This is a genomic window from Promicromonospora sp. NPDC060204 (assembly GCF_042728455.1).
In the GTDB taxonomy this organism is placed as follows: Bacteria; Actinomycetota; Actinomycetes; order Actinomycetales; family Cellulomonadaceae; genus Promicromonospora.
Genome location: NZ_JBHWZO010000001.1, coordinates 1 through 56,073, shown reverse-complemented (window position 1 = coordinate 56,073; position 56,073 = coordinate 1). Strand labels below are relative to the sequence as shown.

51 protein-coding genes and 1 tRNA gene (1 of these 52 only partly in view) are annotated in these 56,073 nt (G+C 72.7%); 26 read left to right on the top strand and 26 right to left on the bottom strand.

Features of this window, described 5'->3' with window-relative positions; genetic code table 11:
* On the bottom strand, positions 1 to 134 hold the 5' end (the start) of the coding sequence (locus ACFWEJ_RS00260; RefSeq protein WP_377227192.1) for a VOC family protein. Its footprint begins 265 nt before the window's first position; 134 of the gene's 399 nt are visible here — the first part of the coding sequence; the start codon lies at positions 132 to 134; its stop codon lies off the left edge, out of view.
* 90 nt (positions 135 to 224) lie between these two features.
* On the opposite strand from ACFWEJ_RS00260, the gene glp reads away from it, so the two are divergent.
* The 4 genes from glp to ACFWEJ_RS00240 are packed head-to-tail and all read left to right on the top strand — an operon-like array spanning position 225 to position 2,998.
* On the top strand, positions 225 to 1,529 hold the full coding sequence (glp, locus tag ACFWEJ_RS00255) for a gephyrin-like molybdotransferase Glp (protein WP_377227191.1): 1,305 nt from the start codon (positions 225 to 227) through the stop codon (positions 1,527 to 1,529).
* Entirely contained in the window at positions 1,526 to 2,152 is a 627-nt protein-coding gene (locus tag ACFWEJ_RS00250; protein ID WP_377227190.1) for a molybdenum cofactor guanylyltransferase, read from the top strand. The genes glp and ACFWEJ_RS00250 overlap by 4 nt, the downstream gene beginning before the upstream one ends.
* Entirely contained in the window at positions 2,149 to 2,397 is a 249-nt protein-coding gene (locus tag ACFWEJ_RS00245; RefSeq protein ID WP_377227189.1) for a DUF6457 domain-containing protein, read from the top strand. Before ACFWEJ_RS00250 ends, ACFWEJ_RS00245 begins: the two co-directional genes overlap by 4 nt.
* Positions 2,398 to 2,449: 52 nt before the next feature.
* Positions 2,450 to 2,998, top strand: a complete 549-nt coding sequence (locus ACFWEJ_RS00240) for a methylated-DNA--[protein]-cysteine S-methyltransferase (RefSeq protein WP_377227188.1) — start codon at positions 2,450 to 2,452, stop codon at positions 2,996 to 2,998.
* Between the two features lie 16 nt (positions 2,999 to 3,014).
* Here ACFWEJ_RS00240 and ACFWEJ_RS00235 read toward each other — a convergent pair whose 3' ends face one another.
* Both ACFWEJ_RS00235 and ACFWEJ_RS00230 read right to left on the bottom strand, forming a co-directional pair.
* Entirely contained in the window at positions 3,015 to 5,324 is a 2,310-nt protein-coding gene (locus ACFWEJ_RS00235; protein ID WP_377227187.1) for a hypothetical protein, read from the bottom strand.
* A 49-nt stretch (positions 5,325 to 5,373) separates the two neighbouring features.
* Positions 5,374 to 7,701 carry a hypothetical protein gene (locus ACFWEJ_RS00230; protein WP_377227186.1) on the bottom strand — a complete coding sequence of 776 codons (2,328 nt, stop codon included), beginning with the start codon at positions 7,699 to 7,701 and terminating at the stop codon, positions 5,374 to 5,376.
* A gap of 175 nt (positions 7,702 to 7,876) precedes the next feature.
* On the opposite strand from ACFWEJ_RS00230, the gene ACFWEJ_RS00225 reads away from it, so the two are divergent.
* Both ACFWEJ_RS00225 and ACFWEJ_RS00220 read left to right on the top strand, forming a co-directional pair.
* The gene (locus ACFWEJ_RS00225) at positions 7,877 to 10,483 is read left to right on the top strand and encodes a DEAD/DEAH box helicase (RefSeq protein ID WP_377227185.1); all 2,607 of its coding nucleotides are present in this window, start codon (positions 7,877 to 7,879) and stop codon (positions 10,481 to 10,483) included.
* Positions 10,484 to 10,580: 97 nt separating this feature from the next.
* Entirely contained in the window at positions 10,581 to 12,575 is a 1,995-nt protein-coding gene (locus ACFWEJ_RS00220; RefSeq protein ID WP_377227184.1) for a CocE/NonD family hydrolase, read from the top strand.
* A gap of 42 nt (positions 12,576 to 12,617) precedes the next feature.
* On the opposite strand, the gene ACFWEJ_RS00215 is transcribed toward ACFWEJ_RS00220, so the two are convergent.
* The 9 genes from ACFWEJ_RS00215 to ACFWEJ_RS00175 all read right to left on the bottom strand — a co-directional run bounded on the left by ACFWEJ_RS00215 (position 12,618) and on the right by ACFWEJ_RS00175 (position 19,089).
* Positions 12,618 to 12,851, bottom strand: a complete 234-nt coding sequence (locus tag ACFWEJ_RS00215; protein ID WP_377227183.1) for a helix-turn-helix transcriptional regulator — start codon at positions 12,849 to 12,851, stop codon at positions 12,618 to 12,620.
* A 4-nt stretch (positions 12,852 to 12,855) separates the two neighbouring features.
* A complete protein-coding gene (locus ACFWEJ_RS00210; RefSeq protein WP_377227182.1) occupies positions 12,856 to 13,740 on the bottom strand; it encodes an ABC transporter permease in 885 nt (294 codons plus the stop codon).
* Positions 13,737 to 14,756, bottom strand: a complete 1,020-nt coding sequence (locus tag ACFWEJ_RS00205) for an ABC transporter ATP-binding protein (RefSeq protein ID WP_377227181.1) — start codon at positions 14,754 to 14,756, stop codon at positions 13,737 to 13,739. The genes ACFWEJ_RS00210 and ACFWEJ_RS00205 overlap by 4 nt, the downstream gene beginning before the upstream one ends.
* Positions 14,757 to 14,787: 31 nt before the next feature.
* Positions 14,788 to 15,255 carry an Rv3654c family TadE-like protein gene (locus tag ACFWEJ_RS00200; RefSeq protein WP_377227180.1) on the bottom strand — a complete coding sequence of 156 codons (468 nt, stop codon included), beginning with the start codon at positions 15,253 to 15,255 and terminating at the stop codon, positions 14,788 to 14,790.
* Positions 15,252 to 15,596: a TadE family type IV pilus minor pilin gene (locus ACFWEJ_RS00195; protein WP_377227179.1), complete on the bottom strand. Its 345-nt coding sequence runs from the start codon at positions 15,594 to 15,596 to the stop codon at positions 15,252 to 15,254. Before ACFWEJ_RS00195 ends, ACFWEJ_RS00200 begins: the two co-directional genes overlap by 4 nt.
* A 3-nt stretch (positions 15,597 to 15,599) precedes the next feature.
* Positions 15,600 to 15,818 (bottom strand): DUF4244 domain-containing protein, encoded by a 219-nt coding sequence (locus ACFWEJ_RS00190; protein WP_377227178.1) that lies wholly within the window; start codon positions 15,816 to 15,818, stop codon positions 15,600 to 15,602.
* Positions 15,819 to 15,992: 174 nt separating this feature from the next.
* Positions 15,993 to 17,150 carry a type II secretion system F family protein gene (locus ACFWEJ_RS00185; RefSeq protein ID WP_377227177.1) on the bottom strand — a complete coding sequence of 386 codons (1,158 nt, stop codon included), beginning with the start codon at positions 17,148 to 17,150 and terminating at the stop codon, positions 15,993 to 15,995.
* On the bottom strand, positions 17,144 to 18,304 hold the full coding sequence (locus ACFWEJ_RS00180) for a TadA family conjugal transfer-associated ATPase (RefSeq protein WP_377227176.1): 1,161 nt from the start codon (positions 18,302 to 18,304) through the stop codon (positions 17,144 to 17,146). The genes ACFWEJ_RS00185 and ACFWEJ_RS00180 overlap by 7 nt, the downstream gene beginning before the upstream one ends.
* A complete protein-coding gene (locus tag ACFWEJ_RS00175) occupies positions 18,301 to 19,089 on the bottom strand; it encodes a pilus assembly protein FlpE (protein ID WP_377227175.1) in 789 nt (262 codons plus the stop codon). Before ACFWEJ_RS00175 ends, ACFWEJ_RS00180 begins: the two co-directional genes overlap by 4 nt.
* Positions 19,090 to 19,363: 274 nt before the next feature.
* On the opposite strand from ACFWEJ_RS00175, the gene ACFWEJ_RS00170 reads away from it, so the two are divergent.
* On the top strand, positions 19,364 to 20,194 hold the full coding sequence (locus tag ACFWEJ_RS00170) for an HAD family hydrolase (RefSeq protein ID WP_377227174.1): 831 nt from the start codon (positions 19,364 to 19,366) through the stop codon (positions 20,192 to 20,194).
* A gap of 162 nt (positions 20,195 to 20,356) precedes the next feature.
* Positions 20,357 to 20,914: a GNAT family N-acetyltransferase gene (locus ACFWEJ_RS00165; protein WP_377227173.1), complete on the top strand. Its 558-nt coding sequence runs from the start codon at positions 20,357 to 20,359 to the stop codon at positions 20,912 to 20,914.
* Between the two features lie 587 nt (positions 20,915 to 21,501).
* On the opposite strand, the gene ACFWEJ_RS00160 is transcribed toward ACFWEJ_RS00165, so the two are convergent.
* Complete coding sequence (locus ACFWEJ_RS00160; protein WP_377227172.1) at positions 21,502 to 22,593, bottom strand: NADH:flavin oxidoreductase/NADH oxidase; 1,092 nt, start codon at positions 22,591 to 22,593, stop codon at positions 21,502 to 21,504.
* A 181-nt stretch (positions 22,594 to 22,774) separates the two neighbouring features.
* Between ACFWEJ_RS00160 and acs the strand changes: the two genes are divergently transcribed.
* Positions 22,775 to 24,805, top strand: a complete 2,031-nt coding sequence (gene acs, locus ACFWEJ_RS00155; RefSeq protein WP_377227171.1) for an acetate--CoA ligase — start codon at positions 22,775 to 22,777, stop codon at positions 24,803 to 24,805.
* A 49-nt stretch (positions 24,806 to 24,854) separates the two neighbouring features.
* On the opposite strand, the gene ACFWEJ_RS00150 is transcribed toward acs, so the two are convergent.
* Positions 24,855 to 25,364 (bottom strand): flavin reductase family protein, encoded by a 510-nt coding sequence (locus ACFWEJ_RS00150; protein ID WP_377227170.1) that lies wholly within the window; start codon positions 25,362 to 25,364, stop codon positions 24,855 to 24,857.
* A 137-nt stretch (positions 25,365 to 25,501) separates the two neighbouring features.
* Between ACFWEJ_RS00150 and ACFWEJ_RS00145 the strand changes: the two genes are divergently transcribed.
* A complete protein-coding gene (locus tag ACFWEJ_RS00145; RefSeq protein ID WP_377227169.1) occupies positions 25,502 to 26,101 on the top strand; it encodes a helix-turn-helix domain-containing protein in 600 nt (199 codons plus the stop codon).
* Here the strand turns inward: ACFWEJ_RS00145 and ACFWEJ_RS00140 are convergent.
* From ACFWEJ_RS00140 to ACFWEJ_RS00110, 7 genes are read right to left on the bottom strand one after another with little or no spacing between them, the layout of a single operon-like run.
* The gene (locus ACFWEJ_RS00140; RefSeq protein ID WP_377227168.1) at positions 26,070 to 27,488 is read right to left on the bottom strand and encodes an amidohydrolase family protein; all 1,419 of its coding nucleotides are present in this window, start codon (positions 27,486 to 27,488) and stop codon (positions 26,070 to 26,072) included. The genes ACFWEJ_RS00145 and ACFWEJ_RS00140 overlap by 32 nt on opposite strands.
* Entirely contained in the window at positions 27,485 to 28,309 is an 825-nt protein-coding gene (locus ACFWEJ_RS00135; protein WP_377227167.1) for a creatininase family protein, read from the bottom strand. The genes ACFWEJ_RS00140 and ACFWEJ_RS00135 overlap by 4 nt, the downstream gene beginning before the upstream one ends.
* Complete coding sequence (locus ACFWEJ_RS00130) at positions 28,309 to 29,667, bottom strand: FAD-binding oxidoreductase (protein ID WP_377227166.1); 1,359 nt, start codon at positions 29,665 to 29,667, stop codon at positions 28,309 to 28,311. Before ACFWEJ_RS00130 ends, ACFWEJ_RS00135 begins: the two co-directional genes overlap by 1 nt.
* 9 nt (positions 29,668 to 29,676) lie before the next feature.
* Positions 29,677 to 30,897 carry a hypothetical protein gene (locus ACFWEJ_RS00125; protein WP_377227165.1) on the bottom strand — a complete coding sequence of 407 codons (1,221 nt, stop codon included), beginning with the start codon at positions 30,895 to 30,897 and terminating at the stop codon, positions 29,677 to 29,679.
* Positions 30,898 to 30,943: 46 nt separating this feature from the next.
* Positions 30,944 to 31,780, bottom strand: a complete 837-nt coding sequence (locus tag ACFWEJ_RS00120; RefSeq protein ID WP_377227164.1) for an ABC transporter permease — start codon at positions 31,778 to 31,780, stop codon at positions 30,944 to 30,946.
* Complete coding sequence (locus tag ACFWEJ_RS00115; RefSeq protein ID WP_285107559.1) at positions 31,777 to 32,547, bottom strand: ABC transporter ATP-binding protein; 771 nt, start codon at positions 32,545 to 32,547, stop codon at positions 31,777 to 31,779. The genes ACFWEJ_RS00120 and ACFWEJ_RS00115 overlap by 4 nt, the downstream gene beginning before the upstream one ends.
* A 5-nt stretch (positions 32,548 to 32,552) precedes the next feature.
* Positions 32,553 to 33,890, bottom strand: coding sequence for an amidohydrolase family protein (locus tag ACFWEJ_RS00110; protein ID WP_377227163.1), 1,338 nt, complete (start codon positions 33,888 to 33,890; stop codon positions 32,553 to 32,555).
* A 160-nt stretch (positions 33,891 to 34,050) separates the two neighbouring features.
* Here ACFWEJ_RS00110 and mshD point away from each other — a divergent pair, with 160 nt between their 5' ends.
* The 10 genes from mshD to ACFWEJ_RS00060 all read left to right on the top strand — a co-directional run bounded on the left by mshD (position 34,051) and on the right by ACFWEJ_RS00060 (position 45,753).
* On the top strand, positions 34,051 to 35,022 hold the full coding sequence (mshD, locus tag ACFWEJ_RS00105) for a mycothiol synthase (RefSeq protein ID WP_377227162.1): 972 nt from the start codon (positions 34,051 to 34,053) through the stop codon (positions 35,020 to 35,022).
* Between the two features lie 114 nt (positions 35,023 to 35,136).
* The gene (locus ACFWEJ_RS00100) at positions 35,137 to 37,632 is read left to right on the top strand and encodes an RNA degradosome polyphosphate kinase (RefSeq protein ID WP_377227161.1); all 2,496 of its coding nucleotides are present in this window, start codon (positions 35,137 to 35,139) and stop codon (positions 37,630 to 37,632) included.
* 14 nt (positions 37,633 to 37,646) lie between these two features.
* The gene (locus tag ACFWEJ_RS00095) at positions 37,647 to 38,663 is read left to right on the top strand and encodes an NUDIX domain-containing protein (protein WP_377227160.1); all 1,017 of its coding nucleotides are present in this window, start codon (positions 37,647 to 37,649) and stop codon (positions 38,661 to 38,663) included.
* A gap of 94 nt (positions 38,664 to 38,757) precedes the next feature.
* Entirely contained in the window at positions 38,758 to 39,357 is a 600-nt protein-coding gene (locus ACFWEJ_RS00090; RefSeq protein WP_377227205.1) for a hypothetical protein, read from the top strand.
* Positions 39,358 to 39,695: 338 nt separating this feature from the next.
* Entirely contained in the window at positions 39,696 to 40,313 is a 618-nt protein-coding gene (locus tag ACFWEJ_RS00085) for a DUF47 family protein (protein ID WP_182620292.1), read from the top strand.
* Between the two features lies 1 nt (position 40,314).
* A complete protein-coding gene (locus ACFWEJ_RS00080; protein WP_377227159.1) occupies positions 40,315 to 41,319 on the top strand; it encodes an anion permease in 1,005 nt (334 codons plus the stop codon).
* A gap of 76 nt (positions 41,320 to 41,395) precedes the next feature.
* Complete coding sequence (locus ACFWEJ_RS00075) at positions 41,396 to 42,838, top strand: sugar porter family MFS transporter (protein ID WP_377227158.1); 1,443 nt, start codon at positions 41,396 to 41,398, stop codon at positions 42,836 to 42,838.
* Between the two features lie 180 nt (positions 42,839 to 43,018).
* Complete coding sequence (locus ACFWEJ_RS00070) at positions 43,019 to 43,522, top strand: MarR family winged helix-turn-helix transcriptional regulator (RefSeq protein ID WP_377227157.1); 504 nt, start codon at positions 43,019 to 43,021, stop codon at positions 43,520 to 43,522.
* The gene (locus tag ACFWEJ_RS00065; protein ID WP_377227156.1) at positions 43,519 to 45,135 is read left to right on the top strand and encodes an MDR family MFS transporter; all 1,617 of its coding nucleotides are present in this window, start codon (positions 43,519 to 43,521) and stop codon (positions 45,133 to 45,135) included. Before ACFWEJ_RS00070 ends, ACFWEJ_RS00065 begins: the two co-directional genes overlap by 4 nt.
* 69 nt (positions 45,136 to 45,204) lie before the next feature.
* Positions 45,205 to 45,753: a MarR family winged helix-turn-helix transcriptional regulator gene (locus tag ACFWEJ_RS00060; RefSeq protein WP_377227155.1), complete on the top strand. Its 549-nt coding sequence runs from the start codon at positions 45,205 to 45,207 to the stop codon at positions 45,751 to 45,753.
* Positions 45,754 to 45,804: 51 nt separating this feature from the next.
* Here ACFWEJ_RS00060 and msrB read toward each other — a convergent pair whose 3' ends face one another.
* Complete coding sequence (gene msrB / locus ACFWEJ_RS00055; RefSeq protein WP_377227154.1) at positions 45,805 to 46,203, bottom strand: peptide-methionine (R)-S-oxide reductase MsrB; 399 nt, start codon at positions 46,201 to 46,203, stop codon at positions 45,805 to 45,807.
* A 114-nt stretch (positions 46,204 to 46,317) separates the two neighbouring features.
* A complete protein-coding gene (locus ACFWEJ_RS00050; protein WP_377227153.1) occupies positions 46,318 to 47,865 on the bottom strand; it encodes a DEAD/DEAH box helicase in 1,548 nt (515 codons plus the stop codon).
* 189 nt (positions 47,866 to 48,054) lie between these two features.
* Between ACFWEJ_RS00050 and ACFWEJ_RS00045 the strand changes: the two genes are divergently transcribed.
* Positions 48,055 to 48,822 (top strand): M50 family metallopeptidase, encoded by a 768-nt coding sequence (locus ACFWEJ_RS00045; RefSeq protein ID WP_377227152.1) that lies wholly within the window; start codon positions 48,055 to 48,057, stop codon positions 48,820 to 48,822.
* A 123-nt stretch (positions 48,823 to 48,945) separates the two neighbouring features.
* Here ACFWEJ_RS00045 and ACFWEJ_RS00040 read toward each other — a convergent pair whose 3' ends face one another.
* Entirely contained in the window at positions 48,946 to 49,230 is a 285-nt protein-coding gene (locus ACFWEJ_RS00040; protein ID WP_285108667.1) for an iron-sulfur cluster biosynthesis family protein, read from the bottom strand.
* A gap of 221 nt (positions 49,231 to 49,451) precedes the next feature.
* On the opposite strand from ACFWEJ_RS00040, the gene ACFWEJ_RS00035 reads away from it, so the two are divergent.
* The 3 genes from ACFWEJ_RS00035 to ACFWEJ_RS00025 all read left to right on the top strand — a co-directional run bounded on the left by ACFWEJ_RS00035 (position 49,452) and on the right by ACFWEJ_RS00025 (position 52,005).
* A tRNA-Lys gene (locus tag ACFWEJ_RS00035) sits at positions 49,452 to 49,524 on the top strand.
* 95 nt (positions 49,525 to 49,619) lie between these two features.
* Positions 49,620 to 50,402: a hypothetical protein gene (locus ACFWEJ_RS00030; RefSeq protein ID WP_377227151.1), complete on the top strand. Its 783-nt coding sequence runs from the start codon at positions 49,620 to 49,622 to the stop codon at positions 50,400 to 50,402.
* 154 nt (positions 50,403 to 50,556) lie between these two features.
* Positions 50,557 to 52,005 carry an FAD-binding protein gene (locus ACFWEJ_RS00025; protein WP_377227150.1) on the top strand — a complete coding sequence of 483 codons (1,449 nt, stop codon included), beginning with the start codon at positions 50,557 to 50,559 and terminating at the stop codon, positions 52,003 to 52,005.
* Here the strand turns inward: ACFWEJ_RS00025 and ACFWEJ_RS00020 are convergent.
* Positions 51,980 to 52,453 carry a hypothetical protein gene (locus ACFWEJ_RS00020; RefSeq protein WP_377227149.1) on the bottom strand — a complete coding sequence of 158 codons (474 nt, stop codon included), beginning with the start codon at positions 52,451 to 52,453 and terminating at the stop codon, positions 51,980 to 51,982. The two genes, ACFWEJ_RS00025 and ACFWEJ_RS00020, sit on opposite strands and share 26 nt — an antisense overlap.
* Before the next feature lie 189 nt (positions 52,454 to 52,642).
* Between ACFWEJ_RS00020 and ACFWEJ_RS00015 the strand changes: the two genes are divergently transcribed.
* Positions 52,643 to 53,494 (top strand): glycerophosphodiester phosphodiesterase, encoded by an 852-nt coding sequence (locus ACFWEJ_RS00015; protein ID WP_377227148.1) that lies wholly within the window; start codon positions 52,643 to 52,645, stop codon positions 53,492 to 53,494.
* A gap of 62 nt (positions 53,495 to 53,556) precedes the next feature.
* Here the strand turns inward: ACFWEJ_RS00015 and ACFWEJ_RS00010 are convergent, their stop codons facing one another.
* Positions 53,557 to 54,168, bottom strand: coding sequence for an antibiotic biosynthesis monooxygenase (locus tag ACFWEJ_RS00010; protein ID WP_377227147.1), 612 nt, complete (start codon positions 54,166 to 54,168; stop codon positions 53,557 to 53,559).
* Positions 54,169 to 54,689: 521 nt separating this feature from the next.
* Between ACFWEJ_RS00010 and ACFWEJ_RS00005 the strand changes: the two genes are divergently transcribed.
* Positions 54,690 to 56,003 carry a M15 family metallopeptidase gene (locus ACFWEJ_RS00005; protein ID WP_377227146.1) on the top strand — a complete coding sequence of 438 codons (1,314 nt, stop codon included), beginning with the start codon at positions 54,690 to 54,692 and terminating at the stop codon, positions 56,001 to 56,003.
* The last annotated feature ends 70 nt before the right edge of the window (positions 56,004 to 56,073 follow it).

Sequence of the window (56,073 nt, the reverse complement as noted above, 5' to 3'; positions counted from 1 at the left end):
AACCAGCAGCCGCCCCGGACCGCCAGCGCCGGAGGCTTCGGGACCTCGGTCAGGCCGAGGCCGTCACCGTAGAAACGTCGGACGGCGTCCTCGCCGCCCGCCGGGCAGGCGACCTGGATGTGGTGGAGGCGCATACCCGTGATCATGGCACGCTCACACCTGTCCCCGACCTGCTGTGCGTCCGGCGAAACCCGTGCGGCGCGGCACTGTCCTAGGGTCGGACCATGGAGCCGCAGGTACGGGGCGTCACCGAGCATCTGGAGCGGGTGCTCGCCCTGGTCGCGCCCCTGCCTGCCGGGCACCGCGACCTGGCCGAGGCGTTGGGCGAGGTGGTGGCCGAGGACCTGTACGCGTCGGCGTCCGTCCCGCCCTTCGACAGCGCCGCGATGGACGGGTACGCCGTGCGCCTGGCGGACCTGCCCTCCGACGGCTCGTCGGTGACCCTCCGGGTCATCGGGGACGTCGCCGCCGGCCCGGGCGCTCCCGCCGGAGTGGGGCCGGGCCAGGCCGTGCGCATCATGACGGGCGCGCCGCTGCCGCCGGGCGCGGACGCCGTCGTGCCCGTGGAGCACACGTCGACCGGGCGGTTCGTCGCGGGTGCGACCCGGTCGGAGGACTCCGTCGTCCTCGCCCGCCGTCCGCGGGCGCACGTCCGGGGCGCCGGCGAGGACGTCCGGCAGGGAGAGCTGCTGGCGCGCGCGGGTACAGAGCTGACGGCGGCGCTCGTCGGCGCGCTGGCCGCGTCCGGCACGGTGCGCGTCTCCGTCCGACGGCGGCCGCTGGTCGCCGTCATCTCCACGGGTTCGGAGCTGGTGCCGGTCGGCGAGGCGCTCGGTCCCGGTCAGATCACGGACTCCAACGGGCCGATGCTCGCGGCCGCGGCCCGGGCGGCAGGGGCCGACGTCGTCCGGCTCGGGCCGGTGTCCGACGATCCCGAGGAACTGCGCGCCGCGCTCGACGCGGCACGTGTCGGTGGCGCCGACCTGATCGTGACCGCGGGCGGCGTCTCGGCCGGCGCGGCGGACGTGGTGCGCGAGGTGCTGGCGGCGTCCGGCCCGGCGGCGGGCCCCGTGACGGACGCCGACGTCGCGAGCGTCGCGATGTCGCCCGGCAAGCCGCAGGCGCTGGCGCGCTGGGGCGGCGTCCCGTGGCTGGCCCTGCCCGGCAACCCCGTGGGCGCGTATGCGTCGTTCGAGCTGTTCGCGCGGCCGGCGATCGACCGGCTCCGGGGTCTCGGGGGCGCGGCGGAAGGCCTACCCAGCCAGGGACGTAACGCTGAGCGAGCACTGCTACCCCTCCGTTACCCCCTCGGCCAGGCATACCGTTCCCTCCGCGCCGCCACGGCGTGGTCCAGCCCCGCGGGCCGGCTCCAGGCGCTGCCCGTCCGGTGGGTCGACGGCGGGGTCGAGCCCGCCGGGTCGCACCACTCCCTGTCCGCGCTGGCCGACGCCGACGGCCTCGCCCTCGTGCCGCCGGACGTCGAGAAGGTACGGGCCGGCGACGTCGTCCAGGTGCTGATGCTGCGATGACCAGGGCCGCTCCCCGGGTCGGGTACGACGCCGTCGTGCTGGCCGGCGGCCGGGCCTCCCGGCTGGACGGCACCTCCAAGGCGGGCCTCGTCGTGGGCGGAACGCGGCTGCTCGACCGTGCGCTCGCGGCGAGCGCGCGGGCTCGCCGCGTCGTGATCGTGGGACCGCCGGAGCTGGCACGCGCGCTCCCGGCCCGCGACCCGGCGTCGGGCTACGCGGGACCCACACCCCTCCTGACCAGGGAGGACCCGCCGTTCGGCGGGCCCGTGGCCGGCCTCGCCGCCGGTCTGCGCGCCCTGCCCGACCCCGGTGCGTCGTGGGTGCTGCTCCTCGCCGTGGACGTGCCGCGCGCCGCCCGGGCGATCGCGCACCTCGAAGAGGCTGTTTCACGTGAACCGGCGGACGGCGCCTACCTGACGCGCGGGGGCCGGGCCCAGTGGCTGGTCGGCCTCTACCGCCGCGCGGCGCTCGACGGCGCGCTGGACGGGATCGAGACGGACGGGGCGCCGATGAAGCGGCTGGTCGGCGCGCTCCGGTGCACCGAGGTGCCGGACCCGGCAGGCTGGAGCGACGACATCGACACCCCCGCCGACGTGGCCCGCTACCGGAAAGACGTGAGATGACAGACCTCAAGCAGTGGATCTCCGACCTGGAGTCGGAGCTCGGCCTCCCCACCGGGACCATCGACATGAAGAAGGTGCTGGACCTCGCCCGGGACGCCGCGCACGCCGTCGAGCGTCCGGCGGCCCCGCTGACCACGTACGCCGTCGGCTACGCGGACGGCCTGGCCGCGGCCGGCGCGCTCGTCGCCGAACCGGACCCGACGCAGAAGGCGACCGACCTGGCGGCCCGCTGGGTCACCGACTGATCTCCGCACCCGGCTGGGAGCATTGTCAGTGGTGCCGCCTATCGTTGGCGGCATGGACCGGAACAGGCTCGAGTTCGCGGTGGTCCCCACCGCGATCGGCGAGTGCGCGCTCGTCTGGAACGAGGACGCGGAGATCGTCGGCTCGACACTCCCCCACGGCAGCGCCGACCAGGTTCGAGGCGCGGTGCGCGGCTGGTACCCGGGCGCCGTCGAGGCCCCGCCCGACCCGGTCGCGGCTGCCGTCGAGGCGCTGAAGCACCTGCTCGACGACGGCGTCGGCGACCTCGCGGAGGTGCCCCTGAACATGAGCGCCGTGCCCGACTTCGACCGCCGGGTGTACGAGATCGTGCGGGCCATCCCGCCGGGCGAGACCCGCACGTACGGCGAGGTGGCGACGGAGCTCGGCGCGCCGGGCGCCGCCCAGGCCGTGGGCCAGGCGATGGGCCGCAACCCGTTCCCGCCCATCGTGCCGTGCCACCGCGTGCTGGCCGCGGGCCGCCGCATCGGCGGGTTCTCGGCCCGCGGCGGCCCGCGCACCAAGCTGCGCATGCTGGAGAAGGAGGGCGTCTACCTGGAACAGCCCACGCTCTTCGATCTGTGAGCTGCCCCAGGTCCGCTCAGCGGACCGCGCCGGTCAGCGCACTGGTGACGGTCTTCGTCGTGTAGCCGGTGCGTGAGCCGGTGACCGTCACGACGACCCGCTTGCCCTTGGCCGAGGCGGGCACCTTGAAGAAGTAGTTCGTCGCACCCTTGACCGCGACGCCCCCGACCTTCCACTGGTACTTCACCGTGGACGGCTGCGGCGTCCACGTGCCCCGCACGGCCTTCAGCGTGGAGCCGACCTTGACGGTGCCCGTGATCTTGGTGGCCGGCGCGACAAACGTGCCGGCCTTCACGGCCGCCGTCGACGGACTCGCGAGGGTCTTGGTCGTGTAGCCCGACTTCGAGCCCGTGATCGCGACCGACACCTTCTTGCCCTTGGCCGACGCCGGGACGGTCCAGGTCTTCGACGTCGCACCGGAGACCGCCTTGCCGTCCAGGCGCCACTGGTACTTCACCGTCGTGGGGGTGGGTGTCCAGGTCCACCGGTTCGCGGTGAGGGTCTTGCCGACCTGGACGGTGCCCGCGACGGAGGGGGACCGGGAGGCCACGAAGTTCGACCCGACCGTCAGCGTTCCTCGCCACTGCGCCGGGGCGGTCGGGGCATACCAACCATAGAATCGGCTCTCGGGGATGTACTTCGCCTTGATGGCGTACTGCCCGTCCGGCAAGGCGTTCGAGTCGATGTCCACCACGACCGGATCGGTCGATCTCACACTCACATAGCCGAGATTCACGTCGTCGCCCGTGTATCCGAGGTCATCGTCATCTTCTCCGATGACTGCTCGCAGCAAGACCTCGCCGACGGGAACCGTCTCGTCCTCAACGTTCACGATGAAGGACGCGGTGACATCACTACCCGGTGGATAGCTGGCCGGCACGTCTGCCGCGAGTTGCGTAGCTGCTGGCGGGAGCACCTCGAACGTCGCTGTCGCGTAGGTGAACCGGCCTATCGGGCTGATGAAACCGAAGCCGAACTTGCGAGTGCCGGGTCCCTGGATCGAGCTCGCGATGCTTTCGTCCGTCTCGAGCCGGATCGTACCTACGCCATCCGATAATTCGAACGCGCACAGTGCGTCCGTGCGTTCGCTGTAGTCCACAAGACAGAGTTTTCCGTCCGGACGATAGACGCCGTCGAGAGCAACCTCGACCCGTGCGTTCACCGGCTGACCGATCCGCACGCTCTCCGGAACGGTGACGTTGATGCTCAGATCCAGGACTTCATGTGCCCAGATAGCGTACGTGCTACCCCACGGGTCTTCGCTGATCGCGATGAATCGATCTGTTCCCGCAGGTAGGTCGGGCATGGTGAGCGGCTTGCCCCACGTCGTCAAAGAGCCGTCGCTCAGGATGTAAGCGCCCGTCCTGGCTCCCGCTGAGAGCCCGACGACCGAAGATCCATCCGGCGGCTGCGGCGGAACCAGGGTGGTGGAGCCGAACGACATGACCGCGCCTGTGGTCGAGGTGGCCAGTCCGTAGACCCTGCCTGCGTCGACGCCTACGAATGTCGAGCCGCTCGGAGCAGTATGGACCTCACCGACGTAGGGGTCCGGGCCTTCTGCGTAACCGCACGTCACGACAGCACCATCAGATCGGAGTGCCATCCAGCTCCCGCCCGCCGCGCTGATCGCCGTGTACCGAGTCCCGCCGACCGGCACCAAGTGGTCGAGGCACCTGAGACGCGGCCTGTCGACGGGCATGGCGAAACCGACGATCTCTCCGTTACCGCGGAGCGCATAGAACAGATGGTCGCCGGCAGCGACGGCGGAGTAGCCGAGATCCTGCGGATCCTCGGGAAGGATCTCCTGCCACCCCGAGAAGGCGGTTGTGAGATCGCCGTCACCTGTCACCACGAACGCGGACCCGTAGCTCGAGCTACCTGCCATGCTGAGGACGCCGTTCTCGGCCGGCACGTCCGGCATCCAGTTGCCGCCGTCGTCGAACTGTTCGATCGAGCCATCGCTCCGGTAGACCGCTGCGCTCCGGGAGAACGATACGAATGCCGTGTCCAGCACACCGTCCTCGACGCTCATCTCACCGGAGAACGGATACCCGCCGCCCTTCGTCATCGAGTACGACGCGCCTTCGATAGAGAACGGATCGATCTGGATGAGGCGCCCGCCAACCGGTGCCGGGGTGCCCTCTTGGACGAAGCGGTCGATGTAGGTGTTATCCGCTGCCTGGGTGTCTGCAGCCTCGCTTCCTGAGATGTCCTGCGCGGTCGCCGTGGACGGGAACATTCCTGCAATGAGCGCGCCCGTCATTGCTCCGGCAAGGACGGCTTGCGTCGTCGCACGGCGTGAAGCCCTGTTGTCCGTAGCGTGCATAGAGTTTCCTCGCTGGTGAGGTGTTACCTGAAGAATGACGCGAACTTCGTCAGCGGACCATGCTGGTCAACGCGCTGGTCACCGTCTTTGTCACGTAGCCCGTCCTCGAACCGGTGACCACGACGGCGACCCGCTTGCCCTTGGCGGAGGCGGGCACCTTGAAGAAGTAGTTCGTCGCGCCCTTGACCGCGACGCCGCCGACCTTCCACTGGTACTTCACCGTGGACGGCTGCGGCGTCCACGTGCCCCGCACGGCCTTGATCGTGGAACCGACCTTGAGCGTGCCCGTAATCTTCGTCGCCGGCGCGACAAACGCGCCAGCCTTGACGGCGGCCGTCGCGGGGCTCGCCAGGGACTTGGTCGTGTAGCCCGTCTTCGACCCCGTGATCGCCACGGACACCTTCTTGCCCTTGGCCGAAGCCGGGACGGTCCAGGTCTTCGACGTCGCGCCGGAGACGGACTTGCCGTCGAGACGCCACTGGTACTTCACCGTCGTGGGCGTCGGGGTCCAGGTCCAGCGATTGGCCGTGAGGGTCTTGCCGACCTGGACGGTGCCCGCGACGGAGGGGGACCGGGAGGCCACGAACGTCAGCGGTGTGACCGTCACGGTCCGCGTCGTGCTCCACTTCGGCGCACCGGGGAACGCCTGGTAGGTGAAGCTGAGCGCCTTTGTTCCTGCGCCCAGCGCCAGGGGGTCGAGCTCCAGCTCCTCGGTGCGCTCGTCGAAGGACGCGCTTCCCACGGTGACCGAGCCAGACTTCACCGTCACCGTCCCGTAGGGAGTGACGGCATCCGCACTGAGGGTCACCGAGGCCGTGGGGACATCCCCAAAGGTGTACGACGTGGGGCCGGTTACCGTGATGGCAGGCGGCGGCGGTGTCGGTGCATTGAACGAGACGTAGAACTCGTGAACTGTCTGCTTGCTGACATTACCCACCTCGTCGACCGCGTCGATCCACAGATAGTTCAGGCCAGCCCTCGAAGGCGCAATCTGCAGGACTGTGTTCTCGGTTGCGGCAATCTCGTTCGAAGGAGTCTGCGTGTTGATGCCGTACCGATACCTCGCAACGTCATCCGACGAACTCGTCAACAGGAACGAGCCGGTAACCCCGAGGCCACCCCTGACGGTTCGTTCGAGGTAGACCGCCTGGTCACCCACCAAGGGCACGATGACTGGCGCTGCAGGAGAGCTGATGTCAACGGAGAACGCACATGAGGCGGTCGAGCCGTTGAGACCGCCGTCGTCAGTTCCCAGCACTGACCATACGTACCGGCCATCGTGCTCCAGAATCCCTGAAGGCACCGAGATGCTGTGCCGACGCGTGTGCGAATAGGACTCTGAGCCTTCCCAGAGCACGGTGTCGGGAGCACTGGCCTGAGCAACTCGGAACGTCGCGAACACCGGAGCACTGTCGTCAGGCGTGCCGCCTGGGTCGGGATCGGTGATGTCCGCTGACAGGCGGGGCGCGGTTGTGCGCACGACTTGCCCCGAGACGCATGGCTCACCATCGCCCCAGTCGCTGGATCCTGTCTTCAGGTTGGTCGGCGTCAGTGGCGCCCTGTTGAAACGGACGACAAGAGTCGCACTCTGCTTGAACGAGGTCCAGCCGCACGTCATGCACGTTTCGTCTGCAGCTCGCACGCCGATGGTCACCGAGGAGCGGTCGGCCCTGGCGGCGTTGACCGCAATCTGAGTCGCGTCGAAGTCGAAGAACCCCAGGTAGTGAGGAGTCTGCTCGCATGCTCCCCAGTAGAACGTGGAGCCTCCCACGCGCCGGCTCTCGGTCCAGGCCGTCGTGCTCGCCCAGCCAGTGGCTGACGAGATGCGCGGGATGTCGTAGAGGTCCAGGCGACTCGGCGTGCAGTGCACGTCATCGAGCCAGGCTTCATCGCTGTTCGCGAAGAACTCGGCCGAGGTGATGTCCCCGGGTTCGAGCTCGCTCAAGATGTCGACGCCGTCGAACTGCCAGACAAGGCGCTGGATCCCGGCGGCGTCGCAGACCTCGGCATACTCGGCCGGGTCGCAGTAGCCGACCCACTGCGTACCGGTCCAGTTGTATCCCGATGGTCCGGAGGGTCGGAGAACGGTGTTCGCCGACGACTGCGAGACGACATTGGGGTCGACCGCCGACGTCTCGAACCGCATGGATCCGCCGGGCTCGGCGTAGAGCGTCGCGCCGTCTTCCGCACCGGTGAGCACCTCGACGTCCTCGCCGCATGCGGCCGCGAGCGCAGACGCCTCGGCCTCGCCCTGAGCAGTGCCGTCGCAGTCGGCGGCGAGCGACGGTGTCGCTTCGGCGGCGGCCGCCGTCGGCGAGACGAAAGCACCGAACAGCAGCCCGGCTGCTGTGGCTCCGGCAATGAGAGAGCGCTTCATCCATGTCCTCCTGAGACATCGGTCGACCTGCGCAACTGCGTGAACCTATCGACGCGACGCCGGGCCGCTCAGCCAATTAGCGGGTGAACTCTGTTGATTTGGTTTAATTCGCCCCTGTTCCGTTCGGCCCCTTGACCACGCCTTGTCCGGCAACCCGGATGCGACACTGTCCTGCGTGCCCGACGTCCCCACCCACCCCCTCCTCGACGTGCTCCTCGCCGGTGGCGCACGCGCCGAGCGGCTGACGGCGTCGCGCACCTTCCCGGAGCGCACGGCCGAGCACGTGGACTGGCCGGACTGGGCGGACGCGACAGTTGTGCAGGGGTACCGGAAGCTCGGCGTCGACCGGCCGTGGACACACCAGGCCGTGGCCGCCGACCTGGTGCACCAGGGTCGGCACACCGCCCTGGCCACGTCCACGGGATCGGGCAAGTCGCTCGCGTTCTGGCTGCCCGCGCTGTCGGCGGTCCGGACCGCGGCGGCCGCCGCGACGCTCGACCCCGGGAACATCGCCTCGGCGCACGTGCGGCCCACGACCATCTACCTCAGCCCCACCAAGGCGCTGGCCGCCGACCAGCTCAGCGCGCTGGAACGCGTCCTCGACGCGGCCGGCACGCGCGACGTCCGCGTCGCCACGTGCGACGGCGACACCTCGCGCGAGGAGAGGTCCTGGGTCCAGGACCACGCCGACGTCGTCCTCACCAACCCCGACTTTCTGCACTACGCCCTGCTACCCAACCATCGTCGCTGGTCACGGCTGCTCAAGGGGCTGCGGTACGTCGTCGTCGACGAGGGGCACGCCTACCGCGGCGTCTTCGGCGCGCACGTCTCGCTCGTGCTGCGCCGGCTCGCGCGGCTCGCGGCGCGGTACGGGGAGGGCTCGCCCACGTTCGTGGTCGCCTCGGCGACGACGGCGGAGCCCGCCGTCAGCGCGGCCCGTCTCATCGGGGTGTCGCCCGACGACGTCACGGCCGTCACCGAGGACGCCTCGCCGTCGGGACGCCGGACCGTGGTGCTGTGGCAGCCGCCGGAGATCGCCTCCTGGCGCCCGCCTGTGGACGGTGCTGCCGCGGAGGCCTCCGGCGGGCCCCGCGACGAGCCGGTCTCGATGCGACGTGCCGACCCCCAGGAGCCCGACCCCTGGGCGCTGCCCGGCGAAGACTCGGAGGCCGACCCCGTCGCGACCACTGCGCCGCCGGAGCATCCGCGCCGGTCTGCCACCGCGGAGGTCGCCGACCTGCTGGCCGACCTCGCCGAGGCCGGCGCCCGCAGCCTCGCGTTCACGCGGTCGCGGCGCGGGGCGGAGTCGGTGGCCCAGCAGGCCCGCGACCATCTGCGGCACTCCGCGCCCGAGGCCGGGCGGCGGATCGCCGCCTACCGCGGCGGCTACCTCCCCGAGGAGCGCCGCGAGCTGGAGCAGGCCCTCCGCACGGGCGAGCTGCTCGGCCTGGCGACCACCAATGCGCTGGAGCTGGGCGTGGACATCTCCGGCCTCGACGCGGTGCTCATCGCGGGCTGGCCCGGTACTCGCATGTCGCTGTGGCAGCAGGCGGGCCGCGCGGGTCGGGCCGGGGCGGACGGCCTGGTCGCCTTCGTCGCGCGCGAGGACCCGCTCGACACCTACCTCGTGACCCACCCGGAGGCGGTGTTCGACGCCCCGCTCGAGGCCACGGTGTTCGATCCCGCGAACCCGCACGTCCTGGCGCCGCACCTGTGCGCGGCGGCCCAGGAGGCGCCGCTCCGCTCCGAGGACCTCGCGGCGTTCGGCGACGCCGGCCACGTGCGCGGGATCCTCGACGTGCTGGTCGCCCGGGGCGCGCTCCGGCGTCGGACCTCCGGGTGGTACTGGACCCACCACCAGCCCGCCGCGGGCCTGACCGATTTGCGCGGCGCGGGCGGCACGCCCGTCCGCGTGGTCGAGCAGGGCACGGGACGGATGCTCGGCACGGTCGACGCGGCCTCGGCGGACGGTCAGGTGCACGACGGCGCCGTCTACGTGCACCAGGGCACCACCTACGTGGTGGCGCACCTCGACCTGACCGACCACACCGCCGTCGTGCAGCGGCGGCGGCTCGACTACGGGACGTGGTCGCGCTCGGTCATGTCGGTGGCGATCGAGGGGTGGGACCAGTCGCCCGGCGGCGAAGCCGCCGCTCAGGAGGACGACGGTCCCGGCCACGACCTGGTCACCCGCGAGTGGGGACCGGTGACGTGGGGCCTCGGCCCCGTGGAGGTGACATCGCAGGTGGTGAGCTTCCAGCGCCGTCGTGTCCCGGACATGCAGGTGCTGGGGACGGAGCAGCTCGAGCTGCCCGAGCACACCCTCGGGACGGTCGCGGTCTGGTGGTCGGTCCCGGAGTTCGTGCTGCGCGCCGCGGACATCTCGCCCGAGCAGGCGCCGGGCGCGCTGCACGCGGCGGAGCACGCATCGATCGGGCTGCTGCCCCTGCTGGCGACCTGCGACCGCTGGGACCTCGGCGGGGTCTCGACCGAGCTGCACCCCGACACCGGCGAGGCGACCGTGTTCGTCTACGACGCCTACCCGGGCGGCGCGGGCTTCGCGGAACGGGCCTACGACCTGGGCGCGACGTGGCTCCGGGCGACCCGCGACGCGATCGCGGCCTGCCCCTGTGCGGACGGCTGCCCGGCGTGCGTGCAGTCGCCCAAGTGTGGCAACTACAACGCGCCGCTCGACAAGGACGCCGCGGTGCGGCTCCTGGACGCCGTGCTGTCCCACGACCCGCGGGCGGCGGCGCCGGCGGGCGACCTGCCGACGCCGTAGCGACACTTACCCCGGCGTAACCGGGCAGCCTTCCGTATGCGACATTCACCCGATATGTTCCCCGGGACCAGGCCGTTCGTCGCGAGGGAGCACGCCGATGCGAGTCCACCACGTCCGGGTGGAGCAGGTCGCCGCAGCCGCCGTCGCCGCACTCACGGCACTGGCCCTGGCCGCCGGGACGGTTCCCGCGGCAGCGGTTCCAGCGGCTGAGGCGCCGGCCGCCGAGGTTCGGGCCGCCGAGGCGCCGACCGCTGAAGTGTCGGCCGCCGAGATTCCGGCCGAGACCCCGTACGTCCTCGACGACGACGGCGTCACGGCCCCCGTCTACGACTACGCGGGCGCGATCCGCGAGTCGGTGAACGTGATCGCGCCGGACCTGGACGGCGACGGCGACGCCGAGGAGATCCGCGCCGACATCATCCGCCCCGCCGAGCTCGACGGCGTCGCCGAGGTGCCCGTCGTGATGGACGCCAGCCCGTACTACGCGTGCTGCGGCCGGGGCAACGAGAGCGAGCTCAAGGAGTACGACGCGGCCGGGGACCCCTCGCTGTTCCCGCTCTACTACGACAACTGGTTCGTGCCGCGCGGGTACGCGTACGTGGCGGTCGACATGGCCGGGACCGGCTGGTCCACGGGCTGCACGGACCACGGCGGGCCCTCCGACGTGCTCTCGGTGAAGGCCGTCGTGGACTGGCTGAACGGCAGGGCGACGGCGGTGGACCCGGACACCGGGGAGCCCGTGGTCGCCGACTGGACCACGGGGAGGACCGGCATGATCGGCAAGTCCTACGACGGCACGCTCGCCAACGGCGTCGCCGCGACCGGCGTCGAGGGGCTGGAGACGATCGTGCCGATCGGCGCGATCAGCTCCTGGTACGACTACGACCGGGCGCAGGGCCTCCCGTTCTCGGCGAACTACCCGCGATTCCTCATGGGCTACGTGGCCGGCGGCCGGCACGTCGCGACGGACTGCTCGGCGATCACCGAGGCCCTGAACACGGCGGCCGACGACGCGTCCGGCGCCCACAACGCCTTCTGGGCCGAGCGCGACTACCGTTCCGGCTCCCTGTTCGACGCCGCGCAGGTCACCGCCAGCGTCTTTGTCGTGCACGGCGCGCAGGACACCAACGTCGACACCCCCAACTTCTCCCGCTGGTGGACGGCGCTCGGCGAGCAGGGCGTGGAGCGCAAGCTGTGGCTCACGCGGCTGGGGCACGTCGACCCGTTCGACTCGGACCGGGCCGAGTGGGTGGACACCCTGCACCGCTGGTTCGACCACGAGCTGCTCGGCGTCGACAACGGGGTCACGGACGAACCCGCGGTGCGGGTCGAGGTCGCGCCGAACGAGGTCGTCACCTCGGACACCTGGCCGGTCACGGACCGTACCGCCCGGTTGCGGCCGCGCGCGGACGGCAGCCTCGCGCTCGGCGCGCGCGGCCGCGCGGCCGACGCCGGCTGGGTGAACGCCCCGAACCAGACCTTCAACACGGCCCTGACCGCGGGCACCAACCCGAACCGGCTGCTCTTCCGCACCGGCACGCTGACGGACGACCTGCGGCTCTCGGGGGCGGCATCGGTGACGACGACCGTCACCCACGGCGCACCGACCGGCCAGATCACGGTGGGGCTCGTCGACTACGGCGTGATGGACCGGGTGCTCACCGGGGGCGAGGGCGCGACGACCCTCGGCACCGAGTCCTGCTACGGCGAGTCCGCCGGGGTCGACGACGCCTGCTACCGCGACGTGGTCCGGAACATCGGTTCCACGGAGCTCCAGGTGCTAGGTCGCGGCTGGGCCCGGCTCGACGGCGCCGGCACGCATACCGTGACCGTCGAGATGCAGACGAACGACCTGGTCGTCCCCGCCGGGCACCAGCTCGGGCTCGTGGTCATGGGCACCGACCGGGGCGCCACCGTGACCGTGGACCGCGCGGCGACGCAGTACTCGGTCGACCTCGGCGCCACGACGCTGAACCTGCCCGTGTCCGGTCCGATGACGAGCTTCACGCCCGGCCACAGCCTGGTGCCGGACGCCGCCGACGTCACCCGGTCGGCGCTCCTGCCCGAGACCCGGGTGGTCGTGCCGCGGTAACGCGCGCCTGCCGCGGGGAGGCACGCCTCCCCGCGGCGGGGGCTACTCGCCCAGCCGCTTGAACGGGCTCGTCGAGAACACCACCTCGACCGCCACGCCGAAGTACTCCGCGATGCGCAGCGCGAGGAACAGCGACGGGCTGTACTCGCCCCGTTCGAGGTAGCCCACGGTCTGGTAGTGCACGCCGAGCGCGTCGGCGAGCTCCCGCCGCGAGATACCGCGTTCGGCACGCAGCATCGCTATGCGGTTGTGGACGACGTCGGCCTGCTCCCCCACCAGCTCAGTACCCCTTGGCCATGTAACGCTCCCGCGCCGCCGCCACCGTGGAACCCGACTCCCGCCGGGCCATCCTGCGAAGCACGATCGGCGCGAGCACCATACCCACAACCGCCCAGAGACCGAGCACCGCGAACATCTCGGCCGTGCGCCACGACTCGCCGATCTCCGCCGTGACCATGCTCTCGGGAAGCATCGCCGACCGGGCGCCCAGCCCGAGCCAGTAGTACGGGAACACCTGCCCCACCCACTGCAGCCACTCGGGCAGCGCCGTGATCGGGTAGAAGATCCCGGACGGCACGATCAGGAGCATGGAACCCAGGAACAGCAGCCCCGTCTGCGAGGCGCTCTTGAACAGCGACCCGAGCGCCACGCTGATCGGCACGGTGGCGACCATCCCGACCAGGAAGACCAGCGTCAGCAGGACGACGGTGCGGCCGTCGAGCCGCAGCTCTCCCGCAACCGTGACGGCGGGGATGACCAGCACGATCAGACCCACCAGGGTGGTCAGCGCGAACATCAAGATCTTGCCGACCAGGTAGCCCAGCATCCCGTTGGGCGTCGCCTTGGCCCGGAGCAGCGTCCCGTCCTCCCGGTCGACGGCGATCGTGCTGGCGGGGCCGGTCAGCCCGCCGAACGCGATGCTCATGCCGACCAGGCTCGGCAGCACCATGGCACCCAGCGCGAAGTCGGTGCCAGGGACGGTGCTGCCCCGCATGAACAGCAGGACCACCGCGTAGATGACCGGGAACGCGAGGATCCAGACGAGGTCGCTCGCGCTCGTGACCGAGTACTTGGTCTCGAGCCAGCCCCGGACGAGCCCGGCCCGGACGGCAGCCCGGCGCGCGTCGTTCTGCGTGCGCCTGTCGGCGGTCGCGGTCGCGGTCATGACTGCACTCCCTCGCTCTGCTCGGCCCGGTCGGTCCGGCCCTGCCCCGCCGGCGGCTCGGCGTTGTCCGACCCTGCGTCGTCCGACACCGCGCCGTCCGACTTCGGCCGGTAGGTCTCGGCCCGGTGCACGAGCGCCATGTAGGTGTCCTCGAGGCTGGCTCGCTTGACCTCGAGCTCGCTGACGTCGGGGTCGCCCGCCAACAGCCGGCGGACGAACGCGGTGGGATCGCCCTCGGTCACCGCGTGGATGTTCCGGTGCCCCTCGGACGTCCAGCGCACCTCCGCCTGGGTGGTCAGCTCGCATGCCAGCTGTTCCGCCGACCCGTTGGCGACGACCACACCCCCGTCGAGCACGAGGATCCGGTCCGCGAGCTTCTCGGCCTCGTCGAGGTCGTGCGTCGTGAGCAGGACCGTCGTGTTCTCGAAGTCGGCCAACCGGTGCACCAGGTCGTGGAACTCGCGCCGGGCGTGCGGATCGAAGCCCGCCGTCGGCTCGTCGAGGAACACGAGCTCCGGACGCCCGACGATCCCGATGGCCACGTCGAGGCGGCGCCGCTGCCCGCCCGAGAGCGTCTGGACCTTGGCGTTGGTCTGCTCCGCGAGGCCGACCACCGTGATCAGCTCGTCCACGTCCCACGGCCGCGACACCTCGGCGGTCGAGTAGGGGACGTAGAACCGTGCGAGGTATCCGAGCAGGTCCCGCACCCGCCACCGGCCGTGGTCCCGCCATGACTGGAGCACGACGCCCAGCCGTGCGCGCCACGCCTCGTCGCCGTGCGCCGGGTCCTGCCCGAGCACCGCGACCTCGCCGGCCGACCGCATCCGGAAGCCCTCGAGGATCTCGATCGTGGTGGTCTTGCCGGCGCCGTTGGGCCCGAGCAGGGCGACGACCTCGCCGCGCTGCGCCGTGAAGGACACGCCCTTGAGCACGTCCTTCGTCCCGTATCTCATCCGTAGGTCACGCACGTCGAGCGCCACGTCGCTCGACGGCGGAGGTCGGTCCTGTGCAGTCATCGCACTCTCCATACCATCCATAGCAGTGATACTACGATCTGTCGGGGTTCCACGTCATCCCCTTTTCCCGTTCCGGAACAACCCGGGGACCGGCCCGCGCCGTGGCTCGTGCCGACCCGAGCGCGCCGCCGAGCTCCCCGGCCGGCCCGACCGCCGCGCGCGTAGCGGCGACCCGCACCACCCCTCCCCCGAGCACCTCGCACGACACGACCTCCGCGCCGTTGCGCACGACGGCGGCGCCCGCCGTCCCGCACGGGTCGAACCCGTCGCGCAGTGCGGTCGCGCCGGCGATCGCCCCGAGGTCGGCCGCCGCCTGCGCGGTGCCGCGCGCGCTCTGGGCCGCGCCGAGCGCGGCGATGCCGACCGCGAGGAGCAGCGCCGCGGCGACGATGCCGAGCACCAGGACGGTGCCGGCGCCGCGCTCGGGATCGCACCCGACGCCACCGCGCCCGGTGCCACGCCCCACGCCGCCCCGCCCGGGGCCGTCGACCGACCTCACGGCTCCACCCAGGCCGCCGCCGTCCCGCTGGCCCGCAGCGGGCCAGACACCCAGCCGCCGGAGACCGGCCGCGTGACGGTCACCCGTACCCACTCGCCCTCCCGCGCGAGCGACATCTCGGCCTCGGGCCCGCCCACCCGCGCGACGACCGCCGCCACGGCGTCGCCCTGCTCCCCGATCGCCACCGCCCGCGCCCCCGCGCGGGCCGCGTCCAGGGCGCGCATCTGCGCCGTGGACGCGGCCACGAGGGTGAGCACGGCGACGAGCACGAGGACGACGACCGGCAGCCCGATGGCCAGCTCGGCCGTGACCGTGCCGCGTTCCGACTCACGCTCCGCCATGGATCAGCCGGCCGCCAGCGCCGACTGGATGAGCGACGTGAGCATCGACTTCACGTCACCGCCCTTGAGGACCGCCATCAGCGCGCCCGCGAAGGCGGCCGCGGCGAGCGTCGCGATCGCGTACTCGGCCGTGGCCAGCCCGCGCTCTGACTCGCGCCCGTCGGCCTCCGTCCGCGACCGGTCGTCCGGCTCGGGACAGGCAACCGCTGTCGTGATCGTCATGTCTTCTCCTTCTGCTCCGCCCGCTCGCACGCCTCCCGGCCTGCTCGCGGGCACCCTGTACGGCCCGTCGCGACGGGCCCCGTCCGCCGTACGGCGGACGGCACCGGCGCACCTGGGCGCGCCGAAGTCCTCATCTCTCGTCGGGTGCCGGCCACCCGGCGCCCGTGTCCCGCCTCAGCCCGTGAGCAGGTCGATACCCAGGGCCAACAGCACCGGGACCAGGCCCACCAGCACGAACGCCGGCAGGTAGCAGACGCCCAGCGGCAGCACGAGCCGCACCCCGAGCCGTGCCGCGGCGGTCCGGCTCGCCGCGCTCCGCACGTGCCGCACCTCCGCCCCGGCGGCACGCAACGCCTCGCCCGGCGCGGCGCCGTCGAGCCACGCACCCCGCAGCGCGTGCACCACCGGGCCGAGCGCCTCCGGCGCATGGGCCCACGCCCGCTCCCAGGCGGCGCCGAGCACGAGTGCGTGAGCTGCGCGGACGAGCACCTGACCGTCGGGACCGTCGACGGCGGTGCCCACCGCCTGCAGCGCGCGCGGCACCCCCGCCCCGGACCGCATCGCGGCCGCCAGCAGCTCCAGCACCACCTGGACGTCGACGCCGGGCCGTTCCGCCCCACCCGCCGTGGCCACCAGCCGGTCCGACCAGACGCGCCCCACCACGAGCAGCACCACACCGGCCACCAGAGCCCCGGTTCCGACGCCGCCGTCCGTGGCCGTGCCCACCGGGTCGGCGCCGAGCACCCACCCGAGAAGCCCACCCGCGACCGGCAGCCACATGAGCAGCCGTCCCGTGGTCCGCGGCCCGGCGAGCGCCGCGGCCCGTTCGGCCTGCGCCTCGGCCTCCGCGACCAGGGTTGCCGCGACCTGCTCCAGCACCCGGCCGAGCGGCGCCCCGACGTCGAGCGCGAGCCTGGTCGCCGCGACCACCGCCTCCGCGTGCCGGGGGCCGAGCACCCGGCCCAGCGCGTCGACGTCGGGCACCCCCGCAAGGTCGACGCCCACCCCCGCGGCGCGCGACCACGCGGCACCGGGCGGCGAACCTGCCTTGAGCAGCGCGACGACCTGCAGCACGACGACGCGGACGTCTCCGCCCGCTCCCCGCGCGCCCGCTCCCCGCCCGCCCGCACCTCGCCCGCCCGCACCTCTGCGGCCCGACCGGGCGGTCACCGGGCCGGCCGTACCGGGGGCGACGGCGACTCCCGCCGCAGGACCGCTCGCGCCCGGTCCGGCGAGCACCTCGCGCAACCGCCGACCACCGCGCGCCAGCACCAGCCAGACGCCGGCCGCCACGAGCAGACCCACGCCGAGCGACTCCACGACTCTCAGCACGCTCCGTACCTCCCCACCAGCTCGCTCCACGTGCTCGGATCCGTCGTCCACCCGCCGTTGCCGTCCCAGCGCCCGGCAGTGCGCACCTCCAGCCCGCCGTCAGGGCCTCTGCCCACGAGCCCGATCTCCGCCAGGTACCGCGTCCCCTGCCCGCGCCGCAGGTGCAGGATCACGTCCAACGCACCCACCGCCTGTGCGGCCACCGCCTCCCGGGTCATCCCGGCCAGGCCCGCGAGCGCCTCCAGCCGGGCCGGCACCACGCCGACGGCGTTGGCGTGCAGCGTCGCGAAGCCGCCGTCGTGGCCGGTGTTCATCGCCATGAGGACCTCGCGCACCTCGGCGCCACGGCACTCGCCGAGCACTATCCGGTCGGGCCGCATGCGCAGGGCGTTCCGCACCAGGTCGGCCAGGTCCACGGCGCCGGCGCCCTCGACGTTGGCGCGCCGCGCGGCGAGGTGCACGACGTGCGGGTGGGCGGGTCGCAGCTCGCGCGCCTCCTCGACGGTCACCACGCGTTCCCCGTCCGGCACCAGGGAGAGGAGCGCGGAGAGCAGCGTCGTCTTGCCGGTGCCCGTACCCCCGCTGATCAGCACGTTCGCCCGGCTCCGCACGAGGGAGCGCAGCAGACCTGCCCACTGCCTCGGCAGCGCGCCGCCGGCCACGAGTTCGTCGAGCGTGAACGCGCGGGTGCGCAGCACGCGCAGGGAGATCAGGGCGCCCGTCTCGGCCAGGGGTTCGAGCACGGCGTGCAGCCGGGTGCCGTCGGGCAGGCGCGCGTCCACGGTGGGGCAGGCGTCGTCGAGTCGCTGACCGCCGAGCGCCGCCAGGCGGACGGCGAGCGCCCGCACCCCGGCGGCCGACCCCAGGTCGACCGCGACCCGCTCCAGACCGGCGCCCCGCTCGACCCATACGTCGCGCGGGCCGTTGACCAGCACGTCGGTGACGTCGGGCGCGTCGAGGAACGGCTGCAGCGGGCCGGCGCCGGTGAGCTCGGCCCGGGCCGCCCGCTCCAGGTCCCGCAGGGCGTCGGACCCGAGCACGCGCCCGGACTCGCGGACGGCGGCACGCACGGCGGCGTCCGCGCCTGCGCGCCCCGTCGCGAGCCGCGCGCGGACGTCGTCGAGCAGGGACGGCTCGACCGAGGGCGCGGTCACAGCGCGGCCGCCATGTCGGCGGCGAACCGGCCGAGCACGGTCCGGTGCGCCACGGCGGGACCCTCGCCGCGCTCGATCGCCCGTGCGAGCCCGGCGTCCCGGCCGAGGACCCCGATCGTGGGCAGCCCGAGCGCGGCGGCGACGTCGTCGGGGTCGACCGTGCCGGGCGCGGGGCCGCGTGCCACCACGCGCACGTCGGTCACGTCCGCGGCGCGAAGGGCGTCGCGCACCCGCTGCGCGCCGACGGCCGCGGACAGGGTCAGGGGGACGACGAGCAGCACCGTCTCGCAGGCCGCGAGGAGCGCCCGCACCGCCCGGGCACCACCGGATACCTCGTCCGGAAAGCCGCCGCCGCTCCGCCGGGTGGCACTGTCCCAGCCGCCAGGCCGCGGCAGGTCGAGCACGAGCGTCTCGCCGGCGCGCACGAGCCCGCGGCACACGCCGAGCACCACGTCATCGTCCGGCGGCGGCCCCGATGCCGTGCCGCTCAGCACGGGTACCGCGCCCCAGCGGGGCAGCGCCGCGACCACGCCGAGCCCGTCGACCTCGCCGCGCGCCTCGACGAGGTCGGGCCAGCGTGCGCCGCGGCCGTCGTCGGCCCCGAGCAGCAGGTCCGTACCCGGCGCGTGCGCGTCCAGGTCGACGAGCGTGGCGCGCTCGCCACCACGGCGCAGGCCGTGCGCGACGCACGCCGCCACCACTGACGTGCCCGCGCCGCCGCATGCCCCGACCACGCCGATCACGCGGCCCGGCTCCGGCCGGGCACCACCCGTCGTGCTGATCATCGCGCCCCCTCCGGCACAGGACCGGCAGCCGGTCGGCCGCCGTCCCGGGCACTCCGCCCGGGCTCCTCGACCAGGTTGGCCGCCAGGCCGCACCCCGTGCTGCGCGCCTCGGCGCGACTGTGCACGGACGGCGAGAAGTAGTGCCTGTGGTCGGGCTCCGACGCCCGTCCCGCCGTGCGGACGGTCTGTGGTCCGGGCGGACGAGTTTCATCCGAGCGGAAGAAATCACGGCACGGAGCCCTGCTCCGGCGGGCGGCCCCGCTAGGCTCGTCGCGTGACCGAGCAGGTGCCCCAGATCGCTTCTCGACCGCAGCCGCGCGCACAGCGCACCGCCGCGTTCTTCGATCTCGACAAGACGATCATCGCCACGAGCTCGTCGGCGGCGTTCTCCCGACCGCTGCTCGCGGGCGGGCTGCTGTCGCGTGCCGACGTGCTGCGGAGCGCCTATGCCCACTTCATCTTCATGATCGGCAACGCCGACGCCGACCAGACCGAGCGGATGCGCGCACACCTCTCGTCGCTCGTCACCGGCTGGGACGTGGAGAAGGTCCGGCAGATCGTCACCGAGACGGTGCACGAGCTCATCGACCCCTACGTCTACGCCGAGGCCGTCGAGCTGATCGAGGAGCACCACGCGGCGGGCCGGGACGTGGTGGTGGTGTCGGCGTCGGCCGCGGTGCTCGTGGAGCCCATCGCGGCGGTGCTCGGCGCGGACCACGTGCTCTCCACGCAGATGACGGTGCGAGACGGCCGCTTCACCGGCGAGATCGACTTCTACAACTACGGCGACAACAAGGCCGTCGGCGTCCGCCGGCTCGCCGTGAGCGAGGACTACGACCTCGCTCGGAGCTTCGCCTACTCCGACTCCATCACGGACGCCCCGATGCTGGCCGCGGTCGGCCACGCCTTCGTGGTCAACCCGGACCGGGCCCTCAGGCGCCGGGCCGCGCAGTCCGGCTGGGGCGTGCTGGCGTTCACCCGGCCGATCGCGCTGCGTCCGCGCATCGAACCCCTCCCGCTCCTCGCGGTCGTGGGCACCGTGGCGGTCGGGGTCACCGTCTGGCTGGTCTGGCGCGCCGCCCGACGCCGCGCACGCCGCCGCTGAGCCCGGCGACCACACCGAAGCCGGTACCCGCGCCGAAGTAACGGGTCGACCGACAAGGACGCCGTCGGGCAGACTCCGGCCCATGTCGTCGAACTGAGCGATTCGCCTGTCGCGCACCTCCGGGTGCGCCGCACTCGCCTGCCCTTCGACGATCGGATTCCCATGAGCTTCACCGTGCGCCCCTACACGCCTGACGACGAGCCGGGCTGGCTCCGCTGCCGCGTGCTCGCCTTCCTGGACACGCAGTACTACGACGACGTCAAACAGCACCGCACGTCGTTCGACCTCCCGGCGGTCTGCCTGGTGGCGGTCGCGGACGACGGCACGATCTGCGGGGTTGTCGACGTCGAGGTCGACGGCGACGCGGCAACGATCGACACCGTCGCCGTCCACCCCGACCACACCCGCCGGGGCATCGCCACCGCGCTCCTCGACGAGGCGATCCCGCAGGTCAGGGCTGCCGGAGCAACCACGCTCGACGCCTGGACCCGCGAGGACGAGGCCGCGAACGCCTGGTACGTGCGCTCAGGTTTCGCCGAGAACCACCGCTACCTGCACGTGTACAAGGGCGGCGACGAGCCCGCGGCCGGTTTCGCCGCACCGGACGGTCTCCCGGCGCCGGTGATCGCGTTCCTGCACGCCGACATCTCGCGCGAGGCGGAGCTGCGTGCGAGGTTCGCGCGCGTCCACGTCTGCCGCCAGTACCTACGCCGCCTCTGAGGCCGCGGACGGCAGAGGTGAGCGCGCCCTGCCCCATCCCGCTGGTCGCAAAAGGTCAAGGTTCGGTAAGGCCGAAGATTTTCCCTGGCAATTGCGCACATGACAGGAATTGGCAATTGTGAAGATCACCGCGCTCAGGTTGCTTTTGTCACCGACAGGCAGTGTGATTGTGTTCACAGCAAGTATTCAGGGCGGCAGGGACCGTGCCCTGGGGGTCGAAAGGGCGCAAGCCTGATCGACGGCGAGCGACGTGCACGGTCAACCCCGTCCAGCTGGTGAGAGCGGAATCCGGCTTGAGGATGCTCCCGGATTCCGTACTCGATAGGCCGAGATCTCGCCACCGCAGTGGCCGGGCCCTCGCACTTCCGGATCGCGAACGGAAATTGCGAGGAGCCCGGCCGCACGGCGAATCGTTTCGCGGAATACACGCCGGCCGGAAAAGAATTCCCACACCCGGAATTCCCCAGGCGTTCAAACGCCGTCAGCCGTGATTTCCGCCCTTTGCGCGACGCCCTCGCCACAGCGCCCTCGCCCCAGCGCCTTCCCGCCGCGGGCGGCTCCGCGGCGTCACAGTTCATCGGCAACGATCACCGCCATTGCGCGCGCGAGTACTGCGGCTGCACCCCCACGCCGGCGTCCACCGGAACCGTCCCGATCTTGTCGCGCAGCGTGTGCGCCGCCCGCAGCGGCCAGTGCGGGTCGCGCAGCGCCTCGCGGCCGATCATGACGGCGTCCGCCGAGCCCTCCACGAGGATCTGCTCGGCCTGGACCGGGTCGCTGATCAGCCCCACCGCGCTGACCGGCAGGCCCGACACCTCGCGCACGCGACGGGCGTGCGGCACCTGGTAACCCGGCCCGACGGTGATGTGCGCCGGCGCCACGCCCCCGGTCGAGACGTCCACGAGGTCGGCTCCGAGCGTGCCGAGCCGGCCGGCGACGGCGGCGACGTCGTCCACCTCAAGACCGCCGTCCAGCCAGTCCGTCGCCGACAGCCGCACGAGCACCGGCAGCTCGTCGGGCCACACGGACCGCACCGCGCCCACCGTCTCCTCGACGAGCCGCGAGCGCGCCTCGGCCGACCCGCCGTACCCGTCCGCGCGGCGGTTGGCCAACGGCGACAGGAACTGGTGCAGCAGGTAGCCGTGCGCGGCATGCACCTCGACGGTGTCGAAACCGGCCTCGCGGGCCCGGCGCGCGGCGGCCGCGAAGTGCTCGGGAACGTCCGCGACCTGCTCGGCGGTCATCTCTGCGGGGGTGGCAAAGCCCGGGTAAGGGAGGGCCGACGGCCCGACGGTCGGCCAGCCGCCGTCGGCCACCGGGACGCTGCCCTGCTCCGGGGCCCACGGGCGGAAGGTCGACGCCTTGCGTCCCGCGTGCGCGAGCTGGATGCCGATCCGCGCCCCGCGCGCGTGCACGAAGTCGACGATTCGCTTCCATCCGGCGGTCTGCTCGTCGTTCCAGATGCCCGTGTCCTGCGGCGAGATGCGCCCCTCCGGCACGACGGCGGTGGCCTCGGTCATGACGAGGCCGAACCCGCCGGCGGCGCGTGCGCCGAGGTGCACGAGGTGCCAGTCGTTCGGGAGCCCGTCGTCCGCCGAGTACTCGCACATCGGCGCCAGCCAGGCGCGGTTCGGCAGGGAGAGGTCGCGCAGGGCGATCGGTTCGAGGAGAAGGCTCACGTCAGCCCGTAACGTGGCCGGTCCCGGGTCAATTCCGGGGCAACGGCACGACGTCTCAGGAAGTGACACCGGTTTGTGAGGGGTGTCACCGTCCAGGACTACACTCACCGACCAGAGACAACGTCAAGGCAGCCCCAAGCACCTGCCCGAACGAACGCGAAGACGCGCACCGGAGGTCACCGTGACAGACACCAACCCGACGTCGGGCTCGGCATCCAGCCCCAGCCTCGAGAACCTTCTGCACGAGACCCGGAGCTTCCCGCCCAGCGCGGAGTTCGCGGCTCAGGCGAACGCACAGGCCGACCTGTACGAGAAGGCGTCGGCCGACCGCCTGGAGTTCTGGGCCGGCCAGGCCCGGGAGCTCGTGACCTGGAAGAAGCCGTTCACCGAGACGCTGGACTGGAGCGGAGCCCCCGTCGCGCGCTGGTTCGCCGACGGCACGCTGAACGCCGCGTACAACGCGGTGGACCGCCACGTCGAGGCCGGCAACGGCGACCGCGTGGCCATCCACTTCGAGGGCGAGCCGGGCGACACCCGCACCGTCACGTACGCCGACCTGCAGCAGGAGGTGTCGCGCGCGGCCAACGCGCTCACCGCCCTGGGCGTGCAGACCGGCGACCGCGTCGTCATCTACCTGCCCATGCTCGTCGAGTCGGTCGTCGCGATGCTGGCCTGCGCCCGCATCGGCGCCCCGCACTCCGTCGTCTTCGGCGGCTTCTCGGCCGACGCCCTGCGCAGCCGGATCGCCGACGCCGAGGCCACGCTGGTCATCACGGCGGACGGCGGCTACCGCCGCGGCGCGCCGTCGGCCCTCAAGCCGGCCGTCGACGAGGCCCTCGCCCCCAAGGAGGGCGCCGACCCGACCACGGTCCGCAAGTTGCTCGTCGTGCGGCGCACCGAGCAGGACGTGGACTGGGTCGAGGGTCGGGACGTGTGGTGGCACGATGCCCTCGCCGAGGCGTCCGACCAGCACGAGCCGGTCGCCGTCGAGGCGGAGCACCCGCTGTTCATCCTGTACACGAGCGGCACCACCGGGAAGCCGAAGGGCATCCTGCACACCACCGGCGGCTACCTCACCCAGGCCGCGTACACGCACAAGAACGTGTTCGACCTGAAGCCGGAGACCGACGTCTACTGGTGCACCGCCGACGTCGGCTGGGTCACCGGCCACTCCTACGTGGTCTACGGGCCGCTGGTGAACGGCGCCACGCAGGTGCTGTACGAGGGCACGCCCGACACCCCGCACCGCGGCCGCTGGTGGGAGCTCATCGAGAAGTACAAGGTCTCGATCCTCTACACGGCCCCCACGGCGATCCGCACCTGCATGAAGTGGGGCGACGACATCCCGGGCGGGTTCGACCTCTCCTCGCTGCGCGTCCTCGGCTCGGTGGGCGAGCCCATCAACCCCGAGGCGTGGATGTGGTACCGCCGCGTCATCGGCGGCGACAAGGCCCCGATCGTCGACACGTGGTGGCAGACCGAGACCGGCGCCATCATGATCAGCCCGCTCCCCGGCGTGACCGCGACCAAGCCCGGCTCGGCGCAGGTCGCACTGCCCGGCATCGACGCGACCGTGGTCGACGACGAGGCCCAGCCCGTACCTGACGGCGGTGGCGGCTACCTCGTGCTCACCGAGCCGTGGCCGTCCATGCTCCGCGGCATCTGGGGCGACCTGGAGCGCTACAAGGAGACGTACTGGTCGCGGTTCGACGGCCTCTACTTCGCGGGCGACGGCGCCAAGAAGGACGAGGACGGCGACATCTGGCTGCTCGGGCGCGTGGACGACGTGATGAACGTGTCCGGCCACCGGCTGTCCACCACCGAGATCGAGTCGGCGCTCGTGTCGCACGAGATCGTGGCGGAGGCCGCCGTCGTCGGCGCCGCGGACGAGACCACCGGCCAGGCCGTCGTCGCGTTCGTGATCCTGCGCGGCAGCCACGCCGGCCGGGCCTCCACGCCGGAGGGCGCCGCCGACGTGCAGAAGGAGCTGCGCGACCACGTGGGCAAGGAGATCGGCCCGATCGCCAAGCCCAAGAAGATCCTCGTGGTGCCGGAGCTGCCCAAGACCCGATCCGGCAAGATCATGCGCCGCCTGTTGCGCGACGTCGCCGAGGACCGCGCGGTGGGCGACGCCACGACGCTGGCCGACTCCTCCGTGATGGACCTGATCACGGCGGGCCTGGCGGCGCCGTCGGCGTCCTCGGAGGACTGACCGGCCCCTGGCCGCCGGGGTGGCGCGACCACCCCGGCGGCCGGCGCGCTCATTCCCCCGGCCCGACCTCGTGGAACGTGCGGTCGAAGTGCACCAGCGCGCGCCCCTCGGCGTCCCCGGAGGCGTGCACCCGGACCACCCGCCCCAGGAGCAGCAGGTGGTCGCCGGCCTCGACCTCGGTCCAGGTCTCGCACTCCAGCACGTGCCGCGCGTCCTCGACGAGGACGGGCACGCCGCCCGCACCGGGGCGGACGGCGAGGCCGGCGAACTTGTCCGGCGCCTTGGAGGCGAAGACCGCCGCCACCTCCCGCGCGTCGTGCGCGAGCACGTGGACGGCGAACCGCCGCGCCGCCCGCAGCGGCCCGAGCGTGCGGCTGGAGTGCGCGACCCCGACGGCGACCAGCGGCGGATCCAGGCTCACGCTCATCACCGCGGTGGTCGTCAGGCCCGCGAGCACTCCGCCCGCCGCCGTCGTCACCACGCACACACCGCTCGCCAGCCCGGCCATCGCGTCCCGGAAACCGTCGGCGACGGGATCGAGAGGCGATGTTGATGACATCAACATATCTCCATCCTCCGTGCCCGATGTTTCGCCGGGATCACTCCGGCGCGCGGGTTCTGTTACGACTGCGGACGAGCCCCGAAACGCGCCGCCATGCCACCGTCCGAGGGCCCGTTTCCCCTAGCATTCGAGGCATGGACGTGCGTATCGACGAGGCCACCGACCCTCTCGATCGATCGGTCACCCGCCTGGGTCAGAAGATCCGCGGGCTGCGGCACGCCCAGGGCCTCACCCTCGTCCAGCTCGCCGAGGCGACCGGCCTCTCGCACTCGTTCCTCAGCCAGGTCGAGCGCGGCCGGGCGCGGCTGAGCATGTCGTCGCTGTTCCGCGTCGCGGACCGCCTGGGCACCACCCAGCAGCTCCTGCTCACCGAGGCCACGGCCCCGGCGGCGGGCGGCACCCCCGTGGTACGCCGGACCGACGACGCATCGGCCGCCTCGGCGGGCGGCGGCACCGTCCGGGCTCTCGCGCCGGCCGGCGACCGTCCGTTCGACCCGATGGAGTACACCGGGACGTCCCGCGAGCCGGGTCCGTACTGGGCGCACGACGAGGACGAGTTCGCCTACGTCGTGGAGGGGCACGTGCTGCTCGACCTCGACGGGACGCTGGAGAGCGCCGGGCCGGGCGACTCCGCGTTCTACCGCGGCGGCACCCGCCACCGCTGGGCGAGCGCCGACGGCGAGCCCTACCGCCTGCTGGTCGTCAAGCAGCGACTGCCGCGAGACGGCGGCTGAGCCCCCGCGCGACCTCGCGCTCGTCCGCCGTCACCAGGCGGCCGTCCCGGACGACCACCCGCCCGCCGACGACGACGTGGCGCGGCCGGCGGCCCGGAGCGGCCCAGAGCAGGCCGGCGACCGGGTCGGCCACCCCGGCGTCGGCGATGCCGCTCACGTCCCAGACGCACAGGTCTCCGGCCGAACCGGGTTCCAGCCGGCCGAGCTCGGGCCTGCCGAGCCCGTCCGCCGACCCCGCGCCCGCGGCGTCGAGCAGCTCGCGCGCCGTGAGCTGGCGGCCGACCAGGGCGGAGACCTGCATGGCCAGCCGCGCGTCTGCGAGCAGGTGGCCGGCGTCGTTGGACCCTCCGCCGCTCGTGCCGAGGCCCACGGCGATGCCGGCGGCGAGCAGCCGCGCCACGGGCGCGACGCCCCAGCCCATCGGCACGTCGCAGCCCGGCGCGTGCGTCGCGGACGCGCCGGACGCAGCGAGACGGCCGATCTCGTCGTCGGTGACGTCGCACAGGTGCGCGACCGTGACGTCGGGGGCCAGCCAGCCCCACTCGTCCAGCAGGTCCAGCGGACGGCTGCCGTAGCGCTCCAGCGCCGCGACCACGTCGACCTGCTCGTTGGCCTGGGTCCGACGACGCAGCCCGCGCCGCGCCGCCACCTCGCCCAGCAGCCGGAACGTCGGCTCGCCGTCGCTGTGCACCCCGGCCGGACCGACCGCCACCTGCACACGGCCGTCGGCGCGCACGCCGCCGGGCGCGTCGCCCACCAGCGCCGCGGCGATCGCGTCGGCGCTCGACGCCGCCGCCTCGGCGTCGTCGCCCGCGGAGCCGCGGACCAGCACGAGGCGCGCCCCGAGCTCGTCGGCCGCCCCGGCGGCGGCCCGGGCGAGGTCCACCGTCTCGGCGGTCGAGAGCGCCGCGGGCCAGGTCAGATGATGGTCGGCGACGGTCGTGACGCCGCTGAGCAGCGCCTCGGCGAGCCCCGCACGTGCGGCGAGGCCCACCAGCTCCGCGTCCACCCCGGCGCGCGCGTAGGCGCCGGCCATCAGGCCGAGCCACGCGCGCATCGGGACGCCGCGGGTGCCGGGCAGCGTCCGGAAGGCCGTCTGGAGCAGGTGGTGGTGCGCGTTCACCAGCCCCGGCGTGACGACGCAGCCGGTGGCGTCGAGCTCCTCGACGCCCGCAGAGCCTCCGTCCACAGGCCCGCCGTCCGCAGACCCCGCAGCGACGGGCCCCACGCTCACCACCCGCCCGTCACCGCCCACCACGACGTCCCCGCCCGGCTCGCCCTCGGCCACACCCGGCCCGGTACGCACCGCGAGCGCACCCCGCACGACCAGCCCCGGCGCCGTCCGCGGCCCGCCGCCGACGCCACCGCCGGCCCCCGCAGCGCTCACCCGCGGTCCCGCGCCGTCAGCCCTGCGGCCCCGTCGGCCGGGGTGGTGAACCGGGACGCCTCGACGAAGGTGCGCACGAGGTGCTCGACCGCGTGCTCGAACAGCTCCTTGCCCGCCTCCGCGGTGGCCGTCGTCGGGTCGCCGATATGACCGTCCGGGCCGAAGTCGCTCGAGAGCCAGCCGAACGACGTCGGCCGACCGAACCCGATCTGCTCGTACGCGAGCAGGTCCTCCGGCACGCGCCGCTCGGCGCGCTCCATGCGGACCAGCTCCGGGCGCAGGTGCAGCATGAGCGAGGTCTCGCCGTGGCCGCCGTGCACGCCGAGCCCGTGCTCCGCGCCGGACGCCGGGGTACCGCCCTGGTCGCGCGGCGTCGCGACGTGCGCGAAGAAGGTGCGCAGCCCGAACCGGCGGCGCAGCTCGCGGTTGGCGACCTGGCCGAGCGCGGAGTTGCCGCCGTGCCCGTTGACGAACAGCAGCCGGGTGATGCCCGAGGCGGCGACGGACCGGCCGACGTCCACCAGCACGCGCATGAGCGTGTCCCAGGACAGCCAGATCGTGCCGGGGAACCCCGCGTGCTCGTCCGACTTGGTGTAGGCGAGCGGTTCGAGCAGCACGACGGACGCCGCGCCGGACGCCGTCACCGCCGCGGCGGCCGCCGCCGCGGCCTCGCTCGCCGTGACCAGGTCCGTGGACACGGGGAGGTGCGGGCCGTGCTGCTCGATCGCGCCGAGGGGCAGCACCGCCACGGTGTCGTCGGGCAGCGCCTCGATCTCCGGCCACGTCAGGTCGGCGAACCGCGGGGCCCGGGCCGCGCCCATCAGCGCACCCCGATGTTCACGCGGGTGTCGACCGGCGGCGCGTCGACGAGCTTGCCCGGGTTGAGCAGGCCCTTCGGGTCCGTGGTGCGGGCCGTCTCGCGGGCGAGGTCGACGTGCCGGTCCACGTACCACTGGTGCGGCGAGTGCACGCCGAGGCCGAGCGCCTCCAGGCGCTCGATCCCGGCGAGCGCCTCGGCCTCGGAGACGTAGTCTGCGACCACCATCGCGAGCGGGGCGGTGCCCATGAGCTCCAGGTGCAGGTGGACGTCGCCGGCGTAGACCGCCCGGACCTCCTCCTCGCGCTCCCAGTGCGCCCGTCCGCCGGTCTCCATGTGGAACCACGTGCGCTCGGGGTGCGCCTGCTGCAGGTGGTAGACCGGGTGGTTGTACGACATCGAGGACAGCTTGTCGGTCGCCGCGTAGTCCGCGAGGCTCGCGACCACCTCGCCGCCCGCCGCCACGACCCGCGCCTCGACCTCGGCCGCGGTCGAGGCCTCGGCGATGACCCGCAGGCTGTACCGCGCGTGGTCGAGCGGCACGGGGGCGGGCAGGCTCGGCACCAGCGCGGGCGGGTCCGCGGATGCGAGCCGCGGCAGCACCGGCAGGTCGAGCAGCGAGCGGTGCACGCCCGTGAGCGACGCCCAGTCGGCGAAGGCCGCGTAGACGGCCACCCAGTCGCGGGCGGGGTCGGTGGCGATCTCCAGCTCCACGATGACCCCGGTGACGCCGTAGACGTGCACGTACGGCAGGACGTCGGGGCCGGTCACGGTGAACGTGGTGCCGCTGCCGTCCATCGGGGCGACGGTCAGGGAGAGCACGAACCCGTCGGACGTGGACCCGTGCTCGATCGTCCCCGTGCCGGCGGACCCGCCGCCCACGAACCCGCCGATCGTCGTCCCCTTGGTGGACGGGTAGATCCAGATGTCCCGCCCGGCGGCGCGGGCCGCTATGTCGATCGCGCTGATCTTCGCGCCCGCGCCCGCCGTCACCGTGCCCGAGTCGTTGACCCGGATCGTGTCGAGGCCGCGCAGGTCGAGCACGATCCCGCCGTCGAACGGCGTCGCCTGCCCGTAGTTGCCCGTCCCCGACCCGCGTGGGGTCACCGGGACGTCGTGCTCGTAGGCGATGCGCAGCACCTGCGCCACCTGGTCCGCGGTGGTCGGGCGCACCACGGCGTCCGGCAGGTACCGGCCCGCGGGGACCTTCTCCCGCAGGACCGGCGACATGCGCGACCAGTCGGACGACGCCTTGAGCAGCAGCTCGGCCTCGACGGAGACCAGCTCGGGCCCGAGCGTGCGGGCGATCTCGGCCGCGGCCAGCGCGGACCGTTCGGCGATGTTCGGTGTCTCGTCGGTCATCGGTGCTCGTCAGCTCCCCATCGAGATGGTGTCGTCGGTGAACTCGTTGGTGTAGAGCGACTCTGGCTCGATGTCCGGGGACTCGATCTGGCCGGCGTCCACGAGGATCGGCGCGAAGGTGTCGACGATCTCGGTCATGCGGTCCGGGTCGATCCTGCCGAACACCCCGGAGGCCGGGTCGTCGACCACGAGGTCGAGGTCCTTCTGGGCCTGGACCGAGAAGTCGGCCACGCCGAGCGAGTAGGTCCACCCGGTCTGGTACTGGTCGACGAGGTCGACGATCAGCTCGTTGGTGGCCTGCGGGTCGTCGAGGTAGTCGATCTGGGCCTGCTGCATGACCGGCACGAGCTTGGCCAGGCAGTCGGCGTTCTCCTCGACCTTGTCGGCGCGCACGGCGAGCGCCTCCGGGTAGACCGAGTAGCCGACGTCGGCGAGGAGCTGGTAGCCGACCGGCTTGCCCCACTGCGGGATCTCGTTCTCGTAGATGTACGGCTCGGCCGTGGCGAACCCCTGCTGCAGCACGGCCGGGTCGGACACGAAACGCTGCGGCGTGCCCTCGTAGCTGAGGTCGATCTGCGCGTCGTCGATGATGCCCTGCGCGGCGAGCAGGCGGGGGAAGACGTCGCCGGAGGACACCACGGGGTCGCCGTCCGCGGCGGCCTCCTTGATCGTCTCGGCGCCGTCGTGGCTCTCCGGGTCCCACATGACGATCTGCGGGCTGGTGGTGAGCATCGAGGCGACGGTGACCACCGGGTTGTCGGCCAGCGCGGTGATCTGGGCGTCGGTGGTCACGGCGCCGAGCAGGATCGAGTCGTCGAGGTACATGAGCGACGGGACCGGCTGGAAGTTCACGTTCGGCCCGCCGGGCCGCACCTCGACGTCCACCCCCGTGTCGACGCCCTGGGTCACCAGGGAGCCGGTGACCGACTTGGTGTCGGTGTCCACCGTGAGGTCCGGGCCGACGAGCGAGTACATCGCGCCGTGCTCCGCCTCGGGCTGCCAGTCCTGCTGCATGACGACGGTCGCGGGGCACACGTCGGACAGGTCGAGGGGGCCGCCCGCCTCCGCCGCCGGCGCGTCGACCTGGCCGGTGGCGCCCGCCTGCGCGTCGGCGGTGCCGGAGCCGCAGGCGGTCAGGGCGAGGAGCGGGAGGACGGACAGCGCGGCGAGCGCGAGGCGTCGCGGTCGGGTCAGGGGCGTTCGGGACACGGACGTTCTGGACAAGGACATGCGGACTCCTGAGGGGGGAGAGGTGGGGCGAGGGGACGCGCGGCGCTCAGGCGGCGCCGCGGCCGTACCAGCGGCCGATGACGGCCCGGTCCAGCGCTGCGAAGACGGAGAACATCGCGACCCCGAACAGCGCGGTGAGGATGATGGCCATGAACAGGGCGTCCATGTTCAGGCGCAGCGTGTAGGTGCGCAGCAGGCCGCCGATGCCCGGCGAGCCCTGCTGGAAGAAGAAGTCGCCGACGATGGCGCCGATGACGCTCAGGCCCGCCGCGTTGCGCAGGCCGGTGAAGATCGACGGGAGCGCCGCGGGGAACTGGAGCTTGAGGAGCCGCTGCACGCGGGTGGCGCGGTTCAGCGTGAACAGGTCGTGCGCGGCGGGTCCGGCGGACTGCAGCCCGAACAGCGTGTTCGCGATCATCGGGAACAGGGCGATGATCACGCACACGACGATGCGGGCGCTGAAGCCGTAGCCCATCCAGATCCCGATCAGGGGCGTGAGGGCCAGGATCGGGATGGTCTGCAGGATCACGGCGTACGGGTAGAGGATCTTCTCCGCCCAGCCGGCCTGCGCCATGACCACGGCGTACCCGATGCCGAGCACCACGGCGATCGCCAGCCCGCACAGCGCCACCCCGACGGTCTGCCAGAGCGCGTCGAGCATGGGGTTCATGACGTTCGGGTTGCCGAGCGTGTTCGCGAGCACCTCGTGCAGCGGCGGCAGCAGGAAGCGCCGCTCGGGGGTGAGCACGAGGTAGGTGACGCCGTACCAAACGGCGACGATGCCGAGCACCGCCGCGAGCAGCGGCCCGGCCGCGGCGCCGGCGGCGAACAGCCGGCGTCGGGTGGTGGTCGGGCGCGTGGCGCTGAGGCGAGTCGTGCTCATGAGTGCTCCTCGAGGGCCGCCGAGACCTCGCCGGTGAGCGCCGCGAACTCGGGCTCGTACCGGAGCCGGGGCGGGCGCGGGTAGGACCAGGGGACGGGGATGTCGGCCACCACCCGGCCGGGGCGGCCGCTCATCACGACCACCCGGGTGGAGAGGTAGACCGCCTCGGAGACGGAGTGGGTGATGAACAGCCCGGCGAAGCCCTTGAGCGCGAACAGGCTCTGCAGCTCGGTCTGCATCCGCAGCCGGGTGATCTCGTCGAGGGCCCCGAACGGCTCGTCGAACAGCGCGAGGTCGGGCTCGGCGACGAGCGCCCGGGCGATCGACACGCGCATCCGCATGCCGCCGGAGAGCTGCCGCGGGTGCTGCTTCTCGAAGCCGGTCAGGCCGACGAGGTCGAGCGCCTCCTGCGCCCGCTTGCGGCGGTCCGCCTTCGCGGCGCCCCGCAGCTCCCCCGCGAGCTCGACGTTGCGCAGCGCGCTGCGCCACTCCAGGAGCGTGGGCTCCTGGAACACGTACGACGTCGAGGTGGCGTTCACCTCGATGTCGCCGCCGGTCACCTCGTCGAGCCCCGAGGCGAGGCGCAGCAGGGTGGACTTGCCGCAGCCGGAGGGCCCGACGACGGAGACGAACTCGCCGGCGGCGACCGTCAGGCTCACGCCCTCGAGCGCCACGGTGCCGGTCGGGAACGCCTTGGCCACGTCGTCGAGCACGAGGGTGCGCGTCATGGACCGGGGTCGCGGGGTCGTCGTGCTCACTGTGCTCACTGGGGTCACCTCACGAGCTGTTCGGGTTGCGGGGCCCCGGCGGCGGCCGGGACGGCGGCCGGTCCGAGGGCGAGGGCGGTCTGCACGCGGGTGTCGGCCACGACGCGGCCGCCGGCGACGACCACGCGCGCCAGGGTCGCGCCGGCCAGCACGTCGCCGAGCGGCACGTCGGGCACCAGCACGAGGTCGGCGCGGTCGCCGACCGACAGGCCGGCGGCTGGGAGGCCGAGCACGGTGCGCGCGCCCGAGGTCACGGCGTCGAGCGCCTCCCGCGCGGACAGGTGCGCCGCGGTCATGAGCAGCGACGTCGTCTCGAAGGGGTCGGCGCTGCCCGCGGGGTTGAAGGGGTCGCGCAGGTTGTCGGCGCCCGCGGCCAGGGGGACCCCCGCGTCCAGGAGGGCGCGCACGGCGGTCAGCCCCCGGGGCGCGAGGTGCGTGCTGTCGCGGCCCTGGAGGTAGAGGTTGGTGATCGGCAGCGTCACCACGCCCAGGCCGGCCCGGGCGACGAGGTCGACGACGGGGCCGAGGCGGTCCGGCGGCAGCGACCCGAGCCGCACGGCGTGGCTCGCGGTCACGCGCTGGGTCAGGCCGCGCGCGATCACCTCGCGGGCGAGCACCTCGACGTCGAGCACGCCGTCGTCGGGCAGCGCCGTCTGCTCGTCGGCGTGCAGGTCCACGGGCAGGCCCGTGCGCTCGGCCAGGTCGAGCACCCGGGCGATCTCCGCGCGCGGGTCGGGGGCCAGGTGCGGGCACCCGCCGAGCACGTCCACCCCGCGGGCGGCCGCCTCCTCGAAGACCTCGGTGGGCGTGTGCCACCCGCCGAGCAGGCAGACCTGGAGCGTGACCGACCCCGCGAGCTCCTCGCGGAGCGCGAGCAGCGCGTCCAGCATGCGCAGCGGGTCGCCCTCCGCGGGCGCGTCCACGTGGGTCCGGACGGTCGTGATGCCCCGGCTGACGTAGCGACCCACGGCGGCCCGGGCGCGGTCGAGCACGTCGGCGCCGTCGATGTGCGGGGCGATCTCCCGCCAGCGCTCGATCGCGCCCACGAGGTCCTCCCCCGTCCCGGCGGGGATGCGCGCGGCGGTCAGGGCCTTGTCGAGGTGCGCGTGCGGCTCGGACGCCGCGGGCAGCGCGAGCCAGCCGGTCGCGTCCAGCCGCCCCGCGTCGTCGCCGAGGAGCGGTGACCGTCCGGCGGGCGCCACGGAGGTGACCCGGCCGGCGTCGATCTCCACGTCGACGAGCTCGCCGTCGACCGTGCGCACGCCCCGCAGGGCGGTGACGTGGACGCCGGCGAGCAGCGCGGCACCGTCGGGACCGCCGACGGGGAGAGGCGCCGACCTCATGGTGCCGTCGTGCACGGCATCTCCTCTCCGCCGGTCCGGCCGGACGAGAATGTTGATCAGAGGAACATTCGGAACGCTAGAGGCGGCCTGTTTCCGCCGCGTGTCCGGTGCGGCGCGGCCGTGTGAAACGTCGCCCCGTCCCGTGGAGCAAGATGGGTCCATGCGAATCGCCGCCCCCATCGAGATCGGCCCGCTCGACGCCGACGCCCAGCAGGCCGTCCGAGACCTGGCCGCGGCCGCGGAGGCGCACGACGGCGTCGCGCCGCTGTCCGAACAGCCCCTGCTCAACCTCGGCACGGACGCGGAGTGGATCACGCACGTCGTGGCGCACACCACCGCGGGCAGCACGGTGGGCTACGTGCAGATCGACCGTTCCGGCGAGACCGCGAGCGCCGAGCTGGTGATCCATCCGGAGCACCGCAGGAACGGGCACGGCCGGGTGCTCCTGCGCACCGCGGAGCGGGACGCCACGCTGCCGTCCCGCTCGGGCGAGCCCGGCCAGCACGGCAAGCAGCTGCGCGTGTGGGCGCACGGCGACCTCGAGCCCGCCCGTGAGTTCGCGCGGGCGGCGGGGCTGCGACCGGTGCGCGAGCTGCTCTTCCTGGCCCGCCCGCTCACCGGGGCGGACGGCGTCCCGGAGGCGCCCGCCGCCCCCGCCGGCTACCGCCTCCGCACGTTCCGCCCAGGGGTCGACGACGCCGCCTGGCTGCGGATCAACGCCCGCGCCTTCGCCACCCACCCGGAGCAGGGCCGGATGTCGCTCGACGACCTGCGCGCCCGGCAGGCCGAGCCGTGGTTCGACCCGGAGGGCTTCTTCCTCCTGGTGCCTGACAGCGCGGTCCCCGACGACGGCGCAGAGGCCGACCCGGTCGCGTTCCAGTGGACCAAGACGGAGCCGGGCCAGCCGGACGACGCGCGAGACGGCGAGATCTACGCGCTGGGTGTCGACCCGGACCAGCAGGGCAAGGGGTTCGGCCGGCTGATGACCGACGTGGGGCTGGCGCACCTCGCCCGTTCCGGGGCCACGCGCGCCGTGCTGTACGTGGAGGGCGACAACACGCCGGCCCTGGCCACGTACGAGCGCGCGGGCTTCGCCCGGGCCGCCGTACACGTGCAGTATGCCCGCCCGTGACGGACGCTCTCCGGGATCGTCACCCACTGTGTACCGAACGGTGACACCATGAACGACATGAAGGACAGCGTCGCGACCAGCTCCGCCAGGACCCGGGACAAGAATGGCCGATTCATGAAGCAGAGCCCCCGTACGGCAAGCGCTGAGCCGACCGACGGCGAGGCCGCTCCTGCGCCGTCCGCCCAGGCGAGCGACGGCGCACCCGCCGGCGGCGACGGGTCCGCGCGTCCGGCCGCGCCGAAGCCCGCCATCGCCGAGAAGCCCGCCGCGGAGAAGCCCGCGCAGAAGCCCGCGTCGCAGAAGCAGGCCGCGCCGAGGCCGGCCCCGCCGAAGCCCGGCGAGCCGGAGGACATCCTGGCGCCGCACTCCCTGGACCCGAGCCTGGCCGCGCACATCGCGGAGCACATCGCGGAGAACCCCGGCGGCACGAGCCTGCTCGACCCGCTGCTCGGCGAGCCGCTGCCGGTCGACCGGTTCGCCGACCGCGAGCTGAGCTGGCTCGCGTTCAACCAGCGGGTGCTGGAGCTCGCGGAGGACCCGCGCATCCCGCTGCTGGAGCGCGTGCGGTTCCTGGCGATCTTCGCGTCCAACCTGGACGAGTTCTTCATGGTGCGCGTGGCCGGCCTGCAGCGCCGCATCGCCACGGGTATCGCGGTCACGAGCGCCTCAGGGCTCAGCCCCCGCCAGGCGCTGTCGGCGATCTCCGAGGGCGCGCACACCCTGATGACCCGGCACGCGCGCGTGTTCGAGGACGAGGTGCAGCCGGCGCTGGCCACCGAGGGCATCACGCTGGTGCACTGGGAGGAGCTGGACACCAAGGAGCAGGAGCGGCTGCACAAGTTCTTCCGCAAGCAGATCTTCCCGGTGCTCACCCCGCTGGCGGTGGACCCGGCGCACCCGTTCCCCTACATCTCGGGGCTCTCGCTCAACCTGGCCGTGGTGGTGGCCAACCCGGCGACGGGCAAGGAGCACTTCGCCCGCGTCAAGGTGCCGCCGCTGCTGCCCCGCTTCATCGCGGTCGACGCGTCGGGCAAGCCGCGCCGCCCCGGCACCAAGAAGGCGGACCCGCAGCGCGGCCCGCTCTCGTTCGTGCCGCTGGAGGAGGTCATCGCCCAGCACCTCGACTACCTGTTCCCCGGGATGGAGGTGCGGGACAGCCACACGTTCCGCGTCACCCGCAACGAGGACGTGGACGTCGAGGAGGACGACGCCGAGAACCTGCTCCAGGCGATGGAGAAGGAGCTCCTGCGGCGCCGGTTCGGCCCGCCGGTGCGCCTGGAGATCGCCAAGGACATCAGCCCGCGCATCCGGGACCTGATCGTCCGGGAGCTGGGCGTCAAGGAGGAGGAGGTCTACGAGCTGCCCGCGCTCCTGGACCTCACGGGCCTCAACCTCATCGCGGACCTCGACCTGACGTCCCTGCACTACCCGCCGTTCGTGCCGTCCACGCACCGGCACCTCGCGGAGGTGGAGAGCTCCAAGCCGACCGACGTCTTCGCCGCGATCCGGCGCCGGGACATCCTGCTGCACCACCCGTACGACAGCTTCTCCACGAGCGTGCAGACGTTCCTGGAGCAGGCGGCGGCCGACCCGAACGTGCTGGCGATCAAGCAGACCCTGTACCGGACGTCGGGTGACTCGCCCATCGTGGACGCGCTGATCGACGCCGCCGAGGCCGGCAAGCAGGTGCTCGCCCTGGTCGAGATCAAGGCCCGGTTCGACGAGGAGGCCAACATCTCCTGGGCGCGCAAGCTCGAGGAGGCGGGCGTGCACGTGGTCTACGGGATCGTGGGCCTCAAGACGCACTGCAAGCTGTCGCTCGTGGTGCGCCAGGAGCCCGACGGCTCCCTCCTGCGCTACTGCCACGTCGGCACGGGCAACTACCACCCCAAGACGGCGCGGCTGTACACGGACCACGGCCTGCTGACCTGCGACCCCGACGTGGGCCAGGACCTGACGCGGCTGTTCAACCAGCTCTCCGGGTACGCCCCGAAGTCGACGTTCCACCGGCTCCTCGTGGCACCCCGCGCCGTCCGCTCCGGCCTGGTCGAGCGCATCGAGCGCGAGGCGGCCGCCGCCCGCGCGGGCCACGAGGCGTGGGTCAAGATGAAGATCAACTCGGTGGTCGACGAGACGGTGATCGACGCCCTGTACCGCGCCTCCCAGGCCGGCGTGAAGATCGACCTGGTGGTGCGCGGCATCTGCGCCGTCCGCGTGGGCGTGCCCGGGCTGAGCGAGAACATCCGCGTGCGGTCCATCCTGGGCCGGTTCCTGGAGCACTCCCGCATCTTCGCGTTCGCCAACTCGGTGGGCCCCGCCCTCGCCGAGGGACCTCAGGCGGGCCCCGAGGTGTACATCGGGTCGGCCGACCTGATGCACCGCAACCTCGACCGCCGCGTCGAGACCCTGATCCGGATCTCCGACCCGACCCACATCGGTGAGCTCCTGGGGCTGCTGGACGAGTCCATGGCGGACACGACGGCGTCCTGGCACCTGTTGCCGGACGGCACCTGGGAACGCCCGTCCTCGGGTTCGGAGGGGAACGGCCTCCGCGACCTGCAGGCGGTCCTGATCCAGCGCCAGCGGCGTCGGCTCGAGCCCGTCCGGTGACGGGCCGGAGGTCGGTGGTGGGTACCGAGCCGACGACGGCGACCTCGCCGCCGGCGGGGATGCACACCCCCGTGGTGATGACGGCGGGCGGGATCGTCTGGCGTCGTCGGGCCGGCAACGTGCAGGTGCAGCTGGTGCACCGCCCCCGCTACGACGACTGGTCGTGGCCCAAGGGCAAGCTGGAGACCGGCGAGACCTTCCAGGGTGCCGCGATCCGTGAGGTCTCCGAGGAGACGGGCAAGGAGATCGTGCTCGGCCGCCCCCTGCCCGGCCTGCAGTACCTGACGCCGGAGGGTCGGGTGAAGCGGGTGCACTACTGGGCGTCCCGCCGGGCCCGACGCGGCCGGGACACCGCGGGGCTCGCGGCCCGCGCGCCGGTCGGGCCGGTCGACCGCGAGGAGGTCGACACGGCGGAGTGGCTGGACGCCGCCGACGCGGTGAGCCGCCTCACCCGCGCCTCCGACCGCGGGCCGCTGAACGCCCTGCTGGCCGCCGAGGCCGAGGGCGCGCTGGACACCCGCGCGCTCGTCATCGCGCGGCACGGCCGGGCGGTGTCGCGCACCTCCTGGCACGGCGCGGAGCGCGATCGCCCGCTCACGCCGCTCGGGCACGGGCAGGCCGCCGCGCTGGTGCCGGTGCTGGCCGCCTACGGCGTCGAGCACGTGATCAGCTCCCGCTGGGAGCGCTGCGCCACGACCATCGACCCGTACGTGCGGGCCGCGGGGCTGCGCCCGAGCTACAGCGAGTACCTCACGGAGGCGCAGCACGAGCGGTCGCCGTCGCGCGTCGCGGCGACCGTGGGCGAGCTGCTGGAGGAGACCACCGAGTCGTCGGTGATCTGCACCCACCGGCCCGTGCTGCCGACCGTGCTGGACGTGCTCGCCCAGCACGCGGAGGGCACCGTGGCGGACGGCCTGCCGCGGCAGGACCCGTTCCTCGAACCCGGCGAGGTGCTGGTCGCGCACGTCGCCGAGACCCCCTCGGGACCGCGCGTCGTGGCCACGGAGAAGGTAGGTCCGCAGGTCTGGTGACCAGATCGACCAGGATCGTGGTGGACACACGTTTCATTTCGGCGCACTATCGGTCTCCATGAGCAGCGACCAACGACCGCCGAGACGGCCGGCCATGCTGGACCCCCGGGACGCCGACGCGCTTCCCGGCGAGACGGACCCTGCCCTGCGTGACGAGATCGCCCACGCGACGGCCAGGGCGCTCGTGGACCGCGCCCGCACCGCCGAGGACCCCGCCGTGGTGGAGCGGCTCATCCACCTCGTCGAGAACGAGGGGCTGGACACCGTCGCCGGCCTGTGGGCCGACGCCGCCCCCGTCTCCCTGCCCGGCGCGCTCTGGCGTCTGTACGTGCTGCGCGAGTGGGTGCGGCGGGACATGCCTACCGTCATGCTCAGGTATCGACTCGGTGTGGACGCCGCCCCCGTCCAGGAGGCCGTCGCGGGTGTGCCGAGCCCGCCGGAGCCCGGTGACCTGCAGATACTCGCCGACGCCGTGCTGTCCGGCGTGTTCACCGGAGACCTCGCCGTCGCGCTCGAACGGGCGGGCGCGTTCTGCCGGATCCTCTCGACCGGCGCGGCCTTCGACGCGGACTCCCGCGAGGTCGCCGACCCCACCGGCGCGACCCGGATGACCCGGGGCGCCAGCTCGCTGCTGCGCACGGCGGAAGAGCTGGAACGAGCCGGTGACCTGTGGAGAACCGGCTCCCTGGAGTAGGCCCGCACGCTGTCAAGTCCTCCGCGCGGGCGCGCCCTGTGACGTCCGACCCCCTTGGCAGATCCGCGTACGGGACTACGATGGTCCATGCGACGCCGGGCTGCGGTAGCCCCGGGCTCCACCTCAAGCCGCTACGAGCGGCCCCGCGCCGAGAGGCGCTCCCGGTTCGGCGTCGCCCAACTCTCCCCGCATCCCGGCCCACGGCACCGTGCACCCTGCCTCGGCACGTGCGCTGTGCCGTGTGTCACGAGTCGCCAAAGCATGACCTTGCAAATTGGCGATAGTCGGCAACGGCTCTACGCTGAGCAGGTTCCAGAGCCCTCAGAACGGGAGCCCTCGTGCGCCTTACTCCGCGCGACACCACGTACTTCGATCTACTGGCCGCCCTGGCCCAGCACCTCGTCCGGGGCTCGTCCCTGTTGGCGGAGCTGCTCGGTGCCGACAAGGCAGGCCGCGAGAAGCTGGCCGACGAGATGCACGACGTAGAGCATCTCGCCGACGACGCCACGCACTCGATCATGCGGCGTCTCAACCAGACCTTCGTGACGCCGTTCGACCGCGAGGACATCTCCAGTCTGGCCTCGGCCCTGGACGACTGCATGGACGAGATGGACGAGGCCGCCGACCTCATCGTCCTCTACAAGGTCGAGGGCCTGCCGGACCGCGTCTCCGACCAGGTCCAGGTGCTGCAGCGGTGCGCGGAGCTCACGGCCGAGGCCATGCCCCGCCTGCGCTCGATGGACAAGCTCGCCGACTACTGGGTCGAGGTGAACCGCCTGGAGAACCAGGCGGACAAGCTGCACCGCAAGCTCATCGCCCAGCTCTTCGACGACCTGGCCGGCGACCCGGTCCAGCTCATGAAGCTGAAGGAGATCGTGGAGGTTCTCGAGAACGCCGCGGACAGCTTCGAGAAGGTGGCGAACATGGTCGAGACCATCGCCCTCAAGGAGTCCTGAGTTGGAGGTCGCCCTCGTCGTCCTCGTGGTCGCGCTCGCCCTGAGCTTCGACTACACGAACGGCTTCCACGACGCCGCGAACGCGATCGCCACGTCGGTCTCGACGCGGGCGCTGACGCCGCGCGTCGCGCTCCTCATGGCGGCGACCATGAACTTCGCGGGCGCCCTGCTGGGCACGGAGGTCGCGGAGACCATCGCCACCTCGATCGTCGACCTCACGGGCGCGAGCACGCACGCGGAGCTCGCCGTGGTGCTGTGCGCGCTGCTCGGCGCGATCACCTGGAACCTCATCACCTGGTGGTTCGGGCTGCCGTCGTCGTCCACCCACGCCCTCATCGGCGGGCTGGTCGGGGCCGGGCTCGCGGGCGGCATGACCGTCTACTGGTCCGCGATCGTGGACAAGGTCGTGCTCCCCATGGTCGTCTCGCCGGTGGTGGGCTTCGGCCTGGCGTTCGCCGTGATGATCGCCGTGCTGTGGATCTTCCGCAACGCCGCACCGGCCAAGACCCACCGGCGCTTCCGCATCGCACAGACGGCCTCCGCCGCCGCGATGGCGCTGGGCCACGGCCTCCAGGACGCGCAGAAGACGATGGGCGTCATCTACCTGGCGCTGCTCAGCGTGGGCTGGGCGAACCCGGACACCGGCATCCCCCTGTGGGTCAAGCTGTGCGCGGCGGCGGCCATCTCCGCGGGCACGTACTCGGGCGGCTGGCGCATCATGCGGACGCTCGGCCGCAAGATCATCGAGCTCGACCCGGCGCGCGGCTTCGTGGCCGAGTCGGTCTCGGCGCTCGTGCTGTACGTCAACGCGTTCGTGCTGCACGCCCCGGTCTCCACCACGCACACGATCACCTCGGCGATCATGGGCGTGGGCGCCACCCGCAGGCTCTCCGCCGTGCGCTGGGGCGTGGCCAAGAATATCGCGATCGCCTGGGTCCTCACCATCCCCGCGGCCGCCCTCGTGGCGGCCCTGGCGACGTGGGCGCTCTGGCCGTTCCTCACCTGACCCGACCCCCGGAGGAGCGCTCCGCGCGCGACCGCCCCGGGGGGCGACTTGGGATCGGGCGACTTAGCATCGCAGCATGAGCACTGGTCACACGGCATCGAGCGCCTCCGCGCAATCGGCCCACCGCAAGGCAACGGCACTCGCCTTCGCCGCCGCGGTGGGCGGCTTCTTGTTCGGCTTCGACAGCTCCGTGATCAACGGAGCCGTGGACGCCATCCAGGGTCAGTTCTCGCTCAACCCGACGATCACCGGGCTCGTGGTCGCCGTCGCGCTGCTCGGCTGCGCGCTCGGCGCCTGGGCCGGCGGGCGCCTGGCCGACCGCTGGGGCCGCACCCACGTCATGGTGCTCGGCGCCGTGCTGTTCTTCGTGTCGTCGATCCTCTCCGCCATCGCGTTCTCCGCCGTGGACCTCGCCGTCTGGCGGTTCATGGCCGGCGTCGGCATCGGCATCGCGTCGGTGATCGCGCCCGCGTACATCGCGGAGATCGCGCCGGCCGCGATGCGCGGCCGCCTCGGCTCGCTGCAGCAGCTCGCGATCACCATCGGTATCTTCGCGGCCCTGCTCTCCGACCAGATCCTCGCGGAGTCGGCCGGCGGCGCCGCCAACGTCCTGTGGCTCGGCTGGGAGGCCTGGCGGTGGATGTTCCTCGTCGCCGTGATCCCGGCCGCCGTCTACGGCATCCTCGCCCTGCGCATCCCCGAGTCGCCGCGGTACCTCGCCGCGAAGGGCCGCGACGACGAGGCGCGGTCCGTCCTGGCCAGCGTCCTCGGGCCCGACGAGGACGTCGACGACCGCCTCGCGCAGATCCACCGGAGCATCGTGATCGACGAGGCCAACGCCTCAGAGGGCTCGCTGCGGGGCAGCGCCCTGGGCCTCAAGCCGATCGTCTGGGTGGGCATCCTGCTGTCGGTGTTCCAGCAGTTCGTCGGCATCAACGTGATCTTCTACTACTCGAGCACCCTGTGGCAGGCCGTCGGGTTCGACGAGAGCCAGGCCTTCCTGGTCTCCACCATCACGTCGATCACGAACGTCGCCGTCACGTTCATCGCCATCGCGCTCATCGACAAGGTGGGCCGCCGTCCGCTGCTGCTCATCGGCTCGGCCGGCATGACCGTGTCGCTCGGCCTCATGGCACTCGCGTTCACGCAGGCGACCGGCACGGGCTCCGACATCTCGCTGAGCGGCCCGTGGGGCGTCATCGCGCTGATCTGCGCCAACGCGTTCGTCGTCTTCTTCGGCGCCTCGTGGGGCCCGCTCGTGTGGGTGCTGCTGGGCGAGATGTTCCCCAACCGCATCCGTGCCGCCGCCCTCGGCGTCGCCGCGGCCATGCAGTGGATCGCCAACTTCGCCATCACCCTGACGTTCCCGCCGCTGCTGTCCGCGTTCGGCGCCAGCGTGCCGTACCTGATGTACGCGGCCTTCGCGGCGCTGAGCTTCTTCTTCGTGTTCACCAAGGTGCCCGAGACCAAGGGCATGGAGCTCGAGGACATGGGCGACGAGTCCCGCGCCGGGGCCTAGACCTCGGCAGGCGAAGCACGGCGCCGCTCCCCATCCGGGGGGCGGCGCCGTTTTCTTTCGTGCGCCAGTCGACGGTGTTGCGCAGGTCACACCGCCGTCGTCGGCCCGCCCGGCCGGAGACGCTTGCATTCGGCAACCATCTGGATATAGTTGCTCTAAGCAATCAACCGCGAGGCACCCATGACTTCCCACAGCAGCCCGACATCGTCCGGCACCGAAGCCCCCGCCGTCGCCCTGATCACCGCGCTCCAGAGTCTCTCCCGCGCCCAGCGGGAGGCGGCGGCACGTATCGCCCACGAGCTCGACTGGCCCAGGGCCGGCGTCGCCGTGCTGCACCTGCTCGACAGGTGCGGCCCGGTCTCCCTGTCCGACATCGCCGCGCGCCAGCGCGTCGACCTGTCGGTCGCGAGCCGCCAGGTCAGCACGCTGGCCGACGCCGGGTACGTCGTCCGGACCGTCGACGACGAGGACCGCCGGGTCCGGACCGTCGAGCTGACCGACGCCGGCCGGGCCCTCGCGGCCGAGGCCACCGAGCAGTACAAGAAGCTCATCGACCAGGCGTTCGCCACCTGGTCCCCCGAGGACCTCGCCGAGGCGACCCGCACGCTGGACCGCCTCGTCGACACCATCAGTGCGGACATCACGCACCGGAAGACCCCCCAGAACCAGCAGGAGTGTGCATGACCAGCCCCAACACCACGACCACGGTGGCCGAGCCCGACCACCTCCAGGGCGAACCACCCGCCATGACGCACACCGAGGTTCTCCGGGCGCTGTCCGGGATCCTCCTCGGCATGTTCGTGTCGGTCCTCGCGATGTCCGTCGTCTCGTCGTCCCTGCCGAAGATCATCACCGACCTCGAGGGCGGCCAGTCGGCCTTCACCTGGGTCGTGACGGCGACCCTGCTGACCTCGACGATCTCGACCCCGATCTGGGGCAAGCTCGCCGACCTCACCAACCGCAAGACCCTCATCCAGATCGCACTGGTCATCTCGGTGCTCTCGGCGGCCGCCGCGGGCTTCTCGCAGGACGTCGGCCAGCTCATCACGTTCCGTGCCTTCCAGGGCATCGGCGCGGGCGGCCTGCAGTCCCTGGCCGCCGTGCTCATCGCCGACATCATCAGCCCGCGCCAGCGCGGCCGGTACATGGGCCTCATGGGCTCGATCATGGGTATCGGCATGGTCGGCGGCCCGATCCTCGGCGGCTTCCTCACCGACGCCATCAGCTGGCGCTGGAACTTCTTCGTGGGCCTGCCGTTCGCGATCGCCTCGATCATCGTGCTGCAGCTGACCCTGAAGCTGCCCAAGCGGCCGAAGGGCTCGGCCCGGATCGACGTCATCGGCGCCACGCTGATCTCGGTGGGCATCGCCACCCTGCTGCTGTGGATCACCTTCGCGGGCAGCAAGTTCGACTGGATGTCCTGGCAGACGGTCGCGATGGTCGGCGGCTCCCTGGTGATCCTCGCGATCGCGGTGCTCGTCGAGCTCCGCGTCAAGAACCCGCTCATCCCCATGTACCTGTTCAAGAACCGCACGCTGGTGCTCGCCGTGATCGGCTCGGTCGCCGTGGGCGTCGCGATGTTCGGCTCGTCGGTGTTCCTGAGCCAGTACATGCAGCTCTCGCGCGGCAAGACGCCCACAGAGTCCGGCCTCTACACCATCCCGATGGTGGTCGGCCTGTTCCTGTCGTCCACGGTCAGCGGCCAGCTCATCTCGAAGACCGGCCGGTACAAGCCGTTCATGGTCGTCGGCGGCGTGCTGCTGACGGGTGGCCTGCTGCTCCTGTCGACGCTCGACTACCAGACCTCGTTCGTGCTGGTGTCGATCTACCTGTTCGTGCTCGGCGCGGGCGTCGGCATGCTCATGCAGAACATGGTGCTCGCCACGCAGAACACGCTGCACATCAAGGACTCGGGCTCGGGCACGTCCACCGTGACGTTCTTCCGCTCGCTCGGCGGCGCGATCGGCGTCTCCGCCCTCGGCGCGATCCTGGGGCACAGCGTGAAGGAGAACCTGAAGACCGGGGTCACCGAGATCGCACCGGAGCTCGTCAAGCAGGGGATCGACCCGTCGGCGCTGTCCTCCGGCGGCGGCACGCTGCCCGATCTCTCGACGCTCCCGGCCCTGCTGGTCGAGGTCGTGGAGAAGTCCTACGCGAACGGCATCGCGGACATCTTCCTCGCCGCCGTCCCGCTCGCCCTGGTCGCCCTGGTCTGCGTCTCCCTCATCAAGGAGGTGCCGCTGGGTCACCGGTCGGGCATCGACCAGCTCCAGGACCTCGAAGCCACCGAGGTCTAAGGCGTAGCAAGCGGGGGATTTCGTGCCCGCGGGCTGTGATCCGGGCGCTTGACGCGTCATCATGGGCGCATGCTCTCGAGTACAGGCAGATCCAGCACGGACGCGTCCGAGGACGGTGTCGCCGTCGGCCACGGGGCCGACGGCGACACCGCCGACGAACGGAGGACCGTTCCCGGGCCGTTCGAAGGCCTGGAGCGCGAGGTGCGCCTGGTGATCCGGCGCGCGCAGTCCAACGGCACGTCGATCGCGCAGCGGGTCCACCCCGAGCTCGACGCGAGCGCGTACCCCCTGCTGGCGCACATCGCCGAACGGCCGGGGGCGCGGGGGTCGGACCTCGCGACCTTCTTCGGCGTCGGGCGCGCCACCGTGTCGCGGCAGCTCAGCCGCCTGGTCGAGCTCGGCCTCGTCGAGCGGACCGTCGACCCCGACGACAGCCGGGGCCAGCGCATCACGCTGACCCCCGACGGCGTCGACCGCTTCGAGCGGGCGCGCACCAGCCGGGTCGCCATGCTGGAGGGCGCGCTCGCGACCTGGGACACCGACGACGTCGCGCAGCTCGCGCGGCTCCTGAACCGCTATTCGGCCGACATCGTGGCGTGGAAGCAGAGCGCGCACTGACGCGGTGGTCCCGGCGTCAGCGGCGCGCCCCGTCTCACCGACCTGGCAGGGTCAGCTCTCCTCGAACGTGAGGCTCACCGAGTTCATGCAGAACCGGTCGCCCGTCGGGGTCTGCGGCGCGTCGTCGAACACGTGCCCCAGGTGGGAGCCGCAGTTCGCGCAGCGCACCTCGGTGCGCACCATGCCCAGCGAGCGGTCCTCGATCAGCTCGACGGAGTCGCCGGCGAGCGGGCTGTAGAACGACGGCCAGCCGCAGTGCGAGTCAAACTTGGTGTCCGAGCGGAACAGCTCGGCGTCACACGCGCGACACCGGTAGACGCCGTCGCGCTTCTCGTCCAGCAGCTCGCCCGTCCAGGCCCGCTCGGTGCCCGCCTGGCGCAGCACCGCGTACTCCTGGGACGAGAGCCGCTCGCGCCACTCCTGGTCGGACCTCGAAATCTTGTACGTCATCTCAACACCTCCGCACAGAGCAACTTCCCGCTCACCGCCGGTGTTCCAGCGGTGACAAACACGTAAGGCCTTCCGACCGGTCGTCCGGTCGGAAGGCCCCACGAGGTCCTGGCGTCAGCTCGCGGCGGACGCGTTCGGGTTGCCCGCGCCGCGGCCGCGGCCGCCCCGGCGGCGACGGCGGGGTGCGCCTGCGCCGTCCGGCCGCGGGAAGTGGTCGGCCGCGGTACGCCCGCCGCCCGACGCCGGACGCGCGGCCCCGCGCTGCCCTGACGCCTGGCCGGCGCCGCCGGTGCCCTGACCGCGCGACTGGCCCTGGCGACCGCCGCCCTGCGCGCCCTGGCCGGAGCCCTGGCGTCCGCCCTGGGCGCCGCTCTGGCCGGACCCGCCCTGGCCGGACCTGCCGCGCCCACCCTGCCGCCGGGGCTGGCCCTGACGGACCGGCTGCTGCGGGGCCGGCGGCACGTACTCGACGTACGGCGCGACCTCGCCGACGAGGCTGGTCACGGTGGCGTCGCCGGGGGCGACGTCCTGCGGGCGGGCGGTGATCTTCGCCTTGCGGGTCAGGTCACGCACGTCCCCGCGCTCCTCGGGGAGCATGAGGGTCACGACGTCGCCGCCGGACCCGGCACGCGCCGTACGGCCGGAGCGGTGCAGGTACGCCTTGTGCTCGGCGGGCGGGTCCACGTGCACCACGAGCTCGACGTCGTCGACGTGGATGCCGCGGGCGGCGATGTCGGTCGCGACCAGCACCTTGACCTCGCCGGACGAGAACGCGGCGAGGTTGCGCTCGCGCGCGCCCTGGCCGAGGTTGCCGTGCAGGTCGACGGCGGGCACGCCCGCGGCGGTGAGCTGCTTGGCGAGCTTCTTGGCCTGGTGCTTGGTGCGCGTGAACAGGACGCGACGGCCGGTGCCCTGCGCGAGCTGCTGCACCACGTTCTTCTTCGCGTCCTTGTCGGCCACGGCGAGGATGTGGTGCGTCATCTGCGGCGGCGGCGCCGCGGCGTCGTCCACGGAGTGCGTGACCGGCTGGTGCAGGTAGCGCTTGACCAGCACGTCCACGCCGTTGTCGAGCGTGGCCGAGAACAGCAGGCGCTGTGTGCGCGCGGCCGTCCGGTCGAGGATCCGCTTCACGCCGGGCAGGAAGCCGAGGTCGGCCATGTGGTCGGCCTCGTCGAGCACGGTGATCTCGACGTCGTCGAGCGTGAGGTGGCGCTGGCCGAGGAGGTCCTCGAGGCGTCCGGGGCAGGCGATGACGATGTCGACGCCCGCGTTCAGCGCGGTGACCTGGCGCGACTGCGCCACGCCGCCGAAGATCGTGGTGGTCTTCAGACCGAGGGCCTGCGCCAGCGGCGCGACCGAGTCGTCGATCTGGTTGGCGAGCTCACGCGTCGGGGCCAGGATCAGCGCACGGGGCCGACCGGCCGCGCGGCGCGGCTGGCCCGACGCGGCGGAACGGGCGCCGGACGTCGCGAGACGCGTCACGACCGGCAGGGCGAACGCGAGGGTCTTGCCGGAGCCGGTGCGGCCGCGGCCGAGCACGTCGCGACCGGCGAGGGAGTCCGGCAGGGACGCCGTCTGGATGGGGAACGGCGAGGTGATGCCGCGGTCCGTCAGAACCTGCACCACGGGTGCGGGCAGACCGAGGTCGGCAAAGGTAGTCAAAGGAGATGGGCCTCTCGGGCTCGGTGGCGGCGCGTACCGCGCCGGTGGTCCGCCGTGCTCACACCGGCGGGCGGGTTGCTCACCCGGGCCGGGGCCACGACGTCGGGCGGCCGATGCCGCCCACGACCGAACATTCTCGCACGTTCGCCGGCCCTTGACTGCGGCGCACGTCACGTTCGGTGTGGTTCTATGTGGCGCATGAATTCCGCAACGACCAGCTCCGCCGGACCGTTCGCCACCATCGGCGACGTGCTCGGCACCATCTGGACGAACGCGGTCACCCCGGTCGACCCGCCGGCCGACCTGATGGTCCTGGCCATGGCGGCGATCGCGCTGGTCGTCGTCTTCTTCCGACCCCTGTGGCACCTCGCGCGACACGTGATCACCATCGCGCACGAGGCGTCGCACGGCCTGGGTGCCCTGCTGACGGGCCGCAAGCTGGAGGGCATCCGGCTGCACTCCGACACCTCCGGCCTCACCGTGTCGCGCGGCAAGCCCCGCGGACCGGGCATGGTCATCACGGCGTTCGCGGGCTACGTGGGCCCGGGCCTCATCGGGCTCGGGGCCGCCTGGCTGCTCAAGCTCGGCTACGCCGTGGGCCTGCTGTGGCTGCTCGTGGCCCTGCTCGCGCTGCTGCTCCTGCAGATCCGCAACTGGTTCGGCCTGTGGTCCATCCTCGTGAGCGGCACCGCGCTCGTGTTCGTCACGTGGTTCCTGGCGCCCGAGGTGCAGAGCGCCGTCGCCTACGCCGTGACCTGGTTCCTGCTGCTCGGCGCGGTGCGGCCGGTGTTCGAGCTCCAGGTGCAGCGCTCCCGCGGGCAGGCCCGGACGTCCGACGCCGACATGCTCGCCCGCCTCACCGGCGTCGGCGGCCTCTTCTGGGTGACGCTGTTCCTGCTCGTCACCCTGGGTGCACTCGTGCTGGGCGGTTCGTGGATCCTCGGCGTGGCGCTCTGACCCGTCCCCCGCGCACCGGCGCCAGGGCGGCGTCCGCCGCACGACGAAGGCCCCCGGCACCCACCTGACAGGTGGTCGTCCCGGGGGCCTCGGCCGTTCGACGCCCCGGAGGGCGCCGGAAGGTCACGCCGTCGGCGTGAGCACGAATCCCGGACCCTCGGCACGCGGGTCAGCGTCCAGGGTCAGCGTGTCCAGGGCAGGTGCGGCCTGCGCCTCGACGAACACGTTGGTGGAGCCCGAGGCGTCGACGACCTGGTCGTCGGGCTGCGGGGCCGGAACCAGCGCGAGCTCGAAGTTCCCCGGCTGGTCGGAGGCCTGCGCGATGCGCAGACCACCCTCGACCGGCACTCCGGCCTGCTGAGCAAGGTCCTGGACGGCGGTACGAGCGTTGTCAGTCACGGTGAGCACGATGAGCTCCTCAGATTGGTTCTCGTGGTCCCGACCACCGAACCAAGCCCGCCCTCTCACCGCAAGCGTGAGACGCATTTAACCCGATATCTCCCACTGGGTGGGACAGCGCATGACAGCGGCCGAGAGAAGACGTATGGTGCCCCGCCCGGAGGGCCGCACCACCATCCTGGAGCTGACCGGTAGGCTTTCTACTCGCGCCGCCCGGTCGCCGGGCGCGCGGGCCTCTAGCTCAACTGGCAGAGCAGCGGACTTTTAATCCGCGGGTTCCGGGTTCGATCCCCGGGGGGCCCACCTCTCTCACCTGCGCACTCGCCCTCCTCCGGGCTCCCGCCCTGCGGTCCGCCCAGCGGATACGTAGCATCGAGGCGGACGGCATCATGCGCAACGTGGCCCGCATTCTCACCGCGCTGGCCCTCCTGCTGGCGGGCGTCGGACCGACGCCGGCAGCAGCGGCCGCACAGTGCTTGCTGCCCGACGGCGGCCGCGGCGTCCACGTCTGGATCAAGTCCCCGACCACGCGCGCGCCCGACGGCTCAGCTGCCGGCCGGACCCGGCCCGCGGGAACCCGGCTGTGCCGGGCCGTCACCTCCGACGCCCAGGTCGTCTACGTCGAGGGCGCCACGGGACTGATCCTCGCCACCCGGCGCGCACCCGTGGCCGGCGGCCCCGCGGGCTCCGCGGGGCGCGCGCACGCGGACGCCGCCCGGCAGCTCGCGGCCAGGTACGGGGTCACCCTCCAGCTCTCGGCGGCGGACGAGGGCGGCCGGCGCGGCTACGTCACGGCGACCAGGGCGCTGCTCACCGGGAGCTACACCCCGGGCGGCACGCTGACCCCCGGCAAGGGGCTGATCCGGCTCGGCAACGGCGCCGACGACATGTCGGTGGCCGGCAGCGGGAACAACTGGTTCCGCAGGTACCTGCTGAACCAGGCCCGCCACGAGATCGCGCACGCGGAGATCGAGCAGCGCTGCGGCACCACCAGACCACCCGTCGCCGGTGCTCCCGGCGCCGTCCGCGCCTCCACCGGGAAGCCCGTGCACGAGCACGTCACCGAGGCGTACGCCGACCTGTACCTGGGGGCGACCACGCGCAGCCCGGGCGGCTACGGCTATTCGACCACCTGGGACGTCCCGCGGGCGAGGGCGATCCACGCGGGCCGCTGCTCCTGAGGCGACACCACCGGGCGACATCGGGCGGCAGTAGTTTCCGGTGATACGGCTTCGCTACACGAAAACATCGCCCGCGCACCTCCACCGGACACTCTTACGCCGCGCCTACGCTGACCTGTACCGTAGTCGCCCACCCGAACGCCGAGGGGCCCACATGGCACAGCTCGACCGTCGCACCTTTCTGGCAGGCGCCGCCGTGGTCGCATTCGACCCGGCCGACTCCCGGTGGCTGAACAGCCTCCCGGAGAACTCCACCGCGATTCAGCTCCCCCACCTGGACGGCGAGCTCGTCACCGACGAGGACGCGCTCACCGAGGCCGCCACCGACTACGGGCACCTGAAGCACCACCGCCCCCGGGCCGTGCTGCGGCCGGGTTCGGTCGACGACGTCGTGACCCTGGTCCGGTTCGCCGACGAGCACGGGCTCGTCGTCGCCGTGCGCGGCCAGGGCCACTCGACGTTCGGTCAGGCGCAGGCCGACTGCGGCGTCGTGATCGACTCGCGCACCCTCGCCACGATCCACGAGATCACGCCCGACCGGGCGGTCGTCGACGCCGGGGTCCAGTGGCTCGACCTGGTCCGCGCCACGCTCGCCGTCGGCGTCGCGCCCCCGGTGAGCACGGACTTCCTGGGCCTCTCGGTGGGCGGCACGCTGTGCGTCGGCGGGATCGGCGGCGCCTCGCAGCACTTCGGGATGCTCGTGGACAACACGGTCGAGCTCCAGGTGGTCACGGGCGACGGCCGCCTGGTCACCTGCTCCGCGGACGAGGAGCCAGAGCTCTTCGAGGCCGTGCTCGGCGGGCTGGGCCAGTTCGCCGTCATCGTGCGCGCCACGGTGCGCCTGGAGACCGCGCCCGCCATGGCGCGCGTCTACACGCTCACGTACCCCCGGATCACCGACCTGACGGCGGCGCAGCGGACCGCCCTGGCCGACGGCCGCTTCGACTACCTGGAGGGCCAGCTCGTCCCCACGGACGACGACGGCTTCGCCTTCGTCCTGGAGGGCGGCGCCTGGTACACCGGCGAGCCGCCCGACGACGCGGCCCTCCTGGCCGGCATCGAGCCCGCCGGCGTCGACCTCGTGGACGTGCCGTACTTCGAGTGGCTGAACCGGATCTACGAGACCGTGGAGCAGATCGAGGCGCTCCGGCTGCCCGGGCCGTGGCTCAACGCGTTCCTCCCGGACGCCGCCACCGACGAGATCGTCACGGAGCTCCTGACCACGCTCACCCCGGCCGACGCCGGTGGGGTGGCCCTGCTCTACCCGGCCCGGCGGTCGCTCCTCACCCGGCCGCTGGTGCGGGTCCCGGACGGCGAGGTCTTCTTCCTGCTCGCGCTGCTGCGCGCGGTGAGCCCCCCGGACGACGCCCACGCCGACCGCCTGATCGCCGACAACGACGCGCTGTACGCCCGGGTCCTCGCCGCCGGCGGCACCCAGTACCCCGTCAACGCCCTGAGCCTGACGCCGGCCGACTGGCGCACCCACTACGGCGACCGCTGGCCCACGGTCCTGCGCGCCAAGGACCGCTACGACCCGCGCGGCGTGCTCACGCCGGGCCAGGGCATCTTCGAGCCGGTCAGCACAGCTTCGCGTACTCCTTGAGCCCCTCGACGGTCGAGGCGACGTCGAGCTCGGTCTGGTCCTGCGTGCCGTCGTCGAGCGCCTTCTGGAGCTGGAGGAACGGGACCCGGATCTTCTCGACCGGGCCCTGGAACTCCTCGGGCACGCGCTCCCCGAGCCGCCCGAGCTCCAGGGCCATGGCGTGCATCTGGTCCGCCGAGGCGGCGTCGAGCCCGTCGCTCGCGCCGACGAGCGCGATGCCGATGCGCTCCTCGAGCGTCTTGTCGCCCTTCACGTACATGGCGGCGCAGGCCTCGTTCGCGTCCAGGGGCGCGTCCGGGTCGGAGCTCGTGGTCGCGCTCGCGCTGCTCGACGGCGTCGCGGTCGCCCCGCCGTCGGCCTCCGGGCCGGCGCCGTCCGCGGAGCAGCCGGAGAGAAGAAGGAGCAGCGTCGCGGTGGCGGCGACGGCGAGCGGTGCGGGACGGACCATGGCGCACATGAAACCACCAGGTCCTGGGAATCCGCGCATCCGGCGGGTTTCGCCGGGGTGACCGACGCGGCGCCCCCGGGGCCGGGCGGTGAACGCTCCTGGAACTCTCCCCGAATTCGTCCGACGGCGCCGGACGGGCCTCCGCCAGCGGCTACCGTGGCGAACAGAGCCGCAGATCCGGAGGTCAGCATGGCCGCTCGTCCCGCAGTCATCGCCCACCGTGGGTACTCCGCGGTGGCCCCGCAGAACACCCTCGCCGCCATCGAGGCCGCCTGCCAAGCGGGCGTCGACCACGTCGAGATCGATCTCCAACCCACCGCAGACGGCGTGGGCGCGGTGATCCACGACGAGACGGTCGACGCCACCACCGACGGCACCGGCAAGGTCGCCGCCCTCACCTCGCGGGAGGTGCTCGCGCTCGACGCCGGAGGCTACTTCGCCCCCGCCTTCTCGGGGCAGCGCGTCCCCACGCTCGACGACGTCCTCGCCGTGCTCGTTCGCCACCCCCGCACGGACCTGCTGCTGGAGCTCAAGGGCGCCTGGAACGCGGAACAGGTCGAGCGGGTCGTGGCGACGATCGACACCGCCGGGTTCGACCGCCGCGTGCTGGTGCAGAGCTTCTGGCCCGGCACGGTGGCCACGGTGCGCGACGTCGCGCCGCACCTGCCGGGCGGCCTGCTCGTCTCGTTCGACCCGCCCGGCCTGCTGCGCCTGTGCGAGCGGTTGAACGTCGTGGCCTGCAACCCGTCCGTCGCCACGATCGCGGGCAGCCCGCGGCTGGTGTCCCGCCTGCACGCGGCGGGCCTGCGGGTCATGTCCTGGACGGCGAACGACCCCGAGGCGTGGACCACGCTCGTGACCGCCGACTCCGGGATCGGCGTCGACGGCGTGATCACCGACCGGCCCGAGCGGCTCACGGGCTGGCTCGAGGGCCGGGCCGGCCAGGCCGCCGCCGCGCTGCCCGTCCCGGGCCGGGGCGGGATCCGGCTGCGCCGCCGCGGGCACGCCCCGGCGCAGCGACTGGCCGTGGGCCACGCGTAACCGCTCCCCGTGTCAGACGTACAGGTCACCCGGGTGACCCGTACGTCTGACACGGCGGGGGATCAGGTGCGGTGCAGCCAGCCGTGGAGCCGGCGGGTCACCCAGGGCAGCACCCAGTACGCCATGATCGGCGTCAGGATCAGCGTCGAGATCAGCACCTTGAGCACCAGGTTGACGTCGCCCCATCCGGGCACGAAGTAGGTGAACAGGGCCGTGAACACCAGGTTCACGGGGAAGAACCCGAGCCAGATGCTCGTGGCCTGCTTCCACCGCGGCGGCACGACGCCGGCGGCGACGTCGGCCGGCTCGTCCACCCGCGTCGGGTCCTCGAACCAGCCCTCGATGCCCGTCCGCTGCTGGTAGCGGAGCTCCTCGACGAGCCCGGTGCCCTGCGCGAGCCAGTCCCGGCGCTCGGCGGACTGCTCCCAGGCGGCGAGCCGCTCGGCGTCGGCGAAGCGGTAGAGCATGTGCCAGTCGCGGGACCCCTCCGCGGCGCGGATCCAGCCCGATCCGAGGAACCCGTCCCAGCGGTTGGCGAGGTTGACGCCCGACTGCACCCAGCGGGTGACCTCGGGGACGTGGTCGGGGTGGACGATGCGGTGGATGGACACGGTCACGGGTTGTCCGGCGGGGGTGGGCACGGATCCGTTCGCGGCCTGATCGTGATGGGCCATGCCCGAAGTCTGATACATGGTCTCGAACGCCTCAATGTGAGCGCGCACACCCCGGGTTGTCCAGCCTTCACGGCTGGGGCACGCTCTCTGCCCGGTTCTTGTGACGCATACCTCCGGTCGGGGGGTTACGCAACTCGTGGAGAGTCGTTCAACATTAAACGTCGTCGCGAGGAACGCATCCCCTGGGCCTTCGGGCCTCGTTCTTCGCGACGATCGCCATGGCCTGCGCGACCCCCTTGCGCGCCGTGGCCTGTCAGCAGCTCGAGCATTCTTCGCCGTCCCCCCGAGGGGATCTCCCCTCACGGTGTCGCCGTGCCCAGCCGCAGAACGGAAATCAGCGTGCCCCAGGCGCCGAACCCCGTCGCGCACAGCACCGTGTGCCTTGCCCTTGTCCCCGAGCACCGGGACCGCCCTTGAGGCCCGGAGACCACGCCCTCGTCCCCCGTCGCACGCGACGCCCGGGCGCCCAGGGTGCCCACGCCGCCGTCCCCGCAGCGGGACACAGCGCGCGATCCGGCCGGATGCTGCGCCGCTCGTCCTTCGCGGTCGCGGCCGCGCTCACCACGGTCGCCCTGACCACCACCGCGGCCGTCAGCTTCACCGGGAGCGACGACGCGACGAACGGCTCCACGACGGCCGCCGAGCCGGCCGTGCAGCCCACGCCGGTCGCCATCACCAGCGCCGTCGTGACCGACCCCGACGTCCGGTCCGCCTCCGAGAAGGCGGACGCCGTCCTGAGCGACGCCGACTACGTGACCCGCGAGGGTGACCTGACGGTCAAGGACCGCAAGAAGCTCCAGGCGGCCACCAAGGAGCTGCGGACCATGCTGGACCGGGCCCGCGACGTCGCCACCACCGCCACGGGGCTGCGGCAGAACGCCGCGGCCTCCCGGAGCACCGAGCGCGCGTCGCTCGCGGAGCGCGCGGCCGACGCGTCGGCCGCCGAGGCGAGCGGGACCACCGACGACGCCGCCCGGGACACCGCGGCGGACGCCACCGATCCGACGAACCTGGCCGTCGCGGCCACGGACGTCACCCCGCTCGGCGGGCAGCAGACCGAGAGCCTTCCCATCCTCGCCACCCCGCTCGCCGACTCCGTCGAGAGCACCGCGGTGGCGAAGGAGGCGGAGCAGGCGGAGAAGTCCGCCGACACCGAGGACGCCAAGGCCGCCGCGAAGAGCGCGGCGGCGGCAGCGCCGTCGGCCGATCGGATCGAGAAGGTGACGACGTCGCTCCAGCGGCTCATCACCAAGACCGACGGTGACGCCGTCGTGTCGGTCGACCCGGGCCCCACGCCCGAGGAGATCGCCGCCGCGAAGAAGGCCGCCGAGGAGCGGCGCGAGGCCCGCGCAGAGCGCAAGGCCGAGCGCAAGGCCGAGGTGGCCCGCGAGAAGGCTGCGGCGCGCGCCAAGCAGATGGCCAAGGCCGCGAAGAGCTACGGCAACGGCCAGATCCCGTCGAGCGTGCTCTGCGGGCTGAGCTTCGCCTCGGGCGAGCAGCTGCGGTGCGACGCCGCGGTGGCGCTCGAGGACCTGAACCGTGCGTTCCGCGCCAAGTTCGGCCGGAGCCTGGACCTGACCGACGGCTACCGCTCCTACGGGGAGCAGGTGGCGGTCGCCGCCTCGCGAGGCGCCCTGGCCGCCGTGCCCGGCACGTCGAACCACGGCCTGGGCCAGGCCGTGGACCTGTCCGGCGGCATCGAGTCGTTCGGCAGCGCCGAGCACGCCTGGATGGTCGCTCACGCCGGGAAGTTCGGCTGGAAGCACCCGGGCTGGGCGCAGGCCGGCGGCAGCAAGCCGGAGGCCTGGCACTGGGAGTTCGGCACGAAGTACTGAGCCGTACGCCTGTACCCGGTCCCGCACCGGGCAGCCCGACCACGAGCCCCGGGTCGCGAAGCCTCGCTTC

What these genes read in the sequence shown, in the direction of transcription:
- glp (WP_377227191.1), top strand. Translation starts at nt 225, where the DNA reads ATGGAGCCGCAGGTACGGGGCGTCACCGAGCATCTGGAGCGGGTGCTC.
- ACFWEJ_RS00250 (WP_377227190.1), top strand. Translation starts at nt 1,526, where the DNA reads ATGACCAGGGCCGCTCCCCGGGTCGGGTACGACGCCGTCGTGCTGGCC.
- ACFWEJ_RS00245 (WP_377227189.1), top strand. Translation starts at nt 2,149, where the DNA reads ATGACAGACCTCAAGCAGTGGATCTCCGACCTGGAGTCGGAGCTCGGC.
- ACFWEJ_RS00240 (WP_377227188.1), top strand. Translation starts at nt 2,450, where the DNA reads ATGGACCGGAACAGGCTCGAGTTCGCGGTGGTCCCCACCGCGATCGGC.
- ACFWEJ_RS00235 (WP_377227187.1), bottom strand. Translation starts at nt 5,324, where the DNA reads ATGCACGCTACGGACAACAGGGCTTCACGCCGTGCGACGACGCAAGCC.
- ACFWEJ_RS00230 (WP_377227186.1), bottom strand. Translation starts at nt 7,701, where the DNA reads ATGAAGCGCTCTCTCATTGCCGGAGCCACAGCAGCCGGGCTGCTGTTC.
- ACFWEJ_RS00220 (WP_377227184.1), top strand. Translation starts at nt 10,581, where the DNA reads ATGCGAGTCCACCACGTCCGGGTGGAGCAGGTCGCCGCAGCCGCCGTC.
- ACFWEJ_RS00210 (WP_377227182.1), bottom strand. Translation starts at nt 13,740, where the DNA reads ATGACCGCGACCGCGACCGCCGACAGGCGCACGCAGAACGACGCGCGC.
- ACFWEJ_RS00205 (WP_377227181.1), bottom strand. Translation starts at nt 14,756, where the DNA reads ATGACTGCACAGGACCGACCTCCGCCGTCGAGCGACGTGGCGCTCGAC.
- ACFWEJ_RS00195 (WP_377227179.1), bottom strand. Translation starts at nt 15,596, where the DNA reads ATGGCGGAGCGTGAGTCGGAACGCGGCACGGTCACGGCCGAGCTGGCC.
- ACFWEJ_RS00190 (WP_377227178.1), bottom strand. Translation starts at nt 15,818, where the DNA reads ATGACGATCACGACAGCGGTTGCCTGTCCCGAGCCGGACGACCGGTCG.
- ACFWEJ_RS00175 (WP_377227175.1), bottom strand. Translation starts at nt 19,089, where the DNA reads ATGATCAGCACGACGGGTGGTGCCCGGCCGGAGCCGGGCCGCGTGATC.
- ACFWEJ_RS00165 (WP_377227173.1), top strand. Translation starts at nt 20,357, where the DNA reads ATGAGCTTCACCGTGCGCCCCTACACGCCTGACGACGAGCCGGGCTGG.
- ACFWEJ_RS00150 (WP_377227170.1), bottom strand. Translation starts at nt 25,364, where the DNA reads ATGTCATCAACATCGCCTCTCGATCCCGTCGCCGACGGTTTCCGGGAC.
- ACFWEJ_RS00145 (WP_377227169.1), top strand. Translation starts at nt 25,502, where the DNA reads ATGGACGTGCGTATCGACGAGGCCACCGACCCTCTCGATCGATCGGTC.
- ACFWEJ_RS00135 (WP_377227167.1), bottom strand. Translation starts at nt 28,309, where the DNA reads ATGGGCGCGGCCCGGGCCCCGCGGTTCGCCGACCTGACGTGGCCGGAG.
- ACFWEJ_RS00130 (WP_377227166.1), bottom strand. Translation starts at nt 29,667, where the DNA reads ATGACCGACGAGACACCGAACATCGCCGAACGGTCCGCGCTGGCCGCG.
- ACFWEJ_RS00125 (WP_377227165.1), bottom strand. Translation starts at nt 30,897, where the DNA reads ATGTCCTTGTCCAGAACGTCCGTGTCCCGAACGCCCCTGACCCGACCG.
- ACFWEJ_RS00120 (WP_377227164.1), bottom strand. Translation starts at nt 31,780, where the DNA reads ATGAGCACGACTCGCCTCAGCGCCACGCGCCCGACCACCACCCGACGC.
- ACFWEJ_RS00110 (WP_377227163.1), bottom strand. Translation starts at nt 33,890, where the DNA reads ATGAGGTCGGCGCCTCTCCCCGTCGGCGGTCCCGACGGTGCCGCGCTG.
- mshD (WP_377227162.1), top strand. Translation starts at nt 34,051, where the DNA reads ATGCGAATCGCCGCCCCCATCGAGATCGGCCCGCTCGACGCCGACGCC.
- ACFWEJ_RS00100 (WP_377227161.1), top strand. Translation starts at nt 35,137, where the DNA reads ATGAAGCAGAGCCCCCGTACGGCAAGCGCTGAGCCGACCGACGGCGAG.
- ACFWEJ_RS00090 (WP_377227205.1), top strand. Translation starts at nt 38,758, where the DNA reads ATGCTGGACCCCCGGGACGCCGACGCGCTTCCCGGCGAGACGGACCCT.
- ACFWEJ_RS00075 (WP_377227158.1), top strand. Translation starts at nt 41,396, where the DNA reads ATGAGCACTGGTCACACGGCATCGAGCGCCTCCGCGCAATCGGCCCAC.
- ACFWEJ_RS00070 (WP_377227157.1), top strand. Translation starts at nt 43,019, where the DNA reads ATGACTTCCCACAGCAGCCCGACATCGTCCGGCACCGAAGCCCCCGCC.
- ACFWEJ_RS00065 (WP_377227156.1), top strand. Translation starts at nt 43,519, where the DNA reads ATGACCAGCCCCAACACCACGACCACGGTGGCCGAGCCCGACCACCTC.
- ACFWEJ_RS00060 (WP_377227155.1), top strand. Translation starts at nt 45,205, where the DNA reads ATGCTCTCGAGTACAGGCAGATCCAGCACGGACGCGTCCGAGGACGGT.
- msrB (WP_377227154.1), bottom strand. Translation starts at nt 46,203, where the DNA reads ATGACGTACAAGATTTCGAGGTCCGACCAGGAGTGGCGCGAGCGGCTC.
- ACFWEJ_RS00045 (WP_377227152.1), top strand. Translation starts at nt 48,055, where the DNA reads ATGTGGCGCATGAATTCCGCAACGACCAGCTCCGCCGGACCGTTCGCC.
- ACFWEJ_RS00025 (WP_377227150.1), top strand. Translation starts at nt 50,557, where the DNA reads ATGGCACAGCTCGACCGTCGCACCTTTCTGGCAGGCGCCGCCGTGGTC.
- ACFWEJ_RS00020 (WP_377227149.1), bottom strand. Translation starts at nt 52,453, where the DNA reads ATGGTCCGTCCCGCACCGCTCGCCGTCGCCGCCACCGCGACGCTGCTC.
- ACFWEJ_RS00015 (WP_377227148.1), top strand. Translation starts at nt 52,643, where the DNA reads ATGGCCGCTCGTCCCGCAGTCATCGCCCACCGTGGGTACTCCGCGGTG.
- ACFWEJ_RS00010 (WP_377227147.1), bottom strand. Translation starts at nt 54,168, where the DNA reads ATGGCCCATCACGATCAGGCCGCGAACGGATCCGTGCCCACCCCCGCC.
- ACFWEJ_RS00005 (WP_377227146.1), top strand. Translation starts at nt 54,690, where the DNA reads ATGCTGCGCCGCTCGTCCTTCGCGGTCGCGGCCGCGCTCACCACGGTC.